The sequence below is a fragment of the Pseudacidovorax intermedius genome (assembly GCF_003350475.1).
Classification (GTDB): Bacteria; Pseudomonadota; Gammaproteobacteria; order Burkholderiales; family Burkholderiaceae_C; genus Xenophilus; species Xenophilus intermedius.
On the sequence record NZ_QQAV01000017.1, the window covers coordinates 1 to 56,526 of the forward strand.

49 protein-coding genes and 1 pseudogene (1 of these 50 only partly in view) are annotated in these 56,526 nt (G+C 69.6%); 23 read left to right on the forward strand and 27 right to left on the reverse strand.

Annotated elements, in window-relative coordinates:
* Nucleotides 1-1,197 (forward strand): annotated as a pseudogene (locus DFR41_RS27815) (hypothetical protein); the annotation flags it as partial.
* A 269-nt stretch (nt 1,198-1,466) separates the two neighbouring features.
* On the forward strand, nt 1,467-2,402 hold the full coding sequence (gene rpoH, locus DFR41_RS25835; RefSeq protein WP_017761728.1) for an RNA polymerase sigma factor RpoH: 936 nt from the start codon (nt 1,467-1,469) through the stop codon (nt 2,400-2,402).
* A gap of 108 nt (nt 2,403-2,510) precedes the next feature.
* Here rpoH and DFR41_RS25840 read toward each other — a convergent pair whose 3' ends face one another.
* Genes DFR41_RS25840 through DFR41_RS25860 form a run of 5 tightly spaced genes read right to left on the reverse strand, consistent with a single transcriptional unit; the run spans nt 2,511 to nt 6,732 of the window.
* Complete coding sequence (locus tag DFR41_RS25840) at nt 2,511-3,155, reverse strand: SCO family protein (RefSeq protein ID WP_081682002.1); 645 nt, start codon at nt 3,153-3,155, stop codon at nt 2,511-2,513.
* Complete coding sequence (gene cyoE, locus DFR41_RS25845; protein WP_043112320.1) at nt 3,152-4,030, reverse strand: heme o synthase; 879 nt, start codon at nt 4,028-4,030, stop codon at nt 3,152-3,154. Before cyoE ends, DFR41_RS25840 begins: the two co-directional genes overlap by 4 nt.
* Nucleotides 4,031-4,053: 23 nt before the next feature.
* Entirely contained in the window at nt 4,054-5,247 is a 1,194-nt protein-coding gene (locus tag DFR41_RS25850; RefSeq protein WP_425326731.1) for a COX15/CtaA family protein, read from the reverse strand.
* Between the two features lie 5 nt (nt 5,248-5,252).
* Nucleotides 5,253-5,972, reverse strand: a complete 720-nt coding sequence (locus DFR41_RS25855) for a hypothetical protein (protein ID WP_052383509.1) — start codon at nt 5,970-5,972, stop codon at nt 5,253-5,255.
* The gene (locus DFR41_RS25860; RefSeq protein ID WP_114804865.1) at nt 5,926-6,732 is read right to left on the reverse strand and encodes an SURF1 family protein; all 807 of its coding nucleotides are present in this window, start codon (nt 6,730-6,732) and stop codon (nt 5,926-5,928) included. The genes DFR41_RS25855 and DFR41_RS25860 overlap by 47 nt, the downstream gene beginning before the upstream one ends.
* 50 nt (nt 6,733-6,782) lie before the next feature.
* On the opposite strand from DFR41_RS25860, the gene DFR41_RS25865 reads away from it, so the two are divergent.
* Nucleotides 6,783-7,004 carry a twin transmembrane helix small protein gene (locus tag DFR41_RS25865; RefSeq protein WP_017761734.1) on the forward strand — a complete coding sequence of 74 codons (222 nt, stop codon included), beginning with the start codon at nt 6,783-6,785 and terminating at the stop codon, nt 7,002-7,004.
* A 93-nt stretch (nt 7,005-7,097) separates the two neighbouring features.
* On the opposite strand, the gene DFR41_RS25870 is transcribed toward DFR41_RS25865, so the two are convergent.
* The 8 genes from DFR41_RS25870 to DFR41_RS25900 all read right to left on the reverse strand — a co-directional run bounded on the left by DFR41_RS25870 (nt 7,098) and on the right by DFR41_RS25900 (nt 13,478).
* Nucleotides 7,098-7,979 (reverse strand): cytochrome c oxidase subunit 3, encoded by an 882-nt coding sequence (locus DFR41_RS25870; RefSeq protein ID WP_017761735.1) that lies wholly within the window; start codon nt 7,977-7,979, stop codon nt 7,098-7,100.
* Between the two features lie 55 nt (nt 7,980-8,034).
* Complete coding sequence (locus DFR41_RS25875; protein ID WP_017761736.1) at nt 8,035-8,253, reverse strand: DUF2970 domain-containing protein; 219 nt, start codon at nt 8,251-8,253, stop codon at nt 8,035-8,037.
* Nucleotides 8,250-8,873 carry a cytochrome c oxidase assembly protein gene (locus tag DFR41_RS25880; RefSeq protein WP_017761737.1) on the reverse strand — a complete coding sequence of 208 codons (624 nt, stop codon included), beginning with the start codon at nt 8,871-8,873 and terminating at the stop codon, nt 8,250-8,252. The genes DFR41_RS25875 and DFR41_RS25880 overlap by 4 nt, the downstream gene beginning before the upstream one ends.
* A 9-nt stretch (nt 8,874-8,882) precedes the next feature.
* Nucleotides 8,883-8,993 (reverse strand): cytochrome oxidase small assembly protein, encoded by a 111-nt coding sequence (locus DFR41_RS27905; RefSeq protein WP_017761738.1) that lies wholly within the window; start codon nt 8,991-8,993, stop codon nt 8,883-8,885.
* A 25-nt stretch (nt 8,994-9,018) separates the two neighbouring features.
* Nucleotides 9,019-10,653 carry a cytochrome c oxidase subunit I gene (gene ctaD / locus DFR41_RS25885; RefSeq protein WP_017761739.1) on the reverse strand — a complete coding sequence of 545 codons (1,635 nt, stop codon included), beginning with the start codon at nt 10,651-10,653 and terminating at the stop codon, nt 9,019-9,021.
* Nucleotides 10,654-10,701: 48 nt separating this feature from the next.
* On the reverse strand, nt 10,702-11,871 hold the full coding sequence (gene coxB, locus DFR41_RS25890; protein WP_043112314.1) for a cytochrome c oxidase subunit II: 1,170 nt from the start codon (nt 11,869-11,871) through the stop codon (nt 10,702-10,704).
* A gap of 66 nt (nt 11,872-11,937) precedes the next feature.
* The gene (locus tag DFR41_RS25895; protein WP_043112312.1) at nt 11,938-12,414 is read right to left on the reverse strand and encodes a DUF2244 domain-containing protein; all 477 of its coding nucleotides are present in this window, start codon (nt 12,412-12,414) and stop codon (nt 11,938-11,940) included.
* A gap of 149 nt (nt 12,415-12,563) precedes the next feature.
* Entirely contained in the window at nt 12,564-13,478 is a 915-nt protein-coding gene (locus DFR41_RS25900) for a class I SAM-dependent methyltransferase (RefSeq protein WP_043112315.1), read from the reverse strand.
* Between the two features lie 80 nt (nt 13,479-13,558).
* Here DFR41_RS25900 and DFR41_RS25905 point away from each other — a divergent pair, with 80 nt between their 5' ends.
* From DFR41_RS25905 to DFR41_RS25915, 3 genes are all read left to right on the forward strand, one after another.
* A complete protein-coding gene (locus DFR41_RS25905) occupies nt 13,559-14,302 on the forward strand; it encodes a ComF family protein (protein ID WP_114804866.1) in 744 nt (247 codons plus the stop codon).
* An 81-nt stretch (nt 14,303-14,383) separates the two neighbouring features.
* Nucleotides 14,384-14,854 carry a tRNA (cytidine(34)-2'-O)-methyltransferase gene (locus tag DFR41_RS25910; RefSeq protein ID WP_114804867.1) on the forward strand — a complete coding sequence of 157 codons (471 nt, stop codon included), beginning with the start codon at nt 14,384-14,386 and terminating at the stop codon, nt 14,852-14,854.
* A 141-nt stretch (nt 14,855-14,995) separates the two neighbouring features.
* Entirely contained in the window at nt 14,996-15,277 is a 282-nt protein-coding gene (locus DFR41_RS25915) for a DUF4148 domain-containing protein (protein ID WP_017760950.1), read from the forward strand.
* 22 nt (nt 15,278-15,299) lie between these two features.
* Here DFR41_RS25915 and DFR41_RS25920 read toward each other — a convergent pair whose 3' ends face one another.
* Nucleotides 15,300-15,761 (reverse strand): MaoC family dehydratase, encoded by a 462-nt coding sequence (locus tag DFR41_RS25920; RefSeq protein WP_017760949.1) that lies wholly within the window; start codon nt 15,759-15,761, stop codon nt 15,300-15,302.
* A gap of 92 nt (nt 15,762-15,853) precedes the next feature.
* Entirely contained in the window at nt 15,854-16,477 is a 624-nt protein-coding gene (locus tag DFR41_RS25925) for a ParA family protein (RefSeq protein ID WP_114804868.1), read from the reverse strand.
* Nucleotides 16,478-16,563: 86 nt separating this feature from the next.
* Here DFR41_RS25925 and kefF point away from each other — a divergent pair, with 86 nt between their 5' ends.
* Together kefF and kefC are read left to right on the forward strand one after the other, a co-directional pair.
* Nucleotides 16,564-17,226: a glutathione-regulated potassium-efflux system oxidoreductase KefF gene (gene kefF, locus DFR41_RS25930; RefSeq protein ID WP_043115337.1), complete on the forward strand. Its 663-nt coding sequence runs from the start codon at nt 16,564-16,566 to the stop codon at nt 17,224-17,226.
* Between the two features lie 2 nt (nt 17,227-17,228).
* Entirely contained in the window at nt 17,229-19,094 is a 1,866-nt protein-coding gene (kefC, locus tag DFR41_RS25935; RefSeq protein WP_043115335.1) for a glutathione-regulated potassium-efflux system protein KefC, read from the forward strand.
* A 12-nt stretch (nt 19,095-19,106) separates the two neighbouring features.
* On the opposite strand, the gene DFR41_RS25940 is transcribed toward kefC, so the two are convergent.
* Entirely contained in the window at nt 19,107-19,970 is an 864-nt protein-coding gene (locus DFR41_RS25940; protein ID WP_114804869.1) for an amidohydrolase family protein, read from the reverse strand.
* Nucleotides 19,971-20,073: 103 nt separating this feature from the next.
* Here DFR41_RS25940 and DFR41_RS25945 point away from each other — a divergent pair, with 103 nt between their 5' ends.
* The 8 genes from DFR41_RS25945 (at nt 20,074) to DFR41_RS25980 (ending at nt 30,723) form a co-directional block, all read left to right on the forward strand.
* Nucleotides 20,074-20,847, forward strand: coding sequence for a crotonase/enoyl-CoA hydratase family protein (locus DFR41_RS25945; RefSeq protein ID WP_114804870.1), 774 nt, complete (start codon nt 20,074-20,076; stop codon nt 20,845-20,847).
* 25 nt (nt 20,848-20,872) lie between these two features.
* A complete protein-coding gene (locus DFR41_RS25950) occupies nt 20,873-22,774 on the forward strand; it encodes a feruloyl-CoA synthase (RefSeq protein ID WP_244917883.1) in 1,902 nt (633 codons plus the stop codon).
* Between the two features lie 147 nt (nt 22,775-22,921).
* On the forward strand, nt 22,922-23,686 hold the full coding sequence (locus DFR41_RS25955; RefSeq protein ID WP_017760571.1) for an SDR family NAD(P)-dependent oxidoreductase: 765 nt from the start codon (nt 22,922-22,924) through the stop codon (nt 23,684-23,686).
* Between the two features lie 72 nt (nt 23,687-23,758).
* Nucleotides 23,759-25,573 (forward strand): tannase/feruloyl esterase family alpha/beta hydrolase, encoded by a 1,815-nt coding sequence (locus tag DFR41_RS25960; RefSeq protein WP_114804871.1) that lies wholly within the window; start codon nt 23,759-23,761, stop codon nt 25,571-25,573.
* 34 nt (nt 25,574-25,607) lie between these two features.
* The gene (locus DFR41_RS25965; RefSeq protein ID WP_017760745.1) at nt 25,608-26,594 is read left to right on the forward strand and encodes a Bug family tripartite tricarboxylate transporter substrate binding protein; all 987 of its coding nucleotides are present in this window, start codon (nt 25,608-25,610) and stop codon (nt 26,592-26,594) included.
* Between the two features lie 207 nt (nt 26,595-26,801).
* A complete protein-coding gene (locus tag DFR41_RS25970) occupies nt 26,802-28,496 on the forward strand; it encodes a tannase/feruloyl esterase family alpha/beta hydrolase (RefSeq protein WP_017760746.1) in 1,695 nt (564 codons plus the stop codon).
* A 17-nt stretch (nt 28,497-28,513) separates the two neighbouring features.
* Nucleotides 28,514-30,211: an acyl-CoA dehydrogenase family protein gene (locus DFR41_RS25975; protein ID WP_114804872.1), complete on the forward strand. Its 1,698-nt coding sequence runs from the start codon at nt 28,514-28,516 to the stop codon at nt 30,209-30,211.
* 29 nt (nt 30,212-30,240) lie between these two features.
* Nucleotides 30,241-30,723: a MarR family winged helix-turn-helix transcriptional regulator gene (locus DFR41_RS25980; RefSeq protein WP_017758710.1), complete on the forward strand. Its 483-nt coding sequence runs from the start codon at nt 30,241-30,243 to the stop codon at nt 30,721-30,723.
* A gap of 189 nt (nt 30,724-30,912) precedes the next feature.
* On the opposite strand, the gene DFR41_RS25985 is transcribed toward DFR41_RS25980, so the two are convergent.
* The 4 genes from DFR41_RS25985 to DFR41_RS26000 form a co-directional block, all read right to left on the reverse strand.
* Entirely contained in the window at nt 30,913-31,677 is a 765-nt protein-coding gene (locus tag DFR41_RS25985) for an SDR family NAD(P)-dependent oxidoreductase (RefSeq protein WP_114804873.1), read from the reverse strand.
* 67 nt (nt 31,678-31,744) lie between these two features.
* Nucleotides 31,745-32,515, reverse strand: coding sequence for a sulfite exporter TauE/SafE family protein (locus DFR41_RS25990; RefSeq protein ID WP_017758133.1), 771 nt, complete (start codon nt 32,513-32,515; stop codon nt 31,745-31,747).
* A gap of 140 nt (nt 32,516-32,655) precedes the next feature.
* Nucleotides 32,656-35,652 (reverse strand): putative bifunctional diguanylate cyclase/phosphodiesterase, encoded by a 2,997-nt coding sequence (locus tag DFR41_RS25995; protein WP_114804874.1) that lies wholly within the window; start codon nt 35,650-35,652, stop codon nt 32,656-32,658.
* On the reverse strand, nt 35,649-36,698 hold the full coding sequence (locus DFR41_RS26000; RefSeq protein ID WP_081682213.1) for a TRAP transporter substrate-binding protein: 1,050 nt from the start codon (nt 36,696-36,698) through the stop codon (nt 35,649-35,651). Before DFR41_RS26000 ends, DFR41_RS25995 begins: the two co-directional genes overlap by 4 nt.
* Before the next feature lie 201 nt (nt 36,699-36,899).
* On the opposite strand from DFR41_RS26000, the gene DFR41_RS26005 reads away from it, so the two are divergent.
* A complete protein-coding gene (locus DFR41_RS26005) occupies nt 36,900-37,508 on the forward strand; it encodes a hypothetical protein (protein WP_017757774.1) in 609 nt (202 codons plus the stop codon).
* On the opposite strand, the gene pcaF is transcribed toward DFR41_RS26005, so the two are convergent.
* Genes pcaF through DFR41_RS26020 form a run of 3 tightly spaced genes read right to left on the reverse strand, consistent with a single transcriptional unit; the run spans nt 37,509 to nt 40,122 of the window.
* Complete coding sequence (gene pcaF / locus DFR41_RS26010; protein ID WP_017757773.1) at nt 37,509-38,714, reverse strand: 3-oxoadipyl-CoA thiolase; 1,206 nt, start codon at nt 38,712-38,714, stop codon at nt 37,509-37,511. It abuts the gene before it with no gap.
* Nucleotides 38,715-38,755: 41 nt separating this feature from the next.
* The gene (locus tag DFR41_RS26015; protein WP_017757772.1) at nt 38,756-39,415 is read right to left on the reverse strand and encodes a 3-oxoacid CoA-transferase subunit B; all 660 of its coding nucleotides are present in this window, start codon (nt 39,413-39,415) and stop codon (nt 38,756-38,758) included.
* On the reverse strand, nt 39,415-40,122 hold the full coding sequence (locus DFR41_RS26020) for a 3-oxoacid CoA-transferase subunit A (RefSeq protein WP_017757771.1): 708 nt from the start codon (nt 40,120-40,122) through the stop codon (nt 39,415-39,417). Before DFR41_RS26020 ends, DFR41_RS26015 begins: the two co-directional genes overlap by 1 nt.
* 137 nt (nt 40,123-40,259) lie before the next feature.
* Between DFR41_RS26020 and DFR41_RS26025 the strand changes: the two genes are divergently transcribed.
* Both DFR41_RS26025 and DFR41_RS26030 read left to right on the forward strand, forming a co-directional pair.
* Nucleotides 40,260-41,054, forward strand: coding sequence for an IclR family transcriptional regulator domain-containing protein (locus DFR41_RS26025; protein WP_114804875.1), 795 nt, complete (start codon nt 40,260-40,262; stop codon nt 41,052-41,054).
* 312 nt (nt 41,055-41,366) lie between these two features.
* On the forward strand, nt 41,367-44,375 hold the full coding sequence (locus tag DFR41_RS26030; protein WP_170159477.1) for a putative bifunctional diguanylate cyclase/phosphodiesterase: 3,009 nt from the start codon (nt 41,367-41,369) through the stop codon (nt 44,373-44,375).
* Between the two features lie 39 nt (nt 44,376-44,414).
* On the opposite strand, the gene DFR41_RS26035 is transcribed toward DFR41_RS26030, so the two are convergent.
* From DFR41_RS26035 to DFR41_RS26045, 3 genes are read right to left on the reverse strand one after another with little or no spacing between them, the layout of a single operon-like run.
* Entirely contained in the window at nt 44,415-45,617 is a 1,203-nt protein-coding gene (locus tag DFR41_RS26035; RefSeq protein ID WP_244917885.1) for a beta-ketoacyl-[acyl-carrier-protein] synthase family protein, read from the reverse strand.
* Entirely contained in the window at nt 45,614-45,865 is a 252-nt protein-coding gene (locus tag DFR41_RS26040) for an acyl carrier protein (RefSeq protein ID WP_017759745.1), read from the reverse strand. Before DFR41_RS26040 ends, DFR41_RS26035 begins: the two co-directional genes overlap by 4 nt.
* A gap of 26 nt (nt 45,866-45,891) precedes the next feature.
* On the reverse strand, nt 45,892-46,575 hold the full coding sequence (locus tag DFR41_RS26045; protein ID WP_114804877.1) for a phosphatase PAP2 family protein: 684 nt from the start codon (nt 46,573-46,575) through the stop codon (nt 45,892-45,894).
* 90 nt (nt 46,576-46,665) lie between these two features.
* Between DFR41_RS26045 and DFR41_RS26050 the strand changes: the two genes are divergently transcribed.
* The 3 genes from DFR41_RS26050 to DFR41_RS26060 all read left to right on the forward strand — a co-directional run bounded on the left by DFR41_RS26050 (nt 46,666) and on the right by DFR41_RS26060 (nt 49,158).
* Entirely contained in the window at nt 46,666-47,100 is a 435-nt protein-coding gene (locus tag DFR41_RS26050) for a DUF1841 family protein (protein WP_017759743.1), read from the forward strand.
* A 48-nt stretch (nt 47,101-47,148) separates the two neighbouring features.
* The gene (locus tag DFR41_RS26055; protein WP_114804878.1) at nt 47,149-48,135 is read left to right on the forward strand and encodes a Bug family tripartite tricarboxylate transporter substrate binding protein; all 987 of its coding nucleotides are present in this window, start codon (nt 47,149-47,151) and stop codon (nt 48,133-48,135) included.
* 147 nt (nt 48,136-48,282) lie between these two features.
* A complete protein-coding gene (locus tag DFR41_RS26060; protein WP_114804879.1) occupies nt 48,283-49,158 on the forward strand; it encodes an SGNH/GDSL hydrolase family protein in 876 nt (291 codons plus the stop codon).
* Between the two features lie 73 nt (nt 49,159-49,231).
* On the opposite strand, the gene opgC is transcribed toward DFR41_RS26060, so the two are convergent.
* The gene (gene opgC, locus DFR41_RS26065) at nt 49,232-50,425 is read right to left on the reverse strand and encodes an OpgC domain-containing protein (protein ID WP_114804880.1); all 1,194 of its coding nucleotides are present in this window, start codon (nt 50,423-50,425) and stop codon (nt 49,232-49,234) included.
* Between the two features lie 164 nt (nt 50,426-50,589).
* Between opgC and DFR41_RS26070 the strand changes: the two genes are divergently transcribed.
* Nucleotides 50,590-56,526: the 5' portion of an alpha-2-macroglobulin family protein gene (locus tag DFR41_RS26070; protein WP_114804881.1), read on the forward strand. The gene runs 54 nt beyond the window's last position; 5,937 of the gene's 5,991 nt are visible here — the first part of the coding sequence; the start codon lies at nt 50,590-50,592; the stop codon falls past the right edge of the window.

The window sequence follows — 56,526 nt, forward strand, 5'->3', positions numbered from 1 at the left end:
CTGCTGGACCCGGCGGTGGGCGTGGTCTCCGACACCGTGGCCAGCCTGGACGGTCTGCCGCTGGTGGGCGAACTGGGCCTGTCGGACACGCTGGCGCCGGTCACCGGCCTGGTGGACAACGTCGGCAGCACGGTCAGCGGTGCGCTGTCGCCGCTGCTGGGCGACAGCTTCACGGCCAACGATCCGAACGTGCTGGACCCCGTGGATGACGTCGTGGGCGCGGCCACCGGCGCGGTGGACGGCCTGGTCTCGCCGCTGACCGAAGGGCTGCTGGGCTCGAACGTCGTGCACGACGTGCTCTCTGGCGTGACGCAGCAGGTGGACTACGTGACCGATGGCGTGGCGAACATCACCGACGGTGCGCTCGGCGGCGATCTGTTGGGCGGCGTGCTCGGCAGCGACGGCCTGCTGGGTGGGCTGACCGGTGGTGATCTGCTGGGTGGTGACCTGCTCGGCGGTGTGCTGGGCCAGGACGGTCTGCTGGGTGGCCTGACCGGCGGTGACCTGCTGGGGGGTGACCTGCTCGGCGGCGCGCTGGGCCAAGATGGCCTGCTGGGCGGGCTCACCGGCGATGATCTGCTCGGCGGCATCGCTGGCGACACCGGCATCGTGGGTGGCCTGCTCGACACCGTGGCCGGCGATGGCGGCCTGCTGGGCGGCGTGACCGGCGGCGAGCTCCTGGGGGGCGATCTGCTGGGGAATGTGCTGGGCGACGATGGCCTGCTGGGTGGTATCGCCAGCGGCAACCTGACGGGCGGCGGCGCCATCGGCGGCCTGCTCGGCGACGACGGCATCGTCGGTGGCCTGCTGGATACCGTTGCAGGCGCCGACGGCGTGCTGGGCAACGTCACGGGCGGGGATCTGCTGGACAGCGTCCTGGGTGGGAACGGTTTGGTCGATGGTGCGCTGAACGGGGCCACCGGCGCCAATGACCTGCTGGACAGCGTTCTCGGCGACAACGGCGCGCTGACTGGCGTGCTCGATACCGTCGCCGGAGAAAGCGGGCTGCTGGGTGGCGGGCTCGCCGGCCCTGCAGGGGGCCTGCTTTCGGGTGACGGCGCGGTCGGCGGGCTGCTGGGCAGCCTGGTCGGCACCGTCGCGGGCACCACGGAGCCCGTGTCCAGCGGTACGGCCACGGGTGCGGCGAACAGCCCCGTCGGCGCCGTGTCGGGCCTGCTCCACAACCTGCTGGGCTGAGCCGGAAGGGCGTTGCGTTCCGCCCCGGCGGGAACGCAGCGCCACCGGCCAGGCTCCAACCCAGCCAGTCGGTGCTCTCCTTGGGCGAAGCGGAGTTCATGGACTCCACCAAGGTGGGTTCAACCCCAGCGCAGGACACGCCGGCGCCTCGGCGGCGCCCCCGTCCTACCAATAAAAACTATCGACTATGCGGGAATGATGGGAACTCACTCGGGCGTTAGCACTCCAACCTCCCGAGTGCTAATATCCTCAAGCAAGGAGTAACCCTGATGTCCAACCTGTCTGCTGTGTCTTCGCAGTCGCTGGCCGTTGCCAACCCGTGGGCGATGGTGCCCCCGCTGGGCAACCTGGACGCCTACATCTCGGCGGCCAATCGCCTGCCCCTGCTCTCCCAGGAAGAAGAGCGCAACTTCGCGCGCCGTCTGCGCGACGAAGGCGACCTGCAGGCCGCCGGTGCGCTGATCCTGTCGCACCTGCGCCTGGTGATCTCGATTTCCCGCCAATACCTGGGTTATGGCCTGCCGCACGGCGACCTGATCCAGGAAGGCAACATCGGCCTGATGAAGGCCGTCCGCCGCTTCGATCCCGACCAGGGCGTACGGCTGGTGAGCTACGCGATCCACTGGATCAAGGCCGAGATTCACGAGTACATCCTCAAGAACTGGCGCATGGTGAAGGTGGCCACCACCAAGGCCCAGCGCAAGCTGTTCTTCAACTTGCGGTCGCTCAAGCAGGGTTTCAAGGCCGAGGCGGTCGATGCCGACACGCACCGCGAGACGCTGAACAGCGAGGAGATCGGCCTCGTGGCCGAGCACCTGAACGTCAAGCGCGAGGAAGTCGTGGAGATGGAGACGCGCCTGTCCGGCGGCGACGTGATGCTGGACCCGACGCCTTCGGACGGTGACGACGAAGCCTTCGGCCCCATCGCCTATTTGGCCGACGCAACGCAAGAGCCGACGGCGCAGCTCGAGTCGCGTCAGCGCGATCGTCTGTCCACCGACGGCATTGCGACCGCGCTGGAGACGCTGGACCCGCGCAGCCGTCGCATCGTGGAAGAGCGCTGGCTCAAGGTGAACGACGACGGCTCCGGCGGCATGACGCTGCATGAGCTGGCGGCCGATTACGGCGTGTCGGCCGAGCGCATCCGCCAGATCGAGTCGGCGGCGATGAAGAAGATGAAAAAGGCGCTCGCCGAATACGCCTGAGCTTCGCAGCGCGCTACCAATGAAACCCGGCCGAGTCCGGGTTTTTCATTGGGCGTTCGCCCTCCAGCCCACCTTGCGCGCGGATGGCGCACCCGTCAACGGTCTGGCTCAGCTCGACGCCAGCAGCGTCTTGAGGTCCGAGGCCATCGCGTCGGTGCCCAGGCCGTAGCGGGCGTACAGACGCAGGCGGCCTTGCGGGTCGTAGACAAAGCTCGCGGCCGAATGGTCCATCGAATAGCTGGTGGGCGTCTTGCCCTCCACCTTCTTGTAGTAGACCTTGAAGTCTTTGGCGAGCGCAGGCAGTTGCTCGGTCGTGGGAATCAGCGCCAGGAAGCTGGGGTCGAAGGCGGTCATGTAGGCCTTCATCACCTCGGCGGTGTCGCGCTCCGGATCGACAGTGACGAAGAGCACCTGCACGCGCTGGCCATCGGCACCCAGCTTCTCGCGCACCTGGAGCATCTCGCTCATGGTGGTGGGGCACACGTCGGGACACTGCGCGTAGCCGAAGAAGAGCACCACCGCCTTGCCCTTGAAGTCCGCCATGGTGCGCTCGCGGCCGTTCATGTCGGTCAGGCGGAAGTCCTTGGCATAGTCGGCACCAGTGATGTCCACGGCCTGGAAGCTGGGCTTGGGATCGGTGCAGGCACCCAGCGCCACGGCAGCGCAGCCGGCGCCCAGCAGTTGCAGCGCGCGGCGCCGGCCCGGCAACGTAGGCGCGAGCGTCGGGGAAGGCGGAGGCAGTCGGTCGGTCATAGGACGTAGTGGTCCACCAGCAGTGCCGCGAACAGCACGCTCAGGTGGATGAGCGAGAAGCGGAAGGTCTTGCGCGCCAGTTGGTCGGAATAGCGGCGCCACAGCGCATAGGCATAGCCGCAGAAGCCAACGCTCACAGCAATGGCGGCCAGCAGGTAGAGCCAGCCGCTCATGCGATAGATGAAGGGCATCAGGCAGGCCGCGAACAGAATCAGCGTGTAGAGCAGGATCTGCAGCCGCGTGTATTCGTTGCCGTGCGTCACCGGCAGCATCGGCAGGCCGGCGCGGCGGTAATCCTCCACCCGGTAGAGCGCCAGCGCCCAGAAGTGCGGCGGCGTCCACAGGAAGATGATGAGGAACAGGATCAGCGCCTCCGGGTCGACGCTGCCCGTCATGGCGGCCCAGCCCAGCACCGGCGGCATTGCGCCGGAGGCACCGCCGATCACGATGTTCTGCGGCGTGAGCGGCTTGAGCACCACGGTGTAGACCACGGCATAGCCCACGAAGGTGGCAAAGGTGAGCCACATCGTCAGCGGGTTGACCGCGAACCAGAGGATGGCCGAGCCGAGCGCACAGAGCGCTGCAGAGAACAGAAGCGCCTGCCGATCGGAGAGTTCACCCCGGGCCGTCGGCCGCCAGGCCGTGCGCTTCATGCGGGCGTCGATGCCCTTCTCGACCAGGCAGTTGAAGGCCGCGGCCGCACCGGCGACCAGCCAGATGCCAAGACAGGCCTCGGCCATGCGCAGCAGTTCAGCCAGCGTCGGCACCTCGGGCACGGCCAGCACCATGCCGATGAGGGCGCAGAACACGATCAGCTGCACCACGCGCGGCTTGGTGAGCGCGTAGAACTGCCGCCACACGCTGGTGGCCGGCATCTGGGCGGGATGGGCCGGCGCGCTCACGGTCGAGCCTCCTGCGGACCGAAGGCCGGACGCCGCGTCGGTGCCTGCGGCAGGCCGCCCAGTTGCACACGGCTCTCGCACAGCGCCCAGGTCATCACCGTGGCCAGCGCGGCGGCACCGCCGGTGTGGAGCACGGCCGCAGCCAGCGGCCAGCCCAGCAGCACGTTGCCGAGACCGGTGGCCAGTTGCAGCAGAGCAAGGCCCCCGAGCCAGCGGGCCTGGGTGCGCAATGCGGGAACATGACGGAGCTTGAGGAAGAGCACGATGAGAACGGCAAAGACCGCGTAGGCCATCAGTCGGTGTGTGTAGTGGATGGCCGTGAGCGAGGCGAATTCGATGGGCGCCCCGGCGCTATCCATGCCGAGGTGGCGCCAGGGCTGGAAGCCCTGGGCGAAATTCATGGCGGGCCACCAACTGCCCTGGCACTTCGGGAATTCGGTGCAGGCGAGCACCGCATAGTTGGTGCTGACCCAGCCGCCGAATGCGATCTGCACGACCAGCAGGCCCATGCCCAGCCACAGCCATCCGCGCATCGACGATGAGACGACGGCCGGCCGCCGGGCCGCGGCCACCTGCTGGTAGCGCACGGCCTGGATGCACAGCAGCATCAGCAGCACGATGGCGCCCATCAGGTGAAGCGTGACGATGGCCGGGAACAGCTTCCACGTGACGGTGAAAGCACCGAACGCGCCCTGCAGGCACACCCACACCAGCGTGGCCGCCGGCCACAGGGGACTGAGAACCTGCGGCTCACCGCCCGGCCGAAGCCGTTGCTGCCGCCGCGCCCACCAGGTCGCCAGTGCCAGCGTGACGATCAGCGCACCGACGCCCGTGGCCAGGTAGCGGTGGACCATCTCGATCCAGGCCTTGGCATGCGTGACAGGGCCGGTCGGCTGGGCCGACTGGGCCATGGCGATCTCGTGGCGCGCTCCCAGAGGGCTGGCATTGCCGTAGCAGCCCGGCCAGTCGGGGCAGCCCAGGCCGGAGTCGGTCAACCGCGTGAAGGCACCGAACAGCGTGAGGTCGAAAGTGAGGAAGAGCGTCAGCACCGTGAGCGCATGCAGGCGGCGTGCGGCGCCCGCACCGGCATTGCGCCGCCACACCCACAGCACCGGCCCGAGCGCCAGCAGCGCGCCGCCCAGCAACAGCAGCGCGACGGGCTCGAAATCGTAGAGGGCCTGCGTCTGCACGTCGATCACCGCCCCGGCTGGTCCCACGAACTCGACGCACGCAGCAGGCGGTCCAGGTCGCGCTTGGCTTTGGAAGCACCTTTGAGGTCCATGCGCGCGGGGAAGCGCATCATCCAGTTGCCCATCGGATCCACCACGTACAGGTGCTCGCCCAGCGATGCGCCCGAGGCCGGCGCGAGCCACCCCCCCAACGTGTCTGCGGGCACGCGCAGCACCGTCGCACCGTCGAGCGCCGCCTTCAGCCGCTGGGGAATGGGCGCATCGTCGGACACCAGCCAGACCCGATCCACGCGGTCCTTCTCGCGGCCAAGCGTCTCGCGCAGTTGCCGCTGCAGGTACAGCTGCTGCTCGCACAGCTCATTGCACGCGCCGCCGGCCACCGCTACCAGCAGCCACTGGCCCTTGAGCTGGGCGAGCGGCTGAGCAGTGCCATCGGCCGTGCGGACGTCGACCGCCGGCAGGGGCCGCTGCGGATCGATCAGCTCGCCGAACACGCTGCGGCTCTGCGGGCGAATCACGTAATAGGTGAAGTAGGAGGCGATCACCGGTGCCGCACAGCACAGCAGCACCAACGTCATCTGCCAACGGCCCCGCTTGCGCTGCCGGCCGGCGTCGGCGCCCATGCCCAACGCCTCGCCCGGCGAGGGCATGGAGTGGACGGTGAGGCCCAGGGGCTCGTCAGCGAGAGCGGCGACGGCGGGGCGCGATGAGTTGGAACCAGACATAGAGGATGACCACCAGGGCGGCGAGCCCGAACCACTGGAAGGCGTAGCCGTAGTGCTTTTCGATGCCCAGCGCCGGCGCCGGCCACTCGCGCAGCAGGCCTTCGGAGGCGGGGCCGACCTGCTGCAGCGAAAAGTCGGTGCGCAGTGGCAGCCCGGTCTCGTTGCGGAAAGTCTCCAGGTCCAGATTCTGCCGGATGCGGGCATGCACCACGTCCGCAGGCTTTTCGGTTCCGGGCTGGGCGGCCGACGCGGGCTGGGCGGGCGGATCGGCGCCCAGCTGCAGCAGCTTGGCGGGGGGCAGTTCGATGCGGGCCTCGATGTCCACCAGGCCGGCGGGTGTGTCGATCGGCGGCAGTTGCGTGCGGTCCGAAAAATTGCGCGGGACCCAGCCGCGCTGGACCATCAACGTCTGCGTGGTGCCCTCCAGCGCGAGGGGCGTGAGCACGTAGAAGCCGGGCTGCCCGTGCATCTGGCGGTTGTCGAGGAAGACCGTCTGCGTCGGAAGCCAGAGCCCGCGCAAGCGCACCTTGCGATGGAGCTCGGTGGTGGGCTGCTCAACCGCGAGGAAGTCCTCCATCGCCAAGGCGGGATACGCCTGCTGCGTCTCGATGCTGGCCTGCAGTGCCTCCTTCTGCGCGGCACGGGAGAGCTGCCAGCGGCCCAGGGCGACCGCTGTTGCGGCAACCAGGAGTGCCGCCAGGGTGATGATCCAGAAACGCACGGCAGGGTGCGCGCGCGAGGAGGAAGAGGAAACCCGCATCCGGTCACGCATGGCAATGAACGCGGCCGGGGCCGCACATAATCGAACTCATGAAATATCTCGTGGCCCTGGGCTTCGTGGGCATCCTGGGCAGCCTGGCATGGGCGCTGTACCACATGCTCACCGGCGGACGCGACGGCAAGTCCAGGCCGGGTGGCATGGCTCGCGCGCTGACCGTTCGGATCGGGTTGTCGGTGGTTTTGTTCCTGTGCCTGCTGCTCGCCTGGAAGCTCGGCTACATCCAGCCGACGGGCTTGCCGGCCGGACGCTGAGTCCTCAGCGGACGACAACAAAAAAGCGCCTTGCGGCGCTTTTGTGCTTTCTGGACCTCGATCATAGCGAGGCCCCTTCGGCAGCCTTGTCGGTCAAAGCCAATAGACGAGCACGTACAAGCCGAGCCAGACCACGTCCACGAAATGCCAGTACCACGCCGCGCCCTCGAAGCCGAAGTGGCGCTCCGGCGTGAAGTGGCCCTTCATCAAGCGCAGCGTGATGAACAGCAGCATCAGCATGCCGACGAACACATGCAGGCCGTGGAAGCCGGTGAGCATGAAGAAGGTGGAGCCGTAGGCACCCGAACTCAGCTTGAGGTTGAGTTCGGTGTAGAGGTGGTAGTACTCGTAGCCCTGAACGCCCAGGAAGATCACGCCCAGCAGCACCGTGATCCACATGAAGCGGATGGTCTGGGCACGGTGGCCGGCGCGCAGCGCATGGTGGGCGATGGTCAGGGTCACGCCCGACGACAGCAGCAGCGCCGTGTTGATGGTGGGCAGCCAGAACGGTCCCACGGTCTGGAAGGGCTCGACGATGCCGGCGGGCGAGCCGGTGGCGCCGGCCTGCACGCTGGGCCACACGGCCCGGAAGTCCGGCCAGAGCAGCGCGTTGTCCAGGCTGCCCAGGGCCGGCAGCGAGTGGGTGCGCGTCCACCACAGGGCGGTGAAGAAGGCGCCGAAGAACATCACCTCCGAGAAGATGAACCAGCTCATGCTCCAGCGGTAGGAGAGGTCGATCTTGGCGCTGTACTTGCCGGCCTCGCTTTCGCCCACCGCTTCGCGGAACCACTGGAAGAGCACCACCCACCACCAGATCAGGCCGAAGGCGAGCGAATAGGCGCCCCAGGCATGGTCGTTGATCCACTGCCCGGCCCCGAGGATGACGAAGAAGAGGCCGATGGCGGCCATCAGCGGATGACGCGATGGGCCCGGCACGAAGTAGTAAGGCGCGGTGCCGTGGGTGGTCGAACTCATGTTGCTCCTCAGGCTTGATCTTTGTCTTGTGGGTTGCAGGGGAACGGCTGTCGGCTCAGGTCGAAACGGCGAACTTCACCAGCGCAAGCAGCACGGCGATGAGCACCAGCACCGCGACGAAGCCCACGGCCACGATGTGCAGCGGTGACAGGCGCGAAATGTCTTCCTGGTACTCGCTGTGCTTGCGCACGCCGAAGAAGCCCCAGGCCACCGCCTTGATGGTGCGCCACAGCGACGGCTTGGGCACCGGGCGGCCATCTTCCGGCGCGGTCACGAGCGCGGCTCCCCGTTGCCGGCCGCCGCAGTGGGCGCGGGCGGCGTACGGCCGCCTACCTCGAAGAAGGTGTACGACAGGGTGATCGTCTTCACGTCCTTGGCGATTCGCGGATCGATCACGAAGGCCACGGGCCACTGCTTCTTCTCACCGGCGTCCAGCGTGTACTGGTTGAAGCAGAAGCATTCCAGCTTGTTGAAGTACGGCGCGGCCTGCTGCGGCGCGTAGCTGGGCACGGCCTGGGCAGCCATGCGGCGGTTCTGGACGTTCTGGAATTCGTACATCACCGTATGCAATTCGCCAGGATGAACCTGCATCGAGCGCTGGGCGGGCGCGAAGTCCCACAGCCCGTGCGCATTGGCGTCGAACTCCACCGTGATGGTGCGCGACAGGTCCACCTGCGTGTTGCCGGGCAACCTTGCCGCTGCGCCACCCTTGGCGCCACCCGGCACGTCGAGTTCGGACCGGGCCAGCACATTGATGCCCGTGACCTCGCAGATGGCACGGTACAGCGGCACCAGCGCATAGCCGAAGGCGAACATGCCGGCCACCACGATCGCGAGCTTGCCCACCATCTGGAGGTTCTCGCGGCGCAGGCGCCGGGCAAAGTGCAGGGCCATGGAAGATCCTCAGTGGCCGAGCCAGACCATGCGGATGATGAAGCCGATGAAGAACAGCACGGCAATGGACGCCAACGTCAGGCCCATGCGGCGGTTGTTCTTCTTCTGATCGGGCGTCATGGCAGATGCAGGCACGTGCTCAGGCTCAGCCGATCACCTTGGTCGCGGTGGCGTCCAGGCGGGGCGGGTTCTCGAAGGTATGGAAAGGGGCAGGCGACGGCACTTCCCACTCCAGGCCTTCGGCGCCTTCCCAGGGCTTCTGGGGCGCGGGCTCGCCCTTGCCTCGCATGGCCGGCAGCACGACGAAGAGGAAGAAGTACACCTGCGCCAGGCCGAAGGCAAAGGCACCGACCGACGCGACGGCGTTGAAGTCGGCGAACTGCATCGGATAGTCGGCGTAGCGACGCGGCATGCCCGCCAAGCCCAGGAAGTGCATCGGGAAGAAGGTGACGTTGAACGAGATCAGCGACCACCAGAAGTGCAGCTTGCCCCGGGCCTCGTCGTACATCACGCCCGTCCACTTGGGCAGCCAGTAGTACACGCCGGCGAACATCGCATAGAGCGAGCCGGCCACCAGCACGTAGTGGAAGTGGGCCACCACGTAATAGGTGTCCTGCAGCTGGATGTCGATGGGCGCCACGGCCAGGATCAGGCCCGTGAAACCGCCCATGGTGAACACGAAGATGAAGCCCACGGCGAACAGCATCGGCGTCTCGAAGGTCATCGAGCCCTGCCACATGGTCGCGATCCAGTTGAAGATCTTCACCGCCGTCGGCACCGCGATCAGCATCGTCGCGTACATGAAGAAGAGCTGGCCCGTCACCGGCATGCCGGTGGTGAACATGTGGTGCGCCCACACGATGAAGGACAGGATGGCGATGGAGCTGGTGGCATACACCATGGAGGCATAACCGAAGAGCTTCTTGCGCGCGAAGGCCGGCACGATCTGGCTGATGATGCCGAAGGCCGGCAGGATCATGATGTACACCTCGGGGTGACCGAAGAACCAGAAGATGTGCTGGTACATCACCGGATCGCCGCCGCCGGCAGGGTTGAAGAAGTGCGTGCCGAAGTGACGGTCGGTCAGCGTCATGGTGATGGCGCCGGCCAGCACGGGCATCACGGCGATCAGCAGGTAGGCGGTGATCAGCCAGGTCCAGCAGAACATCGGCATCTTCATCAGCGTCATGCCCGGGGCACGCATGTTGAGGATGGTCACGATGATGTTGATCGAACCCATGATCGACGAGGCACCCAGGATGTGCATCGCGAAGATGCCGGCATCCATGGAGGGCCCCATCTGCAGCGTGAGCGGTGCATAGAGCGTCCAGCCCGCTGCCGGTGCGCCGCCCGGCAGGAAGAAGGAGCCCACGAGCATGAGCGCCGCGGGAATCATCAGCCAGAAGCTGAAGTTGTTCATCCGCGCGAAGGCCATGTCGCTGGCACCGATCTGCAGCGGGATCATCCAGTTCGCGAAGCCCACGAAGGCCGGCATGATGGCGCCGAACACCATGATGATGCCGTGCATGGTGGTGAACTGGTTGAACAGCTCAGGGTTCACCAATTGCAGGCCGGGCTGGAACAGCTCGGCGCGGATCAGCAGGGCCAGGATGCCGCCGATCATCAGCATGGTGAAGGAGAACAGCAGGTACAGGGTGCCGATGTCCTTGTGGTTGGTCGCGAACATCCAGCGGCGCCAGCCGTGCGGGTGGTCGTGGTGTTCGTCGTGCACATCGCCACCGTGGGCGGCGTGGCCGTGCGGGTCGAGGACTGCGCTCATGTCGTTATTCCTTGGCTGACTCTCGGAGGGACTGCATTGGCGCCAGCATCACTTGCCGCGCTGTGCCAGCACCTCGGCCGGCTGCACGAGTTGGCCCGTCTTGTTGGACCAGCTGTTCTTGGTATAGGAGATGACGGCCGCGATGTCGGTGTCGGACAGTTGCTTCCACGACGGCATGGCGCCGTTGTTCTGGCCGTTCAGCAGCACATGGATCTGCTTGGTGTGGTCGGCGTCGAGCACCACGGCTGCGCCGTCCAGCGGCTTGATCGGGCCGGCGCCCTTGCCGTTGGCCTGGTGGCAGGCCGCGCAGTTGGCCGCATACACGCGTTCGCCGCGGGCCAGGATGTCGGGCAGCGTCCAGACCTTGTTGGGGTCGTCCTGTTTGGCGGCGGCTTCCTTCTTCTTGGTGTCGACCCAGGCGGTGTAGTCGGCAGCGGACAGAACCTTGACGTGGATCGGCATGTACGCATGCTCCTTTCCACACAATTCCTGGCATTGACCATAGAAATCGCCAGTTCGCTCGGCGCGGAACCAGGTGTCGCGCACGAAGCCGGGAATCGCGTCCTGCTTGATGCCGAACTGCGGCACGGCGAAGGCGTGGATCACGTCGTTGGCCGTGGTGATGATGCGGATCTTCTGCTTCTCGGGCACCACCAGCGGGTTGTCGACCTTGAGCAGGTAGTCGTTGGGCACATCGCCCTTGGCGCCGGCGTCGGACAGTGCACGGTGCGAGCTGTCGAGCGTGGAGATGAAGGACAGGCCTTCCCCTTCGCCCTTGAGGTAGTCGTAGCCCCACTTCCACTGGTAGCCGGTCACCTTGATGGTGAGGTCGGCGTTGGTGGTGTCCTTCTGCGCCACCAGGATCTTGGTGGCAGGCAGGGCCATCAGGATCACGATGATGAAGGGGACGATGGTCCAGACCACCTCGACCACCACGGACTCATGGAAGTTGGCCGCCTTGTGGCCCACGGACTTCCGGTGCTTCCAGATGGAATAGAACATCACCGAGAAGACGCCGACGAAGATCACGAAGCACAGCAGCAACAACACGTTGTGCAGGAAGTGCTGCTCCTCCGAGATGCGCGTCGCCCCCACCGGCAGGTTGAGCTGGCGCACCATCGGGCCGCCCGGCAGATCTTCGACTGCATGCGCAGCGCCACTGAACGCCACGCCAGCCGCCAGCATCCATCTTGCCGGCACGGTCCAAATGCTCTTCATCGTGTTCACTTTTTTCAGACCTTCAAACAATCCACCGTCTCCACCATCCACCAGCGCCGCGCGAAGCTAGGCTTCGCGCAACGCGCTGCGGATCTCCCGTGCCAATGCGGCCCGAAGCTCGGGACGCACATAGCGTCCCACGCAGACAGAACGCCCCTGCGCGGACACCTCGATCAGCGAGCGGTCGCTCGCCTGGGGCTCCACGCGCACCTGGTGCCGAAGAAATTCAGCCCGCTCGACACTGCCGCCATGCTCGTGCTCGATCACGAGCCGACCGTCCTGCAGCGCGATGCGCTCGCCGTCCGTCGCATGCCGGGCATAGAACATGAAAGCCAGGCCCACCGCCGCAAGCTCCAGCCATGCGAATGGCAGCACGAGCTTGGCACCCTGCAGCCAGAAGACACCGGCGATCCCCAGAGACACCACGCATAACGACGCATAGGCCCACCCGAGTTGGCTGGGCGTGATCGAGCAATTGCGCCGCAGGAACCAGTGGATGCTCTGGCCCGAAACAGTGGCGAAGCGAAACACGGGATTCGGCACGGGCGGGAGGGGCTCTTTCGAGGGAGTGCCGCTGCAGCCGAGGGCCAGTCCCAGGGCCGCAAGCACTCAAGAATTGTAGCGTGGCACCCTGTTTCGGCAGTCGGGGCAAGCCCTGCCCCGCAGCCCCTTCGCGAGCGTCGCCGAAGCGACTAAGCGCCGTCGCGGCCACGCCGCAACATTTGACGCATGTCATTCAGCCCGATGGCGCTTTCCGGGGCGACCGCCACCCGCGAAACCGGCTTGAAGGCATGGCCGTAGATGATCTCGAAGGTCAGGGCGATGCGCCCGCCGTGCTCGTCGGACGCCAGGCCGGCCAGCAGGTCGAGCATCTGCGCACGCCAGCGCCGCCCGCGCAGGGCCGGGAAGCGGTCCCGATGCAGGTTGCGGCCCAGCGTGCGCAATTCGGCCAGCGCCGCCTCGGGCGTACCCCAGGTCAGCACGATGCGCTCCATGTCCATGACCGGCTCGGCAAAACCGGCGTGCACCAGCATGTCGCCCCAGTCGTGCATGTCGGTGAAGGCATGGGCTGGCTCCGGCCAGCCGCGAGCCCGATAGGCGGAACGCAACTCCATCAGCGTGTCGGGGCCGAGGCCGGAGAACATCAGGAAACCGTCGGTCGCCACGCGGCGGTGCCATTCGGCGATCAGAACCTCCGGGTCCGGCGCCATGTGCAGCCCCATGTTGGCCCACAGCAGATCGACACCCCCTTCAGGCAAGGCGCCGAAGAGTTGCGGCCGGCCGCCCCGCCAGCGCTTCGCGCTCCACCAGGGTGCGGCAAAGGCGACCGTCGTGGGGGCGTGCAGGGCCGGCTCCGGCTCCTGCACATAGGCAGCCGCCTGGGGATAGCGCTGCGCCACCCGCCCATGCACCTCCAGGCCGCCGCGAAGCGGAGACCAGTCGACCCAGCGCCGCGGTGTGGCCTTGATCCACTGCAGGCGCTCCTCCATCCGCCGTCCCACTTCCTCGTGGAGCCAGGGCGCCGCGTCGCCGGGCGCCTGCCGCGCCCAGCGGCGGGCGGCCACCGGGTCGATCGTGGGCGGCCGGGATGCGGAAGAGGAGGACATGGCGATCAAGAGGCGCGCCGCGTGCGAATCGTCACGGCGGCGGGCGGGGTCGGCGAGGGGCGCGCCAGTATATTGAGCCGATGCCGACCTCTGCGCCGACCCGGCTTCGCCTCCCGGCTGCCCGACTGTTCAGCGCCCTGCTCGGCCTGCTTCCCAGCCAATGCGCGCTCTGCCGGGCCTGGCCGGACGAGGTGCTCTGCCGCGCCTGTCTGGACCAGTTCGCCGTCCCCGTCCCGCGATGCCGGCACTGCGCACTGGCGGTGCCGCCGGGCCAGCCCGTCTGCGGTGCCTGCCTGCGCGATCCGCCGCCCCTGGACGAATGCGTCGCCGCCTGCGACTACGACTGGCCCTGGAGCGCCTGCGTCTCGCGCTTCAAGTTCGCGGGCGAAGCCGGCTGGGCGGCGCCGCTGGCGGCCGTGCTGCGCCGCCACCCACGGGCGGCGGACCTGATCGACGCCGCCGACCTCGTGCTGCCGATGCCGCTGTCGCAGGAACGGCTGCGCGAGCGCGGCTTCAACCAATCCCTGGAACTGGCACGCCGGCTGGCGCCAGGCCGCTGCGATGCCCAGGTGCTGCTGCGGCCGGTCCACACACCGCCGCAGTCGGGCCTGAGCCGGGCCGACCGGCTGCGCAACCTGCGGGGGGCCTTCGCGGTGGAGCCCGCGCGCGCCCATGGCCTGCGGGGTCGCGCCGTGCTTCTGGTCGACGACGTGATGACCACCGGCGCCTCGCTGAATGCCGCCGCCCGGGTGCTTCAACAGGCCGGCGCGGCGCAGGTGACGGCCCTGGTGCTCGCGCGCACGCCCGCTCCCGGCGACGCGTGACGCGCGCCACGTCGCTGCGGCCCACGGGGAAGCGCAACGGCGGTTAAGCTCGCCGCCCCTCCCTGCCTGGTCGACCGTCCCATGTTCCGCATCGTTCTCGTCGAGCCCGAGATCCCGCCCAATACCGGCAACGTGATCCGTCTCGCCGCCAACACCGGCTGCGAGCTTCATCTGGTGGAGCCGCTCGGCTTCTCGATGGAGGACCGCCTGCTGCGGCGGGCCGGCCTCGACTACCACGAGTTCGCCCGCGTCGAACGCCATGCCAGTTGGCAGGCGCTGGTCGACCGGCACGCGCCGGCGCCCGGGCGCATGTTTGCCCTCACGACGCGCGGCACGCGCCTGGTGCACGACGTCGCCTTCCAGCCCGGCGACTGGCTGGTGTTCGGGGCCGAGACCCGCGGACTGGCGCCCGAACTGCGGGAGCGCTTCGCCCCGCCGCAGCAGTTGAAGCTGCCGATGCGGCCGGGCCAGCGCAGCCTCAACCTGTCGAACGCGGTGGCCGTGACGGTGTTCGAGGCCTGGCGGCAGAACGGGTTCGCCACGGAAGGTTGAGTCGGGGCGGCGCCAGGGAACGTGTATCCGTTGGCTACGCGTGAATCCAGGCAGAGGGCGCGGGCGTATCTGGATCAGGCCCCTGTGCAGCCTCACGGCGGCCAGGCGCCATCCCTCCACCTCTTACCAAGGAAGCCTCCCATGATCCGCAAGCTCACCGCCGTTGCCCTCGCCACCCTGTTCACCGCGGGCGCTGCCCATGCTGTGGATGGCGAGATGTCGCCCAACCCGCCGGCCCCCTTCCAGTCCACGCTGTCGCGGGCACAGGTGCAGGCAGAGGCCCGCCATGCGCCGACGCCCAACAACGGCAGCACCGGCGTGCTCCAGGTGCGCGGCAACACGGATCGGGCCGTGGTCCAGGCCGGTGCGCGGGCCACGGCGCGCGAGGGCTGCGCCAACTGCGCCGAAGTCGGCACGCTGTGAGCCGCCGCGGCGCGCCCTGATCTCAGGGGTAGCGCCGCACCACCGACTCGGCCACGCAGGCGGGCTTCGCGGCGCCTTCGAGTTCGATGGTGCTCTGCCAGACCATCTGGTAGCCGCCGCCTTCGATGGCTTCGCTCGACAGCAGCTTGATATGGGCCCGCAACCGGCTGCCGACCGGCACCGGGGACATGAAGCGCACGCGATTCAGGCCATAGTTGACCCCCATGCGGGCTTCGACCACTTCGACCGCGGTGTCGAAGAAGGTCGGCAACAGCGACAGCGTGAGAAAGCCGTGAGCGATGGGCGCGCCGAAAGGCCCGGCCTTGGCGCGCTCCACATCCACGTGGATCCACTGGTGGTCGCCCGTCGCCTCGGCGAACTGGTTGACCTGGGCCTGCGTCACGGTGGTCCAGTCACTGGTGGCGATGTCCTGGCCGACGCAGGCGCTCAGGTCGGCAAGGGTCTGGAAGATGCGCTTGGTCATGCGGCGGATGATGCCCCGGGCCCGCCAGCCCTGCTGTCTGCGCCGGGACAGGAGCGGTCGGTGCTTTCCCGCAAGCGGCTGGCGCCAGGCCGTCAGTCGTCGAGCCACTGGATCAGCGGCTGCCACTGCGCCAGGTCGCGCTCGTAGCGCGTGGGCGAAAGGTCGAACAGGGTCAGACCGTGGGCGGCGAACTGCACATAGTTCTGCGTTTCGCGCAGTTCCGTGACCAGTGGCATCTTCATCTGCATGGCGAATTCGCGCAGCCGTTCGGCGGCCAGCGTGCGCGCCCCTACCCGCATGCCCACCAGGCCGATGCGCGGCGCCTTCTTGCCCGGCAGGCGCTCTGCCAGCCGGTCGAGGAAATCGCGGGTCGCGAAGATGTCGAACAGGCTGGGCTGGACGGGCACCACCACCTTGTCCGCCAGCGCCAGCACTTCCTTGAAGCGCCAGCCATGCAGTCCAGCCGGCGTGTCCAGCACGGCGTGGGTCGTCCCCGCGGGCGGGCGCACGATGCTGCCCTGCCCCTGCGCTTCCCAGCCGCGGATGCCGGCGGCCTGCGCCGGCCGCAGCGACAGCCAGAGCCGCGACGACTGCTGCCGGTCCACGTCGCCCAACATGACCGGATGGCCCCGGCTGGCGAAATAGCCGGCGATGTGGGTCGCAAGCGTCGACTTGCCCGACCCACCCTTCGGATTGGCGACGAGAACCACCGGCATGCAGCCTCCTGGGGTTGAACCAGACCGCATGGTAGGTCGCAGCCGATGTCCGCGGGGCGACGCGAGTTTGCGCTATGGTCGCCGCCATGCCGACCATTCCAACCCCAACATCCGGCGCCCCCTCCAGCGAGCCCGACGCGGACACGATCTACGTGCTGGCCGCCCATCCGCACTGGCGGGAATCCCGTGCCAACCGGCGCCTGCGCGACGCCGCCCTGCGCCTTCCGGGCGTGCGCGTCAACGACCTCTACGCGAGCTATCCCGACTACGCCATCGATGTCGCGGCCGAACAGCAGCGGCTCGCCGCCGCGGAGCTGCTGGTGCTGATGCACCCGATCCAGTGGTACAGCATGCCGTCGCTGCAGAAACTGTGGATGGACGAGGTCCTGGGCTACGGCTGGGCGTACGGGCCCGGCGGCCATGCGCTGCGGGGCAAGTCGCTGTGGCTGGTCGCCAGCACCGGCGGCGCCCAGGACAGCTACCACCCCGCGGGCTACAACCGCTATTTCTTCGACGCTTTCCTGCCGCCCTACGAACAGACCGCCGCGCTGTGCGGCATGCGCTTCCTGCCGCCGCTGCTGCTACACGATGCGCGACGCGCGCCCGAGTCCGAACTCGCGGCGCATGTGGAGGTCTTCGCCCAGCGCCTCGGCAGCTATCCGGACTGGCCCGAACTGGCGGAGCTGGAGGACTGCCCCGAATGCATGGTCCCCGCGGGCGACCGGCCCCAGGCCCAGGGGGCGCGCTGACCATGGAACACGCTCCCGCCTGGTTGACCAACAGCCTGATCTACCTGGGCGCCGCCGTGCTGGTGGTGCCGCTTTCGCGCGCGCTCGGCCTGGGCGCCATCATCGGCTACCTGGTGGCCGGCATTGCCATCGGCCCGGCCGGCCTCGGGCTGGTGTCCAGCGTCGAGGAAGTGCTGCACTTCGCCGAGTTCGGCGTGGTCCTGATGCTCTTCCTGGTCGGCCTGGAGCTGGAGCCGCGACGTCTCTGGCTGCTGCGCCGGCCCATCTTCGGCTGGGGCAGCGCCCAGGTGCTGGGCTGCGCCGTGGTGCTCTTCGCCGTCGGCTGCGCGGCCGGCGCGCCCTGGCGGGTGTCGCTGGTGGCGGCGCTGGGGCTGGCGCTCTCGTCCACGGCCATCGCGCTGCAGGTCTTCGGCGAGCGCAAGCTGCTCAAGACGGCCAGCGGCCAGGCGGGTTTCTCGATCCTGCTGTTCCAGGACGTGGCCGCCATTCCCATCCTGGCCTTGCTGCCGGTGCTGGCCAGCGGACCGGCCGACGCGCCGCTGGACGCCACGGCCCGCGCGCTCGAAGCCGCCAAGATCCTGGGCGTGGTGGGCGGCATCGTGCTGGGCGGCCGGCTGGCGCTGCGGCCGATCCTGCGCTGGATCGCCCGCAGCAACACGCCCGAGATCTTCACCGCCGCCTCGCTGCTGCTGGTGGTGGCCATCGCGGCGCTGATGCAGTTCGTGGGCCTGTCGATGGCGCTGGGCGCCTTCCTGGCCGGCGTGCTGCTGGCCGAAAGCGAATACCGCCGAGAGCTGGAAACCGACATCGAGCCCTTCAAGGGCCTGCTGCTGGGCCTGTTCTTCATCGCCGTGGGCATGAGCATCGACTTCCGCGTGTTGCTGGCCCAGCCGCTGCTGATGGCGGCGCTGGTGGTGGGCTTCATGGCGCTCAAGTTCGGCGTGATCCTGGGGCTGGCACGCGCCATGGGGCTGCCGGCGCGCGAGCGGCCGGTGTTCACGCTGCTGCTGGCGCAGGGTGGCGAGTTCGCCTTCGTCGTCTTCCAGGCGGCCGTGGGCGCGCAGGTGCTGGCGCCCGAAACCTCGTCGCTGCTGATCGGCGCGGTGGCGTTGTCGATGCTGCTGTCGCCGCTGCTGCTGGTGCTGTTCGACCGCCTCATTCCCGACCCGCAGATCCGGGCGCAGGTGGAGGAGATCTCCGAGCCGCAGGAAGCGCAGGTGCTGATCTGCGGCTTCGGCCGCTACGGCCAGATCGTCGGACGCGTGCTGCTGTCGCAGGGTATGCCGGTGACGGTGCTGGACCACGACCCCGACACGGTGCAAGGCCTGCGGGAGTTCGGTTTCCGCGTGTTCTATGGCGATGCGACGCGGCTCGACCTGCTGCGCATCGCGGGCGCCGGCCAGGCCCGCGCCATCGTGGTGGCGGTGGACGAGGTGGCCACCTGCCTGGCCATCGTCGATCTGGTGCGGGAGCACTTTCCGCAGGCCGAGATCATCGCCCGCGCCCGCAACCTGGGCCACTACTACCAGTTGCGCGACCGCGGCATCACCCTGGCCGAGCGCGAGCTGTTCGAATCGTCCCTGCGCAGTGCGCGCTCGGTGCTGGAGACGCTGGGCTGGCCCGCGCACGAAGCCCGTGAGGCGGCGATGCAATTCCGCCTGCGCAACATGCGCATCGCGGAAGACAGCTATCCGCACTACAAGGACCGCAAGAAGCTCATTGCCGTGGCCAAGGAAGGCCGCCAGCAGTTCGAGGAACAGATGGCCCGCGAGCGCGAGGAGCGCCGACGGGCGCGCGACTCATGGGGGGTGCGGCACGAGGCCCAAGGCGGCGCGACGCAGCAGACCGGCAGCGCCGACCGGCCGTGACGCGCCTGCCGGTCACTTCAGCCCGAGCAGCCGGACCGCGTTGTCCTTCAGGACGCCCGGCATCACCTCGGGCTTGAAGCCGGCCTCCTGGAAGTCCTTCATCCACCGGTCGGGCGTGATCAGCGGGTAGTCGCTGCCGAAGAGGATGCGGTCCTTCAGCAGCGTGTTGGCGTACTGCACCAGCTGCTTCGGGAAGTACTTGGGACTCCAGCCCGACAGGTCGATCCAGACATTGGGCTTGTGCGTGGCCACCGACAGCGCCTCGTCCTGCCAAGGAAAGCTGGGGTGGGCCATGATGATCTGCATGTCCGGGAAGTCGATGGCGACGTCGTCCAGGTGCATCGGGTTGCTGTACTCCAGCCGCAGTCCGCCGCCGCAGCGCATGCCCGAGCCGATGCCACTGTGACCGGTGTGAAAGATGGCCGGCAGCTTGTGCTCGGCGATCACCTCGTACAGCGGCCAGGCCATGCGGTCGTAGGGGTGGAAGCCCTGGACCGTCGGATGGAACTTGAAGCCCTTGACGCCGTGCTCCTCGATCAGCCGGCGCACCTCGCGTGCCCCCATCTTTCCCTTGTGCGGATCGACGCTGCCGAAGGCGATCATGATGTCGCTGTTCTTCTGCGCCGCCTCGGCGATCTCCTCGTTCGGGATGCGGCGGCGGCCCAGGTTGGACTCGCTGTCCACGCCGAACATCACCAGCCCGATCTTGCGCTCGCGGTAGTAGTCGATGCTCTCCTGGATGGTGGGTCGGCGGCTGGAGCGGAAGTACTTGTCCGCCGCGCGGTCGTATTCCTCGCCGTAGTTGTCGAAGGGGTTCCAGCAGCTGATCTCGGCGTGGGTGTGGATGTCGATGGCGCTGAGGTTCGCGATGTCCATGAGGCGCGTCTCCGTTCGGGTAAGTACTGATGAGTTGGCCGTTCCGGGCCGTTGAATTGATTATTTTTGATAACCATAATCGATCCAACTTCCGAACGCAATCATGACTCATCAGGACCTCAGCCTCGACATCCAGGGCGACATCGCCATCGTCCGCCTCACGCGCCCTGCCAAGCGCAACGCGCTCAACGACGGCCTCATCCTGGCGCTGCGCAACACCTTCGAGAGCCTGCCCGACACCGTGCGTGCGGCCGTGATCGACGGAGAAGGTCCGCACTTCTGCGCCGGCCTCGACCTGTCCGAAATCAGCGAGCGCGATGCCGGCGGCGGCCTGCGCCATTCCCGCATGTGGCATGCCGCGCTGGAGCTGGTGCAGCACGGGCCCGTGCCCGTCGTCGCCGCCCTGCACGGCGCCGTGGTGGGTGGCGGCCTGGAACTGGCCAGCGCCTGCCACATCCGCGTGGCCGATGCCAGCACCTTCTATGCGCTGCCCGAGGGCACGCGCGGCATCTTCGTGGGCGGCGGCGGCTCGGTGCGCATCCCGCGCCTGATCGGGGTGGCGCGCATGACCGACATGATGATGACCGGCCGCGTCTACAACGCCGAGGACGGCGAGCGCGCCGGCTTCGCGCAGTACTTGGTGCCCGAGGGTGCCGCGCTGGACAAGGCCATCGAGCTGGCCCGCCGCATCGCCACCAACGCGCCGCTGACCAACTACGCGCTGATGCACGCCCTGCCCCGCATCGCCGAACAGAACGCCGACCACGGTTTCTTCACCGAGGCCCTGATGTCCGGCATCGTGCAGGACGCGCCCGAGGCCAAGGCCCGCGTGCGCGCCTTCCTCGAAGGCAAGGCCGCCAAGGTCAGCAAGGGCTGAGGCCCGGGCACCGGAGGACAAGAACATGCTGGAGACACTCGACATGCCCGCAGCCGCCCAAACTGCAGCGCCCGCTGCCCGCTACCGCGCGCTCGAATTCGGCATCACCCGCGCCGTGCTGCGCGAGGCCGAAGGCGGCGTGCAGTACCTGCAGGCCGACAAGCCGCTGGGCCACCATGCCCACCGCATGTCGGACCGGCTGGTGTACTGGGCCGCCATGGCGCCCGACCGCACCTTCGTGGCCCGCCGCGCCCGCAATGCCGACGGCAGCACCGGCGACTGGATCCGCATCAGCTACCGCGAGGCGCTGGCGAAGGCCCGCGCCATCGGCCAGGCCCTGCTCGACCGCGGCCTGAGCGAGGACCGGCCGGTCGCCATCCTCAGCGAGAACAGCATCGAGCACCTGCTGCTGGCGCTGGGCGCGCTCTATGTCGGCATTCCGCACTGCCCGGTGTCGCCGCCCTATTCGCTGGTCAGCAAGGACTACGACAAGCTGCGCCATGTGATCGGCACGCTCACGCCCGGCCTGGTGTTTGCCAGCGACACGCGCTATGCCGCGGCCATCGCCGCCGTGGTGCCGGCCGACACCGAGGTGGTGCTGGGCGGCGGCGCACTGGAAGGCCGCTCGGTCACGCCGCTGTCGCAGCTGCTGGCCACCGAGCCTACCTCCGCCGTCGAGGCGGCCATGCACGGCACGCACCCCGGCACCATCACCAAGTTCCTGTTCACCTCGGGCTCCACCAAGAACCCCAAGGCGGTCATCAATACCCACCGCATGTGGTGCGCCAACCAGCAGCAGCTGCGCGCCTCCATCCCCGCGCTGGGTGAAGAGCCGCCGGTGCTGGTCGACTGGCTGCCCTGGAACCACACCTTCGGCGGCAACCACAACGTCGGCATCGTGCTGGACAACGGCGGCACGCTCTACATCGACGACGGCAAGCCCACGCCTGCCGGCATCGCCGAGACGCTGCGCAACCTGCGCGAGATCGCGCCCACCGTCTACTTCAACGTGCCCACCGGCTTCGAGTACATCGCCAACGCGATGGAGGAAGACCCGGTGCTGCGCAAGAAGCTGCTGTCGCGCTGCCGCATGTTCTTCTACGCCGGCGCGGCCCTGCCGCAGGCCGTGTGGGACCAGCTGCACCGCCTGCAGGAGGCCGAGATCGGCGAGCGCCTGGTGATGGGCACCGGCCTGGGCATGACCGAGTCCGGCCCCTTCGGCCTGTACATCACGCGCCCCGAAGTGCGCACCGGCGACCTGGGCCTGCCCTGCGCGGGGATGGAGATCAAGCTGGTGCCCACCGACGGCAAGGTCGAGATCCGCTACCGCGGCCCCAACGTCACGCCCGGCTACTGGCGCATGCCCGAGGCCACGCACGAGGCCTTCGACGAGGAAGGCTTCTTCAAGACGGGCGACGCCGTCGCCTGGATCGACCCCGACAACATCCACCTGGGCCTGCGCTTCGACGGCCGCATCGCCGAGGACTTCAAGCTGGCCACCGGCACCTTCGTGAGCGTCGGTCCGCTGCGGGCCAAGGTGATCGCCTTCGGCGCGCCCTATGTGCAGGACGTGGTGCTCACCGGCATCAACCTGAAGGAAGTGGGCGCGCTGATCTTCCCGACCCAGGCGGTGCGCGAGCTGGCGCCCTCGCTGCCGGGCGACGCGCCGCTGAAGTCGGTGTTGGAGCATCCGGAGGTTCAACTGCACTTCCAGAAGGTGATCGACCGCCTGGCCGGCGACGCCACGGGCAGTGCCAACCGCATCGCCCGAGCCGCGCTGGTGGCCGAGCCGCCCTCCATCGACAAGGGCGAGATCACCGACAAGGGCTCGATCAACCAGCGCGCCGTGCTCAAGCACCGCGACGCCGCGGTGCAGGCCCTGCACACCGACACGCTGCCGTTCACCATCAAGCCCCAGTGGCAGTAGCCATTGGCTCCCTCCCCCACTGGGGGAGGGCAGGGGTGGGGGCCTGCGGCGGTGGTTCGGCTGCAACGCAGCCAGCGCCCCCGGCCCCCATCCCCACCTTCCCCCAGAGGGGGAAGGAGCAAGAAGACCCGACAAGGAGATGAATCCATGAAGATCGAAGGACAAAGCGCGCTGGTCACCGGTGGCGCCTCCGGCCTGGGCGAAGCCACCGCCCGCGAACTCGCCCGTCTGGGTGCCAAGGTGGCGGTGCTCGACCGCAACCTCGACCAGGCGAAGAAGGTCGCAGCCGACATCGGCGGCACGGCCTACGCCTGCGACATCACCGACACGGCGAGCGTCGAGGCCGCCTTGAGCGCTGCGGCCGACGCACACGGCCCCGCCCGCATCCTGATGAACGTGGCCGGCATCGGCAGCGCGAAGCGCATCGTCGGCAAGGACGGCAGCGCCGCGCCGCTGGAAGACTTCGCCCGCGTCATCCAGGTCAACCTGATCGGCACCTACAACGTGAGCCGCCTCTTCGCGGCCCGCTGCGCCAGGCTCGAAGCACTGGACGGCGGCGAACGCGGCGTGATGATGTTCACCGCCTCCGTGGCCGCCTTCGACGGCCAGGTGGGCCAGCAGGCCTACAGCGCCTCCAAGGGCGGCCTGGTCGGCATGACGCTGCCGATGGCGCGCGATCTGGCGCAGCACGGCATCCGCGTGTGCACCGTGGCGCCCGGCATCTTCGCCACGCCGCTGCTGCTGGAGCTGCCCGAGCCGGTGCAGCAATCGCTGGCCGCCGCCATTCCCTTCCCCCCCCGTCTGGGCAAGCCCTCGGAATTCGCCGAGCTGGCCTGCCACATCGTGACCAACGGCCACCTCAATGGCGAGGTGATCCGGCTGGACGGCGCGCTGCGCATGGCGCCGCGCTGACCCCCGGAGCGGCCGAGGGGCCGCTCCTTCCTTGTGCGAGACCTTCACGAAGAACCACCACGGAGACAAACCATGAAGAAGGAAGACGGCAAGACTTTCGCGCTGCGGGCCCTGGCGGCCGCGGCGCCCCTCGCGCTGCTGGCGGCCTGCGGCGGCTCGGGCAACGACAACAACCAGAACGCCGCGCTGGCAGCGGCGCTGATCGCGGCCAACCGGCCCGCGCCAGCCCCTGCGCCCGCACCGGCACCCGCGCCGGCCCCTGCGGTCGAGACCATCCCGCAGCTGTCGGCGGCGGTCGGTGCCATGCTGACCTCCTGCACCGACCTCGCCACGCGTTTCACTTACGCCAACACCACCGTCACCGCCGCCACCGTGGTGGCGGCCGGCACGCTCAAGGTGGCGGGCACCGATGTGCCGGAGCATTGCCGCCTCACTGGCAACATGTTCTCTCGCACGAGCAGCGTCGACGGCAAGAACTACGCAATCGGCTTTGAAATGCGCCTGCCCACCAACTGGAACGGCCGCTTCTTCTATCAGGCCAACGGTGGACTGGACGGCAGCGTCGCCACGGCCACCGGTGACGTCGGTGGCGGCGGCGGCCTCAGCAATGCACTCAAGATGGGCTTCGCCGTGATCAGCTCGGACGCGGGACATACCGCTGCGATGGGCGCCAATTTCGGCATCGATCCGCAGGCCCGCCTCGACTATGGCTACCAGGCCGTGGCCAAGCTCACGCCCATGGCCAAGAGCGCCATCCAGACCGCCTACGGAAAGGGGCCGGACCGCTCCTACTTCGGCGGCTGCTCCAATGGGGGCCGGCATGCCATGGTCGCGGCGTCCCGTTACGCGGACCAGTACGACGGCATCCTGGCCGGTGACCCCGGCACCCGCCTGCCGCTCGCGGCCACGGCCAACATCGCCGGCGCGCAGACCTATGCCACGCTGGCCACCACGCCCGGCGATCTGGGCAGCGGTTTCACGCAGGCCGAGCGCACCCTGGTGACGAAGGCCGTACTCGCCCAGTGCGACGGCCTAGACGGCGCCGCCGACGGCATGGTGCAGGACAACGCGGCCTGCCAGGCCGCCTTCGACATCAATCGCGATGTGCCCACCTGCGCGACCACGCGCAACGGCACTTGCCTCAGCGCCGACCAGAAGTCCAAGATCGACAAGTTGTTCAAGGGTGGCGCAACAACGCCCAGCGGCCAACGGATCTACACCAGCTTCCCCTATGACGCGGGCCTGGACACGGGCGGCTGGGCACTGTGGAAGTTCGTCTTCCCGACCCTGTTGGACACGGGCGCCGTGGGTCTGGTGTTCCAGTCGCCACCCGAGGACGCGAGCACCTTCAACGGCCAGAGCTTCGCGCTGACGGGCAACCTGGACACCATGCTCACCAAGGTGAGCGCCACCTCCGGCATCTATACGGAGAGTGCGATGTCCTTCATGACGCCGCCCAACTACGGCAAGCTGCCGGCGCTCAAGAAGCGCGGCGCCAAGCTGATGGTCTACCACGGCACGGCCGACCCGATCTTCTCCAGCGATGACTCGGTCGACTGGTACCAGCAACTGCAAAAGGACAACGGCGGCGATGCCTCCAACTTCGCCCGTCTGTACCTGATCCCCGGCATGAACCATTGCTCGGGCGGCCCCGCCACCGACCAGTTCGACATGCTCAGCGCCATGGTCAAGTGGGTGGAACAAGGCCAGGCCCCCGACCGCGTGGTGGCCAGCGCTCGCGGCACCGGCAATGCCGGCGGCGTCAATGCCGACCTGCCGGCCACCTGGTCCGCCACCCGCACCCGTCCGCTGTGCCCCTATCCGAAGGTTGCCCGCTACAACGGCACGGGCAGCCTGGAGGACGCAGCCAACTTCAGCTGCCGCTGACCCCGTTTTCTTCCTTCGCTCTCCGGAGACATCCATGCAACATCGTCGTCAATTCCTCCACACCCTCGGCGGCGCGGCCGCCCTGGGCGCCCTGTCGCCCCTGTCGGCCTTCGCCCAGGCCATCGAGCAGGTCAAGATCATGTACGGCTTCCCGGCCGGCAGCGCCGGTGACACCGTCGCCCGCCGCGTGGCCGAGAAGATCGCCGGCACCCCTTATGCCAAGGGCGCCTATGTCGAGAACAAGCCGGGCGCCGGCGGCCGCATCGCGGTCGAGACGCTGAAGAACTCCACGCCGGACGGATCCGTGCTCACGCTGGCACCGGTGTCGGCCCTGTCGGTCTATCCGTACATCTACCCCAAGCTGACCTACAAGCCGGAAGACGTCACGCCCGTCTCCATCGGTGCCATCATGTTCCACGGCCTGGCCGTGGGCCCGGCGGTGCCGGCCGAGGTGAAGACGCTGAAGGACTTCCTGGCCTGGGCCAAGGCCAACCCCGGCCAAGCCAGCTACGGCTCGCCGGGCGCTGGCTCGATGCCGCACCTGCTGGGCGCGCTGCTGGGCATGCGCTCGGGCGTGGAGCTCAAGCATGTGCCCTACCGCGGCACCGTGCCCAGCATCACCGACCTGGTGGGCGGCCAGATCGCCGCCGCCATGAACCCCAGCGGCGACTACCTGCAGTACATGAAGAACGGCCGCGTGCGCGTGCTGGCCACCTCGGGCAAGAAGCGCTCGCCCTACCTGCCCGACGTGCCCACCTTCACCGAGCTGGGCTACCCGGACGTGACCTCGGAGGAATGGTTCGGCTTCTACGCCCCGGCCAAGACGCCGGCCGCCACGCTGGCCTCGGCCAACGCGGCGATCAACGCGGCGCTGAAGGACAAGTCGGTGATCGACTCGCTGGCACTGGTGGGCCTGGTGGCCCACGGCACCACGGCGCAGGACATGGCTGCGGACCAGAAGGCCGAGTACGAACGCTGGGGCCCCCTGGTCAAGCAGATCGGCTTTACGGCGGAATCTTGAACTCCCCCAGGCTGCGCGCTTCGCGCTTCGCCAACCCCCTCGCGGGGGCGCTCCCGGCGGCCTGGCAAAGCCAGTTCCGCGGGAGCCCTGGCGTGGCCTGCTCCGCGGCCATTCGACGCACAACGCGCTCGGTGTCGTGACGCCGTTGCCTCCCGATCTGGCCGGCTCTTACGATGCCGGCTTCGCGCCGTTTGCGAGACCCCGACCATGAACACCTTCCGCCTTGCCGCCATCGGCGGTGCCATCGCCCTGCTCAGTGCCTGCGGTTCGCGGCCGCCCGAGGCGGCCACGGCCATGAAGGCGGCGCGCCCCGGCGAACTGCACACCTGCGAAAGGCTGGAAGCCGCGCCGGGCGTGGTGTTCACCACTGTGCGCAGCGTGCCGGCCGGGCCGGTGGCCATCCGCGGCGGCAGCGAACAGGCGCCGGCGCATTGCCTGGTGCAGGGCCGCATGGCCGAGCGCACCAGCACGGTGGACGGCCAGCGCTACGCCATCGGCTTCGAGCTGCGGCTGCCTCAGGCCTGGAACGGCCGCTTCCTGTTCCAGGCCAACGGCGGGCTGGACGGCGTGGTGGTGCCGGCGCTGGGCGGCATCGGCGGCGGCGGGCCACGCACCAATGCGCTGTCGATGGGCTTCGCGGTGGTCAGCAGCGATGCCGGCCATCCGGCGCCCAATCCGCGCTTCGGCCTCGATCCGCAGGCGCGCCGCGACTACGGCTACAGCGCCGTAGCCCAGCTCACGCCCGTGGCCAAGCAGCTGGTGGCCCAGGCCTATGGCCGCCCGGCCGACCGCTCCTACATCGCGGGCTGCTCGAACGGCGGGCGCCATGCCATGGTGGCGGCCTCGCGCCTGCCTCAGGCCTTCGACGGCGTACTGGCGGGCGACCCGGGCTTCCACCTGCCGCGCGCGGCCGTGGCCCAGCTCTACGGCGCGCAGCAGTACGCGGCGCTGGCGACGGCCAAGACGCCGCAGGGCGATCCCGACCTGCAGACCGCGTTCACACCCGGTCAGCTCCAGACCCTCTCGCGCGCCGTGCTGGCGCGCTGCGACATGCTCGACGGCCTGACCGACGGCATCGTGGGCGACGTCAAGTCCTGCCAGGCCCGCTTCAACCTGGGCCGCGACGTGCCCACCTGCACCGCCGGCCGGCAGGACAGCTGCCTGGACCCGGCCCAGAAGATGGCCCTGGCCCGCGTCTTCGCCGGCGCGCGCGACAGCAGCGGCCGGCAGATCTACAGCAGCTTCCCCTTCGACCCCGGTGTCTCCGGCGCCAACTGGCGCGAGTGGAAGCTCGCCAGCCCCGCCACCCGCGATGCCGGTGCCGTGGCCTTCATCTTCAGCACGCCGCCGATGGCCGACCGGCCGCAGGGCCTGCCCTTCGCGCTCGGCTTCGACATGGACCGCGATGCACCCCGCATCGACGCCACGCAGACCCCGTACGACGAATCGGCCATGGCCTTCATGGTGCCGCCCAATGCAGAACGCCTGCAGTCGCTGCGGGCCCGGGGCGGCCGCATGATCGTCTACCACGGCACCGGCGATCCGGTGTTCTCGTCCGACGACACGGCCGCGTGGTACGACCGCCTGCAGGCCACGCACGCCGGACGCGCGAGCGAATTCGTGCGCTACTTCCCGGTGCCCGGCATGAACCACTGCAGCGGCGGCCCCTCGACCGACCAGTTCGACATGCTCACGGCATTGGTCGACTGGGTCGAGGGCGGCCACGCGCCCGAGCAGGTGCTGGCCGAGGCCCGCGGCCCTGGTTCGCGTCAGCCCAACCCCGAGGTGCCCGCCAGTTGGGCGCCCGACCGCACCCGGCCGCTGTGCCCCTATCCCGCCGTCGCCCGCTTCCGTGGCGGCGACACCGAACGCGCGACCAGCTTCGCCTGCGTCGCGCCCTGACTTTCCGCCCGCTTCCCATGGATTACGCCCCCCGCCCTGAAGACGTCCGCTTCCTTCTCGACGCCGTCCTCGGCGCCTCGCAGCAGCTCGCGCGACTGGCGCCGTTCGCCGAGGTCGATGCCGACCTGCAGGCCCAGGTGCTGGAGCAGGCCGCCACCTTCGTCGGCGAGGTGATCGCCCCGCTGCAGCGTGACGGCGACGAGATCGGCTGCCGCCTCGAAGGTGGCCAGGTCCACACGCCACCCGGCTTCGCCGCCGCCTATCAGGCTTTCGTAGAAGGCGGCTGGCCCAGCCTGTCTGCTGCGACCGAGGACGGCGGCCAGGGCCTGCCCGCCGTGCTCGAAGCGGTGCTGTACGAATGGCTGGCCGGTGCCAACCACGGCTTCACCATGGCGCCCGGCCTGCTGCATGGCGCCTACGAATGCATCCGCCACCACGCCAGCGACGACCTCAAGGCCCGCTACCTGGGCAAGGTCGCCACCGGCGAATGGCTGGCCACCATGTGCCTGACCGAGGCCCATGCCGGCAGCGACCTGGGCTTGGTGCGCACCCGCGCCGTGCCGCAGGCCAATGGCTGCGTGCGCGTGTCGGGCACCAAGATCTTCATCTCGGGCGGCGAGCACGACCTCACGCCCAACATCGTCCACCTGGTGCTGTGCCGTCTGCCCGATGCGCCGGCCGGTCCCAAGGGCCTGTCGCTGGCCCTGGTGCCCAAGGTGCTGGACGACGGCGCGCGCAACGCCGTGCAGTGCGAGCGCATCGAGGAAAAGATGGGCCTGCACGGCAGCCCCACCTGTGTGATGCGCTTCGACGAAGCCACCGGCTGGCTGGTGGGTGAGCCCGGCCGCGGCCTGGCCGCCATGTTCGTCATGATGAATGCGGCCCGCCTGCATGTGGCGCTGCAGGGCATCGGCCTGCTCGACGCCGCCTGGCAGAAGGCCCATGCCTATGCGCAGGAGCGCCGGCAGATGGTGGCGCCGGGTGCCGACCGGGCATCCGGCCCCAGCCTGATCGCCGAGCATCCAGCGGTGGCCCGCGTGCTGGATACGCAACGGGCCTGGATCGACGGCGGCCGGCTCATCGCCTACCGCACCGCGCTCCAGCTCGACATCGCGCGCCATGCCGAGGACGCCAAGGCGCGCGAGGCCGCGCAGCAGTGGTGCAGCTACATCACGCCGGTGCTCAAGGCCGCCTGCACGCAGCAGGGCTTCGACGGCGCCAGTGCCTGCCTGCAGGTCTTCGGTGGCCACGGCTATGTGCGCGAATGGGGCATCGAGCAGATCCTGCGCGACGCCCGCGTGACCATGATCTACGAGGGCACCAACGAGATCCAGGCCATCGACCTGCTGGTGCGCAAGGTGCTGCCCGATGTCGGCGCCGGTTTCGCGGCCACGCTGCTGGCGCTGCGCGACGAGTTGGACGCGTCGCGCGACGTCGATGCCGATGCCCAGCGGCGTCTGGCACAGCTGCGCTACCTGACCACGCAGATCGCCATGGCCGCCCATGCCCAGCCGCGCCTGCCCTACGAGCTGGCCGACGACTACCTGCGGCTGGTGATGGTCACGCTGCTCGCCTGGGCCTGGGCCCGCATTGAGCAGGCACCGGGCGCTGGCGAGGCGCATGCGCGCGCGGCAGCCGCCTTCCGCCGCTGGGTGCTGCCGGAGTTCGACATGCGCGCGGCGATCATCAAGAAGGCCTGCGAGCCGCAGGGGTGACGGGCCGGCGGACCTAGACTGCGATCGCCATGACGCCTGCCAAGCCCCGAACCCGCAAGCCCGTTCCGCCCCCGACCACGGCACCCGAGCCGCTGGACAGCCATGTGCTCGAAAGCCTGGTGGGCTACAACGCGCGCCGCGCCTACCTGGTCGTGTATGTCGCCTTCGCCGAGCGGATGGCCGTCTATGGCCTCAAGCCGACGGATTTCTCGGTGCTCTCGCTGCTGGCGCACAACCCGGGGGCCACCTCGCGCCAGCTCTGCGCGGCGCTGGACATCCAGCCGCCCAACTTCGTGAGCCTGGTGGCGGCCATGGACCGCCGCGGCCTGATCGAACGGCGGCCCCATCCGCACGATGGCCGGGCGGTGGGCCTGCACCTCACGCCGGCCGGCCACCAGCTCATGGTCGAGGCGGAAGAGGCCGTGATCCAGTTGGAGAAGGAGGCCAGCCACAAGCTCACCGACCGCGAGCGCGAGACCTTGATCCGGCTCTTGCAGAAGATCTACCTGTAACGACGCCAGCGCGCCGCCCGGCCGCCCGGCATAGACCTCGGGTCACCCTCCTGATCGAACGGCCGCGGAGCAGGCCATGCCAGTGCACCCGAGGAACTGGCTTTGCCAAGCCTCGGGGTGCGCCCCCCTCCCGAGCCGAAGGCGACAGAGAGGGGGGAGCCGCGTAAGCGGCCTGGGAGGTGCTTCAGTTCATGAATTCCGCACGTCCGCCACCGGCTGGGCGCCGAAATCCGGCCGCGCCAGCCAGGCCAGCACCTTGCGGGCGGCCGACTCGGGCGAGTCCAGTTGCCCGTTGCGGTGCAGGGCCTCGAAGCGGCCACGGTCGGGAAAGAGCGCTGCGTCGGCGCTGCGCAATGCGATCTGCATGTCGGTGTCGATCACGCCCGGCGCCAGCGACACGATGCGCGCACCGCCTTCCTCGGCCTCCTCCAGCGCCACCGCGCGCGAGAAATGGTCCATGCCCGCCTTGGCGGCGCAGTAGGGAGCCTGGCTGCCCATCGCGTTGCGGCCCAGCCCCGAGGAGATGTTGAGCACCTGCCGCGGCATCGACCAGCCGGCGGTCGCCGACAGGAAGGCGCTGGTCAGCAGCAGCGCCGCCTCCAGGCCCACGCGCAGTGCCGCCGACAGCTCGCCCAGCGAAGCCCGGGCCAGTGGCGCCGTGCGCCCCACGGTACCCGCGTTGTTGATCAGCACGGCACGGCCGAGGGCGGACGCGTCCTGCGCGGCCAGCCAGGCGGCCAGCCGCTCGGCCACCGGCAGCGGATCGGCCAGGTCGGCCGACCATTGCAGCACCTCGCTGCCCGCGGCGGCGACCTCGGTCTCCAGCGCGGCATCGATGCCGCGCGACAGGCACAGCAGCCGCACGCCGCCGCGCGCGAGCAGCTGGCTCGCCATCGCACGGCCCATGCCGCGCGAGGCGCCCGTCAGGACGATGAGTTCGTGGACAGAGGCCATGGGCGAAAAACTCCTTGCAATGGAAAGTCGAGGATGGGCGAGGCAGGCCGGCGAGCGGGCGCCGCCTTCAGAAGAAACCATCCCACACCAGCTTGAGGCCGGTGAGGAACATGCCGCCGTAGACGCAGCGGTAGAACCACGTCGGATCGATGCGCCGCGCCACGTGAACCCCCGCCCACACGCCCAGCGGCGCGAGCGGCATCAGCAGCAGCGAGGTGCTGAAGCTGCGCGCGTCCAGCAGGCCCAGCCAGGCGTAGGGGATCCACTTGGCGAGGTTCACCAGGAAGAACAGGTAGGCCATCGTGGCCGTGAACACGATGGGCCGCAGCTTGAGCGGCAGCAGGTAGGCGTTGATGGGCGGGCCGCCCGCATGCGAGATGAAGCTGGTGAAGCCCGACAGCACGGTGAGCACCCAGCCCGCGGCGCGCGAGGGCGGTGGCGCATCGGGGCGCGGCGGAAACAGCAGCCGCTGCGCCAGGAAGAGCAGCGTGCACACGCCCACGACGCCGGCCACCGTCGCCGCCGACAGCGCATGGAAGAGCAAGGCCCCCAGCACCACGCCCACCAGCGCCGGCGGCACCAGGAAGGCCAGCAGCCGGCGGTCCAGGTCGCGGCGGAAGGCGGCGATGCCCAGCACGTCCATCACGAACAGCAGCGGCATCAGGACGGCCGCCGCGCGCGGCACCGTGATGGCCAGCGACATGAGCGGCACCGCCAGCGAGCCGAAGCCCGCGCCGAAGCCGCTCTTGCTGATGCCCAGCAGCAGCACGGCGGGCACGGCGACCAGGTAGAAGGCAGGGTCCGCGATCGGCGGCGCGAGGAACTCGGGGAAGGACAAGGCGGGGCGGCCGCGCGGCGGGCCGTGGCAGGAAGAGCGAAGCGGGCATTGTGCCGAGGGCAGCCCCGGCGTGCAGGACGCGGCGCGGGAGCCCGCCCGGCCTGCGCCCGCGCGCGGCGCAGCGGCCCGCGCCCCTGCCCTCAGAGCGGGATCAGCTCCGTGTCGAGCTGCGACTCCAGCACCTCCACCGGCTGCGGCCGTCCGAAGAGGAAGCCCTGGCACACGCGGCAGCCGTTGCGGGTCAGGAAGTCCAGCTGCGCCTGCGTCTCCACGCCCTCGGCCACCACCTCCAGGTCGAGGTTGGCCGCCATGCCGATGAGCGTCTGCACGATCAGCTCGATCTTGGGATTGGTGCCGATGCCGCTGACGAAGAACTTGTCGATCTTGATCTGGTGCAGCGGCAGCTGCGCCATGTACGACAACGACGAGTAGCCCGTGCCGAAGTCGTCCATCGAGAAGCGGATGCCGATGGCGGCCAGCGACTTCATCTTGCGGATGGTCTCGGCCACCTCGTCGTGCAGCAGGCTCTCGGTGAGTTCCAGCTTGAGCTTGGACGGATCGGCGCCGGTGCGGATCAGCACCTCGCGCACCTTGTCCGCGAAGTCCTCCTTGCGGAACTGGCGCGCGCTCACGTTCACGGCCAGCGTGAGGTGGCGGCGGCGCGGATGGTTGCTCCAGTCGTCCAGCTGCTTGCAGGCCTGCTCCAGCGCCCACAGGCCGATGGGCGAGATCAGGCCGGTCTCTTCCGCCACGTCGATGAAGGCGGCTGGCGGGATCAGCCCGCGCTGCGGATGCAGCCAGCGGATCAGCACCTCGGCGCCCACCACGCGCCCTTCGGAGGTCACCTGCGGCTGGTAGTGCAGCAGGAACTGGCCGCGCGCCTTCAGCGCCGCGCGCAGCTCGCTCTCCAGCGAGGCGCGCGCATTGACGGTGGTCTGCATGTCGGCCTCGAAGAAGCGCAGCACGTCGCCACCCGCGGTCTTGGCGTGGAACATGGCGATGTCGGCCTGCTTGAGCAGGTCCTCCAGCGAGGCCGAGCTGGCGCTGATCAGCGTGGCCCCGATGCTGCAGGTGCCGTGGTAGGTCATGGCCGGCAGCTGGATGGGCCGGCCCAGCTCGGCCAGCACCGCCTCGCCGAAGGCCTGCGTCTGCATCACGGCGGTGGCCGAGTCGGCGCTTAGGCCTTCGATCAGGATCACGAACTCGTCACCGCCCAGCCGGGCCACGGTGTCGCCCTCGCGCATGAGCTGCTGCAGCCGCTGCGCCACCTGCTTGAGCAGCACGTCGCCGGCGTTGCGGCCCTGCGCGTCGTTGAGCGTCTTGAAGTGGTCCAGGTCCAGGAAGAGCAGCGCCGCCTGGCGCTCGCGCCGCACGTTGGCGTCGATGGCCGACTGCAGCCGGTGCAACAGCATGCGGCGATTGGGCAGCCCGGTGAGGTTGTCGTAGAAGGACAGGTGGTCGATCTGCAGCTGCGCCGACATGCGGTCGGTGATGTCGCGCAGGATGACGATGAAGCGCGCGTCGGCGCCCTCGCCCACCAGCTTGCGCGAGGCCGATATTTCGAACCAGGCCGTGCCCTGCGAGGCGCGGCGCTCGAACTGCTTGCCGAAGGACAGGCCCTTCAGATAGGCCTCGCGCATGGCGGCCATGATCTGGATGGCGGCGTCGCCGGGCAGCACCTCCGACAGCGTGCGGCCCACCGGGTCGCCGATGTCCAGCAGCGAGGCGCGCGCCGAATGGAAGCCGATGCAGCGTCCGTCCAGGCACAGCTCCAGCAGCACGTCGGGCAGCGCGTCGAGCGTGGCCTGCAGCTGCGCCTTGCCTTCCACGATGTCGGCCAGGTGCCGGCGCTTTTCGCTGGTGTCGCGGTAGACGCAGACCATGCCGCCGTTGGGCGTCGGGCTCTTGACGACGACCACCGTGCGGCCGTCGGGCAGCTCCAGCTCCTGCTCGCCCGGCGCGGGCAGGCTGGGCGGCAGCAGGGCCGCCTCTTCCGCGCTGCGGCCCGAGACGGCACTCTCGACCGCCACCATGTGCATGCGCGCCTCCAGCGCGACGCGCGCCTGCGGAAAGATCTCGGCGAAGCGCCGGTTCCAGGCCGCCACGCGGCCTTCGGCATCCAGCAGCACGAAGCCGTCGGACATGGATTCGAGGGCCTGGTCCAGCATGCTCTTGGCATGCAGCGCCTCGCGGCGGCGCAGCCACTGTTCGCGCAACTGATGCAGCGCATAGGCCGACACGCCCACCACCATCAGCATCAGCAGCACCGTCACGCCCACGATCAGGTTGCGCTCCGTCCGGAAGCCCTCCAGCACCGCCTCCATGGGCAGGCCCGCGCTGAGCACGATGTCCTGGTTGAGCGTGGGGCGCAGCGCCATCAGCGCGTCCTGCCCCATGAGGCGCGAATTGGCACGCACGATGCCGCGCGCATCGGCGGCGCTGCGCAGTTCGGGCAGCGAGGCCGAGCCTTCGGCGATCTCGCTGCGCGGAGGCACGCTGACCAGCAGGCCCTGGCTGAGGCTTTCGAGCGTGACCTCCATGCCGTCGATGCCCGCCCCATGCGCCAGCAGCCGGGCCAGCGACGCCACCTGCACCTCGGCCAGCGCGATGCCCTGCGTGCCGTCGGGCAGGCGCACCATGCGGGTGAAGTACAGCACCTGCTGCGAGGTGCGCGGACTGAGCGAGGGCGCCGTCGTCATCAGCTCGGGCACGGGCTGACCCATCAGCCGGGCAGTGAACGCCGGCGACAACTGGACCGCCTCGCGGCCCGGTGGCGAGACCACGCTGCCGTCCGGGCGCAGCACTTCCAGCCGCTCGACCAGCAGGCTGTGCCGCGCCAGCGACTGCATGCTGATGGCGGCCCGCTGGGCCGCCGCGGCCATGTCCTCGTTGCCCACGGGGCGCAGCAGCATGCCCAGGTCGGCCAGCAGCAGATCCACGCCCAGCAGGTTCTGGTTGACGGCCGCCACGGAGCCGCTGAGGAAGCGGTCGATCTGGTCGCGGGCGTCGTCGACGGCGCGGCTGCGCATCTCCAGCACCGCGAACACGGCAAGGCCGAACACCACCACGATGAACAGCGCGGCCAGCGCAAGCGTGGACGCGGCCAGTTGCCGCGGTGGTCCGTTCTTCGACTTCATGGCGTCCGTGTCGCCTTCCCGTCGACCACCGGCGCAATGGTGCGTTGCCAGAGCCGCGTGCACTCGGCGCCGCAGCGCTGCAGCCAGTTCACGAGGATGGTGGAGCGAAGGATCTGGCGGCGCAGGCGGTCGTCCTCGGCGCTGGGCGCGACGGCCACCATGGCGCCCGGCGTGCCGCCCTCGCAGGGGCCCGCGCCGGTGTTGCAGGCAACGGCCAGGTCGGTGTCGCGGATGGACTGGTCCCAGATGCGGCGTTCGAGCTGCGGCAACTGCTGCTCCAGCACGATGCGCAGGTCCGCGGGCAACACCGCCCAGGCGTCGGCATTGGCGCCAAAGATGGCCAGGCCCCAGTTGATCGGCATGGTGAAGAGCGAGCGTGTGATGCGGTGCAGCCCCAGGGTGTTGCCCGATGCCCCGCCAGTGATGGCGCAGTCGGTGTTGCCCGAGGTCATGTTGCTCATGAGCGCGGCGAAGGCGGTCGGTACCGGCGTGCCACCCAGCGCCTGCACGAAGTCGGCCTGCGTGCCGCTGGAGACCCGGATGCGCCGGCCCTTGAGGTCGGTCAGGCCCTTCATCGGCGTGGCACAGAAGATGACCTGCGCCGGGTAGATGTACATGGCCAGCAGCTTCACGTTGAAGCGCTCGCGCAGCATGTGGTCCATCTCGGGCCGGAAGGCGTCGACCACACGCCGCAGGGTGGCCGCATCGGCGCTGAGGCCGGCCACGTCGGGCAGGGCGAGGGCCGGATGCTCACCGCCCACCTGGCTGAGCAGCACGGTGCCGAAAGGCACCACGCCGGTCTCCAGCAGGGTGAGCATCTTGTTGCCGGGCACCCCGGCCTGGTCGAAGGGCGCGATGGTCGCGGCCACCCGCCCCTGCATCAGCCGGGGCAAGGTCTGCGTCCAGAAAGGCGCCTCGTGCTGCGTGTACTGGGCAACGCCGGCCAGCCCCCCCACAACCCGCAACTGCAGGGGCGCGTCCTGTCCTGCCGCGGGCCAGGCGGCGGCCCAGATACAGCACAAAAAAATCCTCAGAAAGAGGCGCATGGGGAGGAAATGAAGGTGCGGCGCGCAATCAACCCCCGCATCTTGAAGAGGAATTGGCCATGTTGCAAATTGTGTCTCGACCGAAGGCATTCACGACACAATTTTGGAAACCTTAAGTATTCGTTCTGCCGCCATACGCGCGGCAGGTGTTGCAGACCTGCCTACACTGCCTCTTCTTCGGCATTTCCCTGCGGAACTTTCATGGACTTTCTGGCCTTGCTGGCCCTGGCCGCGCTTGGCCTTCATTTGTTGAAACGGCGCGATCAACAACGCCGCATCGTGCTGCTCGGCGCGAAGCTGGCGCCCTACCGCATCGAGCCGCAGATGGAGACGTTGCTCGACGGCTACCTGCGCTGGCTGGACGAGGCGGACGAGGATCGCCGCCGGCAGATCTGGCAGACGCTGTGTGCGACGGAGCAATCGCTGGCCGAGCAGTTGCGGCGCTTCGCTGCCGACGTGGCCGGCATGGAGGCACCGCTGGCCCAGGTGAGCAAGCTGCCGATGTGGCTGCCGTGGGCACAGCCGCTGCTGTCGGGGCGGCTGCTGTTCGATGTGCGGCGTGCCTTCGCCATCCATGCGAAGGGCATCGCGGCCGTGGCGGCCAACGAGCCCGGGCTGGCCGACAAGCCGCGGGCCTTCATGATGAGTGCCGAGCTGCTGCTGCTGCAGCACACCTGCCATTGGTTCTGCCGCTCCAAGGCGGTGGCCAGCGCGCGCTTGCTGGCCCGGCACGGCACCTCGTACGAGCAGGTGCTGGCCTCGGTGTCGCCGCGCACGCGCAGCGACTACCTGGCGCTCATCGGCCGCTGATCAGACCTTCTCGAGGATCAGGGCGATGCCCTGCCCCACGCCGATGCACATGGTGCACAGCGCATAGCGCCCGCCGCCGCGGTGCAGCTGGTTGACCGCGGTGGTCGCCAGACGCGCGCCGCTGGCGCCCAGCGGATGGCCCAGCGCGATGGCGCCGCCATTGATGTTGACGCGCGCGTCGTCGTCCTTCAGGCCCAGCATGCGCAGCACGGCCAGGCCCTGGGCCGCGAAGGCCTCGTTCAGCTCGATGACGTCGATCTGGTCGAGCGAGATGCCGGTCTGCGCCAGCACCTTCTGCGTGGCCGGTGCCGGACCGATGCCCATGATGCGCGGCGCCACGCCGGCCGTCGCCATGCCGACGATGCGGGCGCGCGGCGTCAGGCCGTTCTTGGCGGCAGCCGCTTCGCTGGCGATCAACAGCGCGCAGGCGCCGTCGTTCACGCCGCTGGCATTGCCTGCCGTGACCGTGCCCTCGGGCTTGACCACGCCCTTGAGCTTCGCGAGCGACTCCAGGCTGGTGTCGCGCGGATGCTCGTCCTTGGCCACGACGATAGCGTCGCCCTTCTTCTGCGGGATGGTGACGGGCACGATCTCGGACTCGAAGAAGCCCGACTTCTGCGCCGCCACCGCGCGCTGCTGGCTGGCCAGGGCCATGCGGTCCTGCGCCTCGCGCTCGATCTTGAACTGCTCGGCCACGTTCTCGGCGGTTTCGGGCATGGAGTCCACGCCGTACTGCGCCTTCATCAGCTTGTTGACGAAGCGCCAGCCGATGGTGGTGTCGTAGACGGCATTGCTGCGGCTGAAGGCCGACTCGGCCTTGGGCATCACGAACGGTGCGCGGCTCATGCTTTCCACGCCGCCGGCGATCATCAGCTGCGCCTCGCCCGCCTTGATGGCGCGGGCAGCGCTGCCCACGGCGTCCAGGCCGGAGCCGCACAGGCGGTTGATGGTGGCGCCCGGCACCTCGATGGGCAGGCCGGCCAGCAGCGCAGCCATGCGGGCGACGTTGCGGTTGTCCTCGCCGGCCTGGTTGGCGCAGCCGTAGAGCACATCGGTCACGGCCTGCCAGTCGACCTTGGCATTGCGCTCCATCAGCGCCTTGATGGGGATCGCGCCCAGGTCGTCGGTGCGCACGCTGGACAGCGCGCCGCCGTAGCGGCCGAAGGGGGTGCGGATGGCGTCGCAGATGAAGGCGTCGGTGGTCATGTGGAAGGTCTCCTTGGGAATCGGATGGAAAGAGGGGGTGTTCAGTCGGCAGCCGCGTCTTCGGCAATGGGCAAGCCCACCAGGCGTTCGAGTTCCTGCAGCGACAGGCCGGGCACGCGGTCGATGCAGCGCAGGCCCTGCGGCGTGCAGGCCAGTGTCGCCAGGTCGCTGTAGATGCGCTTGACGCACGCGAGACCCGTGAGCGGATAGCTGCACTGCGCCACAACCTTGCTCGCGCCCTGCTTGGTCAGCAGGTCCATCATGACCCAGGTCTGCTTGGCCCCAGTCGCCAGATCCATGGCGCCGCCGACGGCCGGGATGGCGCCGGGCTCTCCGGTGCTCCAGTTGGCCAGGTCGCCCGTGGCACTGACCTGGAAGGCGCCCAGCACGCAGATGTCGATGTGGCCGCCGCGCATCATGGCGAAGCTGTCGGCATGGTGGAAATAGGCGCCGCCCGGCAGCAGCGTCACGGGCTGCTTGCCGGCGTTGATGAGGTCGTAGTCCTCCGCGCCCGCGGCCGGCGCCGGGCCCATGCCCAGGATGCCGTTCTCGCTGTGCAGCACCACCTCGCGCCCGGCGGGCAGGTGGTTGGCCACCAGCGTGGGCTGGCCGATGCCGAGGTTGACGACGGCACCATCGAAGATGTCCTGGGCCACGCGGGCAGCGAGCTGGTCCTTGGTTCGGCGTTGGTAGTCGGCCATCACGCCACCTCCTTCTTCTTGAAGCCGCCGGCCTGGGTGGCCGTGCGGTCGATCTTCACGACGCGGCTGACGAAGATGCCGGGCGTGACGATGGCCTCGGGGTCGAGCGTGCCCAGCTCGGCCACCTCGTGCACCGTGGCGACGGTCTTCTTCGCGGCCATGGCCATCACGGGGCCGAAGTTGCGCGCGGCCTTGCGGTAGGTGAGGTTGCCCCAGCGGTCGCCGCATTCGGCCTTGATGAGGGCCAGGTCGCCGTGGATGGGGTACTCCAGCACGCAATGACGGCCGTCGATGACGCGGGTCTCGCGGCCGGCGGCCAGTTCGGTGCCGTAGCCCGTCGGGCAGAAGAAGGCGCCGATGCCGGCACCCGCGGCGCGGATGCGCTCGGCCAGGTTGCCCTGGGGCACCAGCTCCAGTTCGATCTTGCCGGCGCGGTACAGGCCGTCGAAGACGAAGCTGTCGGCCTGCCGCGGGAAGCTGCAGATGATCTTGCGCACCCGGCCGGCCTTGAGCAGCGCGGCCAGGCCCGCCTCGCCATTGCCAGCGTTGTTGTTGACCACCGTGAGCTCGCGCGCGCCCTGCGCGATGAGGCCGTCGATCAGTGCATCGGGGATGCCGGCGGTGCCGAAGCCTCCGATCAGCACCGTGGCACCGTCGGGCGTGCCCTGGAGCGCCTCCTCCACCGAGGCGGCGAGTTTGTCGATCATGCGGGGTTCCTTCTTCAGGGACGTCCGCCCTTACAGGCGCAGACGCGGGTCATGGAAAGTCGACGGAAAGCTTCGCGAAAATTGTTCGCTATAAGAACATTTGTTCTTAGAATGAATTCTAGCCCGCTTGCACGACCATGCCATCCTCCTTGCCATCTGCCGACCTCCCCGAAGCGCCACGCCCTGGCGACGGTTTCGTGCAGTCCTTCGCCCGCGGCCTACAGGTCATCCGCTCCTTCAGCGCCAGCGCGCCCCGGCAGACGCTGAGCGAAGTGGCCGCCGCCAGCGGCCTCACCCGCGCCGGGGCCCGACGCATCCTGCTCACGCTGCAGACGCTGGGCTACGTGGAAAGCGACGGCCGCCTCTTCTTTCTCACCGCGCGCATCCTGGACCTGGGCTTCGCCTACCTCTCTTCCATGCCGATCTGGAACCGGGCCGAGCCGGTGATGGAATCGCTCGTGGCCCAGGTCAAGGAGTCGTGCTCGGCCGCTGTGCTGGAGGGCACCGACGTGGTCTACGTGATGCGCGTGCCCACGCACAAGATCATGCGCATCAACGTGGGCATCGGCTCCCGCCTGCCCGCCTACTGCACCTCGATGGGCCGCGTGCTGCTGGCCGCCCTGCCCGAGGACGAACTGCAGCGCCGCCTGGCCGCCTCGCCCATTGCTGCGCTCACGCGCCACACGTTGACCGATCCCGAGGCCATCGCCGCCCGCATCGCCCAGGCGCGGCGCCAGGGCTGGTGCCTGGTCAACCAGGAGCTGGAGGAAGGGCTGATCTCCATCGCCGCACCGGTGCGCGACCGCGCGGGCCGGGTGCTGGCCGCGCTCAACATCAGCGGCCAGGCCAACCGGACCAGCGCCAAGGTGATGCAGGACAGCCTGCTGCCGCCCCTGCTGGACGCCGCGGCGCGGGTGTCCAGCCTGCTGTAGCCCCCGGGCGAACCGCACAGATTTGATCTAGCGCAATACAAGCGGGGATAGCGCTGCCCAGAATCGGCGCGCCATGCGCCCTCCCCCTCTGCTTTCGCGGCCCTATGGGCGACTGCCCCCGGCGCCGCGGCCCGGCGCCAGGGGCAGGCACGCAGCAATGCCGGTCCGGCCGCGCCGACAGACGCCGGCATTGCTGGCCATGCCGGAGGACACCCCGTGAGCGCCGCACCGTCCGTCCCGCCGTCGGACTGGGGCAGCCTCCAGCCGCGACATGCCATGGCTGGCCCGGCGACGCCCCCCGAACCCCGACCAGTGGCACTGCCCCGCGCCTGGTATCTGCGAGTCGGCGCGGTGGTGGCCATGCTGCTGGCCGGCCTCACCCTCACCTACCTGCGCGCCGATCCGGCCCCCGCGAGCGCGCACATGGCCTTCCTGTGCCAGCTGCTGAGCGTGCGCGAAGCCGACGCGGGCTTCGACGCGCAATTGCTCTCATTGCAGGCCGGGCGAACCGTCGACGACCGCGCGCTGTCCCAGTTCGCCGCCCAGGCCGCGCAGCAGGTCCAGAGGATGGCGGCGCTGCCGGAGGTGGTACCGGCGGCGGATCGCCCTGCGCTGCAACAGGCACTCGGCGCCCTGCGCACGGCCCTGGACGCCAAGGTCGCCGGCCTGCCGGACTTCCGGCGCACCCACCTGGGCCTGGCCCAGGCCCAGGCCGGATTGCCGTCCGCCGCGGCGGATCTTCTGCAGGCCACCGAGAACACGCCGCTGCAGGGCGCCGCCCGGCGCTACGTGCTGGGCTTCCTTCCGGGCAGCGGCAGTAGCGACGAGGGGGAGGCCGACGCAGCGGCCGAGGCGCTGCGGACAGCCGCGCAGTCCGACCCCGCACTCGCCCCGGCCGTGCGGCGCCTGCTCACCCAGGGCGACAGCATCCATCGCCTGCGCAGCGCCCGCGACGCCGCAGTCGACGCCGTGCGGCGCCTGGACACCACGGCCCGCATCCAGGACGTGCAGCGCCGCTACGAGGAAAGCTGGCGGCGCCTGGACGCCGAGGCCCACGCCTGGCGCATCGTCCTGTTCGGGCTGGCCATGCTGATGGCCGCCTACCTGAGCTGGGCCTTCCTGCAGTGGCAGCGCATGCAGCGCCAGCTGGCCGGCGCCCATGGCGAGCTGCAGCGGCGCTACCAGGCGCAGCTGGCGGCCGAGCAGCGCCTCAAGCTGCATGCCACCGCCTTCGAGAACGCGTACGACGGCATCACCCTGACCGATGCGCGCGGCAACATCGTCGACGTCAACCCAGCCTTCTGCCGCATCACCGGCTACAGCCGCGCCGAAGTCATCGGCCGCAACCCCAGCATGATGCAGTCGGGCCGCCACGACCGCGCCTTCTACACGGCCATGTGGAAGCGCATCCTGGAGACGGGCAACTGGAACGGCGAGATCTGGAACCGCAACAAGTACGGCGAGGTGTACCCGGAGCTGCTGTCCATCTCGGCCATCCGCGACAGCCGCGGCGCGGTAAGCAACTTCGTGGCCGTGTTCGCCGACATCCGGCACCTGAAGGCGCAGGAGAAGCAGCTCGCGCGCATGGCCTACTACGACGCGCTCACCGGCCTGCCCAACCGGGTGCTGCTGGCCGACCGGCTGCAGCATGCCGTCGCCCGCGCCCGCAGCCGGGCCACGGTGCTGGCCGTCTGCTACATGGACCTGGACAACTTCAAGCCCGTCAACGACGGCCACGGGCATGCCGCCGGCGATCTGGCGCTGGTGCAGGTGGCGCGACACCTGCAGGCCGCCGTCCAGCCCGACGACACGGTGGCGCGCACCGGCGGCGACGAATTCGTGCTGCTCTTCGAGCGCAGCGACACCGAAGGCTGCCACCGCATGCTGCAGCAGGTGGTGGATGCCATCACGCTGCCGCTGCAGGTGGGCAGCGGCAGCCACACGCTCACCGGGAGCATCGGCGTCACCTTCTTCCCGCAGGACGACATCGAGCCCGAGGCCCTGCTGCGCCACGCCGACCAGGCCATGTACCGGGCCAAGCAGGCCGGCGGCGGCCGCTTCCATGTCTTCGACGCCGAGGACGACCGTCATGCGCGCGACGTGGGCCACCATGCGCAGCGCCTGCGCCAGGCCATGCGGCGCGGCGAGCTGGTGCTTTACTACCAGCCCAAGGTGGACATGCGCCGTGGCACGGTGCTCGGCGCCGAGGCGCTGATCCGCTGGCAGCATCCCGAGCGCGGCCTGTTGCCGCCGGGCGCCTTCCTGCCCCTGCTCGAAGACGATGCCCTGACCATCGACCTGGGCGAGTGGGTGATCGAGCAGGCGCTGGTCCAGGCCGGACGCTGGGCCGAGGGCGGGCTCCGGCTGCCGGTGTCGGTCAACGTGGCGAGTGCGCAACTGCAGGGGGCAGACTTCATGCGCAAGCTCGGACTGGCCCTGGAGCGCCACCCGGCCGCGGCAGACCTGCTGGAACTGGAGATCCTGGAGACCACCAGCCTGGACGACGTGGTCAAGGCGGCACGCATCATCGAGCAGTGCCACGCGCTGGGCGTGCATGTGTCCATCGACGACTTCGGCACGGGCTATTCCTCGCTTACTTACCTCAAGCGCCTGCCGGCGCGCACCATCAAGCTGGACCAGAGCTTCGTGCGCGAACTGCTGGAGGACAGCGACAACCTGGTGATCGCCCACGGCGTGATCCGGCTGGTCCATGCGCTGGACCGCAAGGTCATCGCCGAGGGCGTGGAAAGCGAGGCCCACGGCCGCCTGCTGCTGCAGATGGGCTGCGACTGCGCCCAGGGCTATGGCGTCGCGCGCCCCATGCCCGCGGCCGACCTGCCCGACTGGGTGCAGATCTGGCAGCCGCCCCAGGCGTGGCGTGATTGCGCCCGCGTGCGCTGGACGGACGAGGTGTATCCGCTGCTGCTGGCCGAGGTCCAGGCCCGCGGGCACATGCAGCAACTGCGCCATGCCCTGCAGCACGGCCGGCGCCTCTCGGCGGGCCCCACGCTGCCGCCGCTGCCGGAGCTCCCGGAGCTCCCGGAGCTGCCCGACCCCACTGCGGCACCGACGCTGTCGGCGGCCGACCGCCTGGCGCTGACGGAGCGGCTGCGTCAGGAACATGCCACGGTGCGCCAGCGCAGCGACGCGGTCGGCCGCGCCCTGGCCCAGGGGCTGATCGACGAGGCCCGCGCCCGCAGCGACGCCCTGCATGCCGCGCATGACGAACTGCTCGCAGCTCTCTCTGCGATGCAGTTCGCCCTGGCCGCCCCGGTCGTGGTCCGCGCATCGCCAAAGGCGCAAGTGGCCGTATCGGCCTGAGGCGCCATGAAAAGCCCGGCATCGCCGGGCCACGGGCGCTCAGGCCCGTTCGAACAGCAGCACCGCGTTGGAGCCGCCGAAGGCGAAGGAGCTGCTGACGGCCGCGCGCAGGTCGGGCGCATCCAGGCCGGACGCCGGCACCAGGTTCAGGCCGAAGGCCGGATCGGGCTGCTCGGCATGGGCATTGGGCGGCAACTGGCCGTTCTTGACCGCCAGCACGGTGATGGCCGCCTCCAGCGCGCCGGCCGCACCCAGCAGGTGGCCATGCAGCGCCTTGGTGGAGCTGACGCGCAGCGCGCCGATGGCATCGCCCCAGACGGCACTCAGCGCCTCGGCCTCGACGCCGTCGCCGATTCGGGTGGCGGTGCCATGGGCATTGCAGTAACCGACATCGGACGGCTGCAGTCCAGCCACCTGCAGGGCGGCGCGCATCGCGCGGGCCTGGCCGGCCGCGTCGGGCTTGGTCAGGTGGGTGGCGTCGCAACTGTGGCCCCAGCCGGTCAGCAGGGCATGCGCCGCGGCGCCGCGCGCGCGGGCGCGCTCGGCCGATTCGAGCACCAGGAAGGCCGCACCCTCGCCCAGCGCGAAGCCGGCCCGGTCGGCCGCGAAGGGCCGCACGGCGCGCGATTCCTCGCCCGCCACCACCGGCGCCAACGTCTGCATGGCCTGCCAGGCCAGCACCACGCCGGGCACGATCAGCGCCTCGCTGCCGCCCGCGATGGCCACATCGACCTCGCCGCGCTGCACCGCCTTGGCGGCCTCGGCGATGGCCACCGCCGACGAGGCGCAGGCCACCGAATAGGTGAACACCGGCCCGCGCGCATTCAGCCGCATCGCCACCTGCGACGCCGGCGCGTTGGGCATGAAGGCGGGAATGGTCAGCGGAGGCACCCGGCCGTTGCCGCGGTAGGCGGCCTCCAGCGCCGTGGCGCCGCCCATGCCACAGCCGCCGTAGACACCGAGGCGCTCGGGCGCCACATCGCGCAGTGCGCCGGCATCGCGGACGGCCATCTCGGCGGCGGCGACCGCCAGCTGGCTGACCCGGTCCACGCCGGGCAGCTGCAGCTTGGTGAACCAGCGGGATTCGTCGAACTGCAGCGTGGCCGCGGCGGCGGGCTTGGGCAGGTCGGGAAAGACGGGCCGGATGGCGGATTCGCCCCGCATCAGGGCCGCGAACATGGCCTGCGCGTCCTCGCCATGCGGCGAGACCACGCCCAGCCCGGTGATGGCGACCTGCGTCACGAGGCCTGCTTCGCGGCCGCCTCGGCACGCGCCTTGTCGACCACCGCGGCCAGGCCGGCGAGGGTCTCGATGCTCGGATCCGGATCGGGCATGGAGATCTTGAAGCGGTCCTCGATCTCGAACAGGAATTCAACCAGGGCGAGGGAATCGAGCCCCTTGTCGCGCATGGACTCGTTCGGGTCCAGGGTGGCAGGGTCGATGCCGTATTTCTCCTGGATCAGATCCTGCAATTCCTTCAGCGAGCTCATGAGTCTTGTGTCTGTAATGTCAAATTTCATGATAGCCGTTCGATCCGCGGGGCCTCGTCCTGCTCGCGCCAGCGCCACCGCAGCGAGGCCGCAGCAAACACCAGGCCCAGTGCCGTGCCGCCCACCACGTCCCAGGCCACATGCTGCCGGGTGGCCAGCGTGGACCAGGCGATGGCCAGCACCCAGGCCAGGCTCGTCAGCCGAAGCGCCGCCGGCGCCCCCACGCGCCGCAGCAGGTGCTCGATCCATACCGCCGTGAAGACGGAGATGGCCACGTGCATCGACGGGCAGGCATTGCCCGCCGCGTCGATGCCGGCCAGCAGCGCGAAGCCGGGCGCATCGGCGCGGTCCAGCGGCAGCGGAGGAATCTGCGTGGGCCACAGGTAGAAGATCATCAGCCCGCAGGCGCACAGCGCCCCAGCCCAAAAGCCATAGACCAGAAGCGGCATGAAGCCGCGCAGCAGTCCTGGCGCGATGCCCACGTACAGCCACAGGGACAGGTAGGGCACGAGCGCGATGGGGGCGAAGGGCACCCAGGCGTCGACCCAGGTCAGCGGCATCACCAGCGGCGGCTGCGCCGGGTGGCGCAGAAGATGGAAATAGCCGATGAAGAACACCCACACCCAGGCGGTGGTGCCGACGATCTTGAGCAGGGCGCGTTCGCGCATGCGGGAGCCCAGCTCGCGGGCCCAGGGGGGCTGGTTAGACATTAACAAAGGTGAAGGCGGAAGCCCCGATCTTGCCCGAAGCCCAAGACAGCCCTGCGGCCAAGGCCGCGGCCGGGTTCTAAACTCGGCCGGATGTTCAATCCCACCCAGGAAGACGTGCGGCGCTTCTTCTGCGCCGTCTACGCCAAGCACCGCGCCGGCCAGCCCATGGAGGCGCTCGAGATCATCGCCGCCGAGTGGATTGCTCAGCACCCCGAATACCACGCCGACCTGGCCGACGCCGATGCCGCCGTCGCCCGCGTCTACGACGGCAAGGACGGCCGCGAGAACCCCTTCCTGCACCTGTCGATGCACCTGTCGATCAGCGAGCAGTGCTCCATCGACCAGCCGCGCGGCATCCGCCAGGCGGTGGAACTGCTGGCCGCGCGCCGCGGCTCGCTGCTGGAGGCGCACCACGAGGCCATGGAGTGCCTCGGCCGCATGATGTGGGAAAGCCAGCGCGCCGGACGTCCACCCGATGGCCATGCCTACGTCGACTGCGTGCAGCGCAAGGCAACGCGCGACTGAGCGCGGCCGGCTCATCGCCTCTCTTCCATCCCTCGCAAAAAACGAGACATGCACAGCAAACGCCAATTCATCGCCACCTCCGCCGCGCTGGCCGCCGGCAGCTTGCTGCCCGGCCTGGCCGGTGCGCAGGCCGCCTTTCCGTCGCGCCCGATCCGCATCGTGGTGCCCAATGCCGCCGGCGGCGGCGCCGACCTGACGGCCCGCGCAGTCGGCCAGGCCATCGCCGGCCCGCTGGGCCAGGCGGTGGTGATCGACAACAAGCCCAGCGCCGGCGGCATCGTGGCGGGCGAGACCGTCTCGCGCGCCGAGCCGGACGGCCACACCCTGCTGCTGATCTCCAGCGGCTCGGCCGTGAGCGCGGCGCTGTTCAAGACCATGCCCTTCGACACGCTGAAGGACTTTGCGCCCATCTCGCTGCTGGCTACCTTCGACCTGGTGATCGCGGTGGCCGGCAACAGCCGCTTCAAGAGCCTGCCCGAGATGGTCAGCTGGGCCAAGGCCAATCCCGGCAAGCTCAACATCGGCACGCCGCAGATCGGCACCACGCAGAACCTGGCGGCCGAGATGTTCAAGCTGACGGCCGGCATCGAGGCGCAGGTGGTGCCCTTCAACGGCACGCCACCGGTGGTGACGGCCGTGCGCGGCGGCGAGATCGACGCCATGGTCGACATCCTGGGCCCGCTGGTGACGCAGATCTCGGGCAAGACGCTGCGCGCGCTGGCGGTGCTGGGCAAGGACCGCGCGCCCCAGCTGCCCGACGTACCCGCCGCCCGCGAGACCGGCCCGGCCTTCGCCCAGATGAACCTGAGCTCCTGGAACGGCCTGGCCGCGCCGGCCAAGACGCCGCCCGCCGTGGTGGATCGCCTGAGCAAGGAAGTCCAGGCCGCCCTGGCCAAGCCCGAGTTGGTCCAGCGCCTGCGCGACCTGAACCTCACGGCGCGCAGCAGCACGCCGCAGCAGGCACGCGACTTCCTGGCGGCCGATATCCAGCGGTGGAACGACGTGATTGCCAAGGCGAAGATCCAGAAGCTTTGACGCGCCAGGGGGCCGCCGGCGCCCGCGTGGCGAGTGCGGGAATGGGTGGCCGGGCTGGCGCGTCGGCGACAGGCTGGCCTAACATCCTGCGGTTTTCGGACAGCCGTCAACCGATTGCGCTGCCGTTCGGTTGAGTTCTTCGTGCCGATGACACTCCTGCCCCACCTTTCGTCCCGCCTCGGTGCGCGCGTGCGCCCGGTGGCCCTGGGTCTCGCCACCTTGCTGGCGACCGCTTCGGCGCTGGCGCAGAGCCCGGTGGCCGTCGCCACCAACGGGCCTTCGGCCGCCTATCTGGCGGCACACGCGCGCTGGAAGGCGTCACTCGACGCCTTCGAGAAGGCGGACAAGGCAGCCCTGCCGGCCGAAGGCGGCGTGCTCTTCGTCGGCAGCTCCACGGTGCGGATGTGGACCAACCTGGCGCAGGACTTCCGCAACTGGCCGGTGGTCATCAACCGCGGCTTCGGCGGCTCCACCATGGCCGACTGCAGCCTCTTCGTGCGCGACCTGGTGGTGCGCTACAAGCCCAGCCATGTGCTGGTCTACGCGGGCGACAATGACCTGGCCGAAGGCCGCACGCCCTTCCAGGTGCTGGAAGACTTCGCCCTCTTCGTCAACACCGTGCAGAACGAGCTGCCGGACACGCGCATCAGCTACATCTCGATCAAGCCGAGTCCCTCGCGGGCCCACCTGCTGCCGAAGATCCGCGAGACCAACGACATCATCGCGGCCTACCTGCGCACCCAGGCCAAGTCGGACTTCATCGACATCTTCAACCCCATGCTGGGCGCCGACGGCCAGCCGCGGCCCGAGCTCTTCCTGCCGGACCGGCTGCACATGACCGAGGCCGGCTACCGCGTCTGGCATTCGGTGATCGCCAGCCAGGTGCAGCCGACGGCCGGGGCGCAGGCGGCGACGCCCGTGCAACCCCCGCCTGCAATGGGCGCCTCCAGCGCGGCGGCCGTGCCAGCGGCGCCTGCGATGGCGCCGACGGGCGCAATGGCGACGGCCAGCCGGCCGCACTGACCGGCAGCGTCCGGCCGGCCCTGCGTGGGTCCGGCGGCGACATGGCCGCGGGCGGTACCCCAGCCGCCCGGCTTCAGGTCAGGCCGGCAGATCCGGCGGGCGCAATGGCCTTCGCCGACCCCAGGTCCTCGGGCGGCTGAACCGTCTCTTCGGGCGGCGCGGCATCCGCGTTCTGGGTATAGCGCGCCACCGCCCACATCCACGCCAGCACCACTGCCAGCAGCAGCGTGTCGGCCCACCAGGGGCGCGAGGTCTGGCTGTCGCCGAAGATGGCCAGCACGGTCAGCACCGCCACCAGATGGGCGCAGAAGGCCGGCAGCGAGGCCCGGCCCATCGTCTCCAGCCACCGCACGCGCGGCAGCCACCGGGCCCAGGTCGGGCCGAAGCGGATGGCCACGACACCCAGCGCCACCAGGTTGAGCAGCCGCAGGGGCCCGAGCTGCCATTTGTCCACCCACAGGTTGCGGGCGATGTCCGCGCCGAAGGGCGCCTGACCGTGCTCGCCGAAGTGGCGCCAGTACAGCCCCACCAGCGCCACCGCCACTGCCGGCAGCACCACCGCCCAGTGCAACCGCAGGGGCCGGGCATGCGGCGCGCTGCGCGTGAAGCCCAGCCACAGTCCACCGAACCACAGGAACTGCCAGGCATAGGCATTGAAGGCGCCCATCTCGTTGAAGGGCACCGGCAGGCCCGTCAGCGCGAAGATCCAGCCGTAGAGCCATTCGCTGAGCCCGTACTGGGCCCCGACCCACAGCGCGCCACTGGCCACCATCACCGCCGGCCAGCCCCAGCGCTGATGGCGCAGCGCGAAGGCCAGCACCCAGGGGCTCAGCAGCATGAAGAAGATGTACATCGGCAGGATGTCCAGCAGCGCCGGCTCGTAGATGAGCAGCAGGCCGAACACAAAGCCCTCAGCCGGCTGCGCCAGGTACCAGGACACCAGGTTGGTGACCGCCGGCTCCATGCGCCGGATGCCCAGCGCCGTGATGACGGTGAACAGGAAGAGCAGCAGCGCCGCATGCGCGACGTAGATCTTGAGCACCCGCCGCCAGAAGGCGCTTCGCATCGACTCCACGCCGTCGCGCCGCGCATAGCGGCTGTAGACCAGCCCCGCCATGAAGGCCGACAGCAACACGAAGCCCTCGGCGGCGGACACCCAGCCGAAGGGCTGGCCGAGCGGGTCGGTGAAATGGGTGGGCAGGTGGGTGACGGTCATCAGCACGAGCATCAGCCCGCGCAAGGCGTCGATTTCCCAGTGGCGTTTCATGAGGCGGGGGAGCGGCAGTCGGGCCTGAAGTGAAAGGGTTTAAGCCACCCACGCGCACGGCCTGCGAACGAGGGCGCGATTGTAGGAGGCGGCCGGTTCTGCGGCGGGTCCGCCACGGACATCCGCTAACCTGCCGGGTGCTTTCCGAGTCAGAGGGACAAGAAATGAGACTTGCACGACGCCTTCCGTCCGCCGCCGCCCTGCTCGCGGCCGGTCTGACGGCCCTGGGCGCCCAGGCCCTGCAGATCGGCAACCTGTCACCCCAGGGCGAGGTAGCCCGCGTGCGGCAGGTGGTGGCCAGCTTCGACCAGCCCGCGGTGCGCTTCGGCGACGCGCAGGCGCCCGCGCCGCTCACCGTCAGCTGCGACAACGCCCAGGCGGCGCGCGGCAGCGGCCGCTGGACCAGCGACCGCCGCTGGGTCTGGACCTTCGAGGACGACCTGCCCGCCGGCGTGCGCTGCACCACCACCCGGGTCGCCAACTTCAAGTCGCCCGCCGGCGAGGCGCTGTCCGGTCCGCAGAGCTATGCCTTCAGCACCGGCGGCCCGGCGGTGCGCAACCACTGGCCCAGCTACGGCAAGATCGACGAGGAGCAGCTCTTCCTGCTGCAGCTGACCGGCCCGGCGACGACGCAGAGCCTCCAGGCCAACGTCTGGTGTGCGGCCGACGGCATCGGCGAGCGCATCCCCGTCAAGCTGGTCGAGGGCGATCAGCGCGCGGCGTTGCTTAAGGCACGCGGCGTCGAAAGCCTGGCGAAGAAGGAGCCGCTGCGCTTCGTCGCCCTGCAGTGCAACCGCACGCTCACGCCCGGCAGCCGGGTGCAGCTGGTGTACGGCAAGGGGGTGGCGACGCCCTCGGGCGTCGCCAACTCGGTGGAGAAGCGCCTGTCCTTCGAGGTGCGCGAGCCCTTCGCCGTCGGCTTCAGCTGCGAACGTGAGAACGCGCAGGCCGCCTGCCTGCCCCTGCGCCCGATGACGCTGAGCTTCAACGCGCCGGTCACCCGCAAGCTGGCCAGCCAGATCGAGGCCAAGGGCGGTGGCAAGACGATCAAACCGGTGCTGGAGGACAACGGCGGCGGCGACGACGCGGTGGTCGATTCGGTCACCCTGCCCGCGCCCTTCCCCGAGCGCACCGAGTTCACCATCTCGCTGCCCCGCGGCTTCCAGGACGCCTCCGGCCGCACGCTGGGCCAGGCCGATGCCTTTCCAATGAAGACCGCCACCGGCGCGATGCCGCCGCTGGCCAAGTTCGCGGCTTCGCCCTTCGGCGTGGTCGAGCGGCTGGCCGAGCCCAACGGCGTGGCGCTGATGCCCGTGACCGTGCGCCGCGTGGAGCCCGCACTGCGCGTGGAGGCGCTGACACCCGGCAAGGTGAGCGACCTCAACCCCAAGACCGACGCCGAGATCATCGGCTGGTACCGCAAGGTGCAGCGCTATGACCAGACGACGGTGGCGCGCGACGAGGCCCGCCGCGACAGCCGCGCACCGCTGCCGCCGGTGGTGGACCGCGACAACGCCAAGCGGGTAGAGACGCGCGCCGTCTCGCTGCTGGCCAACCAGTCCGGCGCCCGCCAGCTGGACATGCCCAAATCCGATGCCGGCGACGACCGCCCCTTCGAGGTGGTCGGCATCCCGCTTACACCGGGCTTCCATGTGCTGGAGATCGCCTCCCGCAAGCTGGGCGAGGCCCTGCTGAACGAGGAGTACGGCGCCAACCGCACGATGTACGTGCGCACGACGGCGCTCGCCACCAATCTGGCCGTGCACTTCAAGCTGGGCCGCGAGAACAGCCTGGCCTGGGTCACGACGCTGGACAAGGGCAAGCCGGTGGCCAACGCGCAGGTGCGCGTGTCGGACTGCCGCGGCAGGGAAATCGCCACGGCCCGCACCGACGCCAACGGCCTGGCGCGGCTGGCCGACGTGCCCTCGGAGCCAACGAGCTGTTCGGGCGAGGACGACTACTACAGCGAGGCTGCCTGGTTCGTCAGTGCGCGCGCCAAGGACGACAAGGGCGTGGAAGACCTGGCTTTCGTCTGGAGCAACTGGCAGCGCGGCATCGAGCCCTGGCGCTTCAACGTGCCCACCAGCCTGGACACGCAGCCCGACGTGGTCGCGCACACGGTGCTCGACCGGCCGCTGCTGCGCGCGGGCGAGACGGTGTCGATGAAGCACCTGATCCGCACGCAGACGGCGCAGGGCTTCGGCCTGCCGACCGACCGGCCGGGCCGACTGGTCATCACGCATGTGGGCAGCGGGCAGGAGTTCACCCAGCCGATCAACTGGCGCTCCACCGGCACCGGCGGCCTCAGCGCGGAGAACACCTTCCAGGTGCCGCCGGCAGCCAAGCTGGGCGTCTATCAGATCGAGCTGCGCGGCGGCTCCGCGCCGCAGCGCGGCGAGGCCGAGGAAGACGGCGATCGCAGTGGCCGCAGCTATTCGACCGGCCAGTTCCGCGTCGAGGAATTCCGCCTGCCGGTGCTCGAAGGCCGCGTGGCCCCCGCCGACAACAAGCCGCTGGTGGCCGTCACCAGCCTGCCGGTGGCGGTGCAGGTCAACTACGTCTCGGGCGGGCCGGCGACCAACCTGCCGGTGCGCGTGTCGGCCATGGTGCGCGGCATGGTGCCGAACTACCCGGACTTCGACGGCTTCAGCTTCTCGCCGCCGCGCAAGGCGGAGGAGCGCTCGTCCAGCAGTGATGAAGAGCAGCCCGAATCCACACAGGACACCCGCGTCGTCGCCGACAAGCTGCCGCTGACGCTGGACCGCAACGGCGCGGGCCGCGTCACCGTCGACAAGCTGCCCGCCACGGCCGACACCGGCCCGCGCGAGCTGCTGCTGGAAGCCAGCTATGCGGACCCCAACGGCGAGGTGCAGACGCTGCGCAGCACGCGCACGCTGTGGCCGGCCGCCGTCGTCGCCGGCATCAAGACCGAAGGCTGGGTCTCCACCGACCGACAACTGCGCTTCCAGGCCCTGGCGCTGGACCTGGCGGGCAAGCCCCAGCCCAACGCCAAGATCAAGGTCGAGGCCGTGGCCCGCATCACCACCACCAGCCGCAAGCGCATGGTGGGCGGCTTCTACACCTACGACAACAAGACGGAAGTGAAGCCGCTGGGCACCGTGTGCAATGGCCAGACCGACAGCCGCGGCCTGCTGCTGTGCGAAGCGCAGATCAAGGAGGCCGGCGAGGTCGAGCTGGTCGCCACCGCGACCGACGGCGAAGGCCGCGCGAGCCGCGCCGCCGGTTCGGTCTGGGTGACGAAGCAGGGCGAGCTGTGGTTCGGCGGCGAGGACAACGACCGCATCGACGTGCTGCCCGAGAAGAAGAACTACCAGCCTGGCGAGGTCGCCAAGTTCCAGGTGCGCAGCCCCTTCCGCTTCGCCACCGCGCTGGTGTCGGTGGAGCGCGAGGGCGTGCTCGACACCCAGGTGGTGCAGCTCAATGGCCAGGACCCGACGGTCAACCTCACCATCAAGCCCGAATGGGGCCCCAACGTGTACGTGAGCGTGATGGCCCTGCGCGGCCGGCTGCGCGAGGTGCCGTGGTATTCCTTCTTCAGCTGGGGCTGGAAGGCGCCACGCGAATGGTGGACGGCCTTCTGGGTGGAGGGCCGCGAATATGTGGCGCCGACGGCAATGGTGGACCTGTCCAAGCCGGCGTACCGGCTGGGCGTGGCCGAGATCCGCGTCGGCACCGAGGCGCACCGCCTGGATGTGAAGGTGGCCACCGACCACCCCAAGTACACCGTGCGGGGCAAGGCGCAGGTGACCATCACGGCCCGCCTCCCCGATGGCAAGCCCGCCGCCGGGGCCGAGGTGGCGCTGGCCGCCGTCGACCAAGCGCTGCTGGAGCTGATGCCCAACGACAGCTGGAAGCTGCTCGATGCCATGCTTCAGCGGCGCAGCTGGGGCGTGTCGACCTCGACGGCGCAGATGGAGATCGTCGGCCGCCGACACTACGGCAAGAAGGCCGTGCCCGCGGGCGGCGGCGGCGGCAAGGCCGCCACGCGCGAACTGCTGGACACGCTGCTGCTGTGGAACCCGCGCGTGGTGCTCGACGCCAGCGGCCAGGCCACGGTGACGGTGCCGCTCAACGACGCGCTCACCACCTTCCGCATCGTCGCCGTGGCCGATTCGGGCACGAATCTGTTCGGCACTGGCGAGGCCACCATCCAGAGCACGCAGGACCTGCAGATCATCAGCGGCCTGCCGCCCCTGGTGCGCGAGGAGGACCAGTACCGCGCGCAGTTCACGCTGCGCAACACCACGGCCAAGCCGATGAAGGTGGAGGTGGCGCCGCGCGCCACGCTGCTGACGCTGGAGCCGCGCACGGTGGACATCCCGGCCGGCGAATCGCGCGAGCTGGCCTGGGACGTGACCGCCCCCGCCCAGCTCGGCCAGACGCGGGCCGAGGCCATCCTGTGGGAGATCGAGGCCAAGGACGTTTCGGGCAACGCCCGCGACGCGCTCAAGGCCAGCCAGCGCATCCTGCCGGCCGTGCCGGTGACGGTGCAGCAGGCCACGCTGGCGCAGGTCGATGGGATGTTCACGCTCGATGTTCAGGCGCCTGTCGGCGCCCTGCCCGGCCGCGGCGGCATCCAGCTGGCGCTGCAGCCGCGGCTGGCCGAGGGCCTGCCCGGCGTGCGCGACTGGTTCGCCCGCTATCCCTTCGCCTGCCTGGAGCAGAAGACCAGCAAGTCCATCGGCCTGCGCGACGGCAAGCTGTGGCAGTCGGTGGCGGCGCAGATCCCCGGCTACCTGGACGGCGACGGCCTGGCCAACTACTTCCCGCCGCAGGGCGGCGACGCCAACCGCGGCAGCGACATCCTGACCAGCTACCTGCTGGCCGCGACCAACGAGGCCGCGGGCATCGACCCCGCCTTCGCCCTGCCCGACGCCGTGCGCACGCCCATGGAGAACGGCCTGATCGCCTTCGTCGAAGGCCGCATCCAGCGCGACTTCTGGAGCCCGCGCAAGGACCTGGACGTGCGCAAGCTGGCGGCGCTGGAAGCCCTGTCGCGCTACGGCCGCGCCACCGGCGCCATGACCGGCAGCCTGACCGTCGCGCCCAACCAGTGGCCCACCAGCGCCGTGATCGACTGGATCAACGTGCTGCGCCGCGTGAAGGACGTGCCCCAGCGCGAGCAGCGCCTGCGCGAGGCCGACCAGGTGCTGCGCGCCCGCCTGTCCTACCAGGGCACCAAGCTGATCTTCAGCACCGAGCAGGACGACTACTGGTGGTGGCTGATGGCGGGCGGCGACGTCAACACCGCGCGCCTGCTGCTCACGGTGATGGACGACCCGGCCTGGAAGGACGACCTGGGCCGCATCGCCGCCGGCTTCATCGGCCGCCAGCAGCGCGGCGCCTGGAACACCACCACGGCCAACCTGTGGGGCGGCTTGGCGCTGGAGAAGTTCAGCCGCGCCTTCGAGAGCGCGCCCGTGACCGGCATCACCGGCGCCACGCTGGGCGACGCCAAGGCGCAGGTGGATTGGGCCCGCGTCGAGCGCGTCAAGGCCAGCGACCCGACCGGCGCACCGCACCAGGCCAGCGCCATCGGCGCCCCGGCCGCCGCCGGCATGCTGCGCAACAACACCATGAACCTGCCCTGGCCGGCGGGCGAGGGCCGCGGCACGCTGCTGGTCACCCAGCAGGGCAGCGGCCGCCCGTGGCTCACGGTGCAGTCGATGGCCGCCGTGCCGCTGAAGGCGCCGGTGTCCGCGGGCTACAGCATCAAGAAGACCATCACGCCGGTCGAGCAGGCCACCGCCGGCCGCTACAGCCGCGGCGACGTGCTGCGCGTGGCGCTGGAGGTGAATGCCAGCACCGACATGACCTGGGTGGTGATCAGCGACCCGATCCCCGGCGGCGCCACCATCCTGGGCAGCGGGCTCGGCCGCGATTCGCAGATCGCGACGCAGGGCGAGAAGTCGGCCTCCGGCCGCGCCGCACCGGCCTTCGAGGAACGCAGCTTCGAAGCCTTCCGCAGCTACTACGAGTACCTGCCCAAGGGCGTGGTGAAGATGGAGTACACCGTGCGCCTGAACAACGCCGGCGACTTCGCCCTGCCGCCCAGCCGGGTCGAGGCGATGTACGCGCCG

Bases quoted from the DNA above. Each gene is read 5' to 3' on its own strand.
- DFR41_RS25840 (WP_081682002.1), bottom strand. From the start codon at position 3,155: ATGACCGACCGACTGCCTCCGCCTTCCCCGACGCTCGCGCCTACGTTG.
- DFR41_RS25855 (WP_052383509.1), bottom strand. From the start codon at position 5,972: ATGTCTGGTTCCAACTCATCGCGCCCCGCCGTCGCCGCTCTCGCTGAC.
- DFR41_RS25910 (WP_114804867.1), top strand. From the start codon at position 14,384: ATGTTCCGCATCGTTCTCGTCGAGCCCGAGATCCCGCCCAATACCGGC.
- DFR41_RS25970 (WP_017760746.1), top strand. From the start codon at position 26,802: ATGAACACCTTCCGCCTTGCCGCCATCGGCGGTGCCATCGCCCTGCTC.
- DFR41_RS25980 (WP_017758710.1), top strand. From the start codon at position 30,241: ATGACGCCTGCCAAGCCCCGAACCCGCAAGCCCGTTCCGCCCCCGACC.
- opgC (WP_114804880.1), bottom strand. From the start codon at position 50,425: ATGAAACGCCACTGGGAAATCGACGCCTTGCGCGGGCTGATGCTCGTG.
- DFR41_RS26000 (WP_081682213.1), bottom strand. From the start codon at position 36,698: ATGCGCCTCTTTCTGAGGATTTTTTTGTGCTGTATCTGGGCCGCCGCC.
- DFR41_RS25995 (WP_114804874.1), bottom strand. From the start codon at position 35,652: ATGAAGTCGAAGAACGGACCACCGCGGCAACTGGCCGCGTCCACGCTT.
- DFR41_RS25915 (WP_017760950.1), top strand. From the start codon at position 14,996: ATGATCCGCAAGCTCACCGCCGTTGCCCTCGCCACCCTGTTCACCGCG.
- coxB (WP_043112314.1), bottom strand. From the start codon at position 11,871: ATGAAGAGCATTTGGACCGTGCCGGCAAGATGGATGCTGGCGGCTGGC.
- pcaF (WP_017757773.1), bottom strand. From the start codon at position 38,714: ATGACCACCGACGCCTTCATCTGCGACGCCATCCGCACCCCCTTCGGC.
- DFR41_RS25920 (WP_017760949.1), bottom strand. From the start codon at position 15,761: ATGACCAAGCGCATCTTCCAGACCCTTGCCGACCTGAGCGCCTGCGTC.
- DFR41_RS25865 (WP_017761734.1), top strand. From the start codon at position 6,783: ATGAAATATCTCGTGGCCCTGGGCTTCGTGGGCATCCTGGGCAGCCTG.
- DFR41_RS26040 (WP_017759745.1), bottom strand. From the start codon at position 45,865: ATGAGCTCGCTGAAGGAATTGCAGGATCTGATCCAGGAGAAATACGGC.
- rpoH (WP_017761728.1), top strand. From the start codon at position 1,467: ATGTCCAACCTGTCTGCTGTGTCTTCGCAGTCGCTGGCCGTTGCCAAC.
- DFR41_RS25985 (WP_114804873.1), bottom strand. From the start codon at position 31,677: ATGGCCTCTGTCCACGAACTCATCGTCCTGACGGGCGCCTCGCGCGGC.
- DFR41_RS25900 (WP_043112315.1), bottom strand. From the start codon at position 13,478: ATGTCCTCCTCTTCCGCATCCCGGCCGCCCACGATCGACCCGGTGGCC.
- DFR41_RS25975 (WP_114804872.1), top strand. From the start codon at position 28,514: ATGGATTACGCCCCCCGCCCTGAAGACGTCCGCTTCCTTCTCGACGCC.
- DFR41_RS26005 (WP_017757774.1), top strand. From the start codon at position 36,900: ATGGACTTTCTGGCCTTGCTGGCCCTGGCCGCGCTTGGCCTTCATTTG.
- DFR41_RS26050 (WP_017759743.1), top strand. From the start codon at position 46,666: ATGTTCAATCCCACCCAGGAAGACGTGCGGCGCTTCTTCTGCGCCGTC.
- DFR41_RS25955 (WP_017760571.1), top strand. From the start codon at position 22,922: ATGAAGATCGAAGGACAAAGCGCGCTGGTCACCGGTGGCGCCTCCGGC.
- kefC (WP_043115335.1), top strand. From the start codon at position 17,229: ATGGAACACGCTCCCGCCTGGTTGACCAACAGCCTGATCTACCTGGGC.
- DFR41_RS26055 (WP_114804878.1), top strand. From the start codon at position 47,149: ATGCACAGCAAACGCCAATTCATCGCCACCTCCGCCGCGCTGGCCGCC.
- DFR41_RS26045 (WP_114804877.1), bottom strand. From the start codon at position 46,575: ATGTCTAACCAGCCCCCCTGGGCCCGCGAGCTGGGCTCCCGCATGCGC.
- DFR41_RS25945 (WP_114804870.1), top strand. From the start codon at position 20,074: ATGACTCATCAGGACCTCAGCCTCGACATCCAGGGCGACATCGCCATC.
- DFR41_RS26020 (WP_017757771.1), bottom strand. From the start codon at position 40,122: ATGATCGACAAACTCGCCGCCTCGGTGGAGGAGGCGCTCCAGGGCACG.
- DFR41_RS25880 (WP_017761737.1), bottom strand. From the start codon at position 8,873: ATGGCCCTGCACTTTGCCCGGCGCCTGCGCCGCGAGAACCTCCAGATG.
- DFR41_RS25950 (WP_244917883.1), top strand. From the start codon at position 20,873: ATGCTGGAGACACTCGACATGCCCGCAGCCGCCCAAACTGCAGCGCCC.
- kefF (WP_043115337.1), top strand. From the start codon at position 16,564: ATGCCGACCATTCCAACCCCAACATCCGGCGCCCCCTCCAGCGAGCCC.
- DFR41_RS25860 (WP_114804865.1), bottom strand. From the start codon at position 6,732: ATGCGGGTTTCCTCTTCCTCCTCGCGCGCGCACCCTGCCGTGCGTTTC.
- DFR41_RS25965 (WP_017760745.1), top strand. From the start codon at position 25,608: ATGCAACATCGTCGTCAATTCCTCCACACCCTCGGCGGCGCGGCCGCC.
- DFR41_RS25925 (WP_114804868.1), bottom strand. From the start codon at position 16,477: ATGCCGGTGGTTCTCGTCGCCAATCCGAAGGGTGGGTCGGGCAAGTCG.
- DFR41_RS25940 (WP_114804869.1), bottom strand. From the start codon at position 19,970: ATGGACATCGCGAACCTCAGCGCCATCGACATCCACACCCACGCCGAG.
- DFR41_RS26060 (WP_114804879.1), top strand. From the start codon at position 48,283: ATGACACTCCTGCCCCACCTTTCGTCCCGCCTCGGTGCGCGCGTGCGC.
- cyoE (WP_043112320.1), bottom strand. From the start codon at position 4,030: ATGCCGGCCACCAGCGTGTGGCGGCAGTTCTACGCGCTCACCAAGCCG.
- DFR41_RS25870 (WP_017761735.1), bottom strand. From the start codon at position 7,979: ATGAGTTCGACCACCCACGGCACCGCGCCTTACTACTTCGTGCCGGGC.
- DFR41_RS25905 (WP_114804866.1), top strand. From the start codon at position 13,559: ATGCCGACCTCTGCGCCGACCCGGCTTCGCCTCCCGGCTGCCCGACTG.
- DFR41_RS27905 (WP_017761738.1), bottom strand. From the start codon at position 8,993: ATGACGCCCGATCAGAAGAAGAACAACCGCCGCATGGGCCTGACGTTG.
- DFR41_RS25960 (WP_114804871.1), top strand. From the start codon at position 23,759: ATGAAGAAGGAAGACGGCAAGACTTTCGCGCTGCGGGCCCTGGCGGCC.
- DFR41_RS26025 (WP_114804875.1), top strand. From the start codon at position 40,260: ATGCCATCCTCCTTGCCATCTGCCGACCTCCCCGAAGCGCCACGCCCT.
- ctaD (WP_017761739.1), bottom strand. From the start codon at position 10,653: ATGAGCGCAGTCCTCGACCCGCACGGCCACGCCGCCCACGGTGGCGAT.
- DFR41_RS26015 (WP_017757772.1), bottom strand. From the start codon at position 39,415: ATGGCCGACTACCAACGCCGAACCAAGGACCAGCTCGCTGCCCGCGTG.